Raw genomic sequence first — 56,057 nt, forward strand, 5'->3', positions numbered from 1 at the left:
CTCCCCTTCGCCGTCTCCTCGTTGAGCTGGGGAACCAGCGCCGCGGGAAGCCACTCGTCCTCGAGCGCGAGCGGGCGGTCGTCGCCGAGGCGCAGCCGGCGCAGGTGGATGGTCTCGGCGTCCGGTGGGAGCTGCAGGTGCTCATCCACTTCGGCCGGGCGGTCGGTACTCCGCACGAACGACAGCACCTGCGTCTCTGCGTGCATCCCGTGCTCGCGGACCGCGCTCGCGAACGAGCGCAGCCGAACCTGGAGGGAGACGGGCGGGGCGAGCTTCTCCGTACCGATGCCGCGCTTGGTGCGGACGAGGCCCTCGCGTTCGAGGACGTCGATCGCGGCACGCACCGTCATCCGCGCGACTCCGAGCTCCGCTGCGAGCGTGCGCTCCGAGGGCAGCAGCTCGCCCGGCGAGAGTGATTCGGCGAGGGCGCGAACACCCTGGAGAGCTGTTGAACCACTGACCCTTGCCATGTCGCAAGTATCCCACCGCGTCCGGACCCGGGCGCGGTCATCCGGCTCGCAATCGCCGCCCCGCATGCGCCGGTAGGTCACTTGACGCCCGTTCGCGGCCTCGGGAAGGACTGAAACTGACCCAACGGTCAGCGCGGATGCATGGGTGCGCGGCAGTTCGGAGGCGCCTCACCCCAGCTCGCTGCCGCTCGACCCCGGGCCTCCGTACCGGCGGTAGGCGAGGAGCGCGGCTCCGACACCGAGAAGGCCAATGGCCAGGCGTCGCGCCTGCGAGGCTCTCCATCCACCCGTGACGGCGCCCTCGTCGGCGACGGGATGCAGGACGGTTCCGTCGGTGTCGTCGGCGGGACCGCGAAGTCCGACGAGGTCCATCGTGGCGCGGATCCCACGATCGTAGACGCCTGGGAAGAGCGTGAAGAGCGGGATGCCCGCCGACTGCACGCGGCCGACGGTTCTCGAGTTGCGGGCTCCGGGGCGTGTGGCGCGAACGACAGCCGCGGCAACTCGATGCGGGGACACGGCCGGGGGAATCGCTCGGGGTTGCCGACCGGTCCTGTTGCCTGCCCGCTGATAGCCGGGGGTATCGATGGTGGCGGGCGACACGACGCGCACGTTGATGCGCGGCTCGGACAGGAGCTCCTGTCGAAGGGAGTGCGCGAACCCCTGCACACCGAATTTGCTCGCCACGTACGACGAGACGTACGGGGCCGAGACCTGCCCGAACACGGAGGCGATGAGCACGAATGTCCCGCGGCCCTGCGCACGGAACACGGGCAACGCGGAGCGCACGCCGTTGACCTGGCCGAGGAGATTGGTGGCGACCACCTGGTCGAAGAGCTCCGGCGGGACTTCCTCGACACGGCCGTAGGCGAGCACTCCCGCGGCTCCCACCCACACGTCGATGCGGCCGAACCTGTCGATCGCCGCGCGGACGAGGCCGTCGACCTCGGATGCCCGCGAGACGTCGGTCGGCACGATGAGCGTCTGCGCTCCGAGCGCCGCGCATTCGGCGGCGGTCGCCCGGAGCGCCATCTCGTCGCGGGCTGCGAGGACGAGGTTGTCGCCTCGCCTCGCGAAGGCGAGGGCCGTCGCGCGGCCAGCGCCCCGCGACCCGCCGGTCACCACGACGGTGCGCGCCCGGCTCACGGTTGCTCGTCTGCGGCGGCGGGGATGGGGAAACGGACATTGGGGCTCGACACGTCCCCGAAGCTACGCGGCGGCTCCGACATCTTGCACGGCCTTGACTTCCCAGGCTGCCCGCGTCACTCGGTCAGCCGATGCTGACCTGCGACTTGTCGAAGGCGACGTAGCCGGCGAAGCCGTGGCCGACCTTCTCGGCCGCACCGGCGAAGGGCTCCGGGTAGCTCCACGCGGCGTCGCGGTGCGTCTCACCATCCGTCACCACGTCCCAGTACTGCGCGTGGCCCTTCCACGGGCACGTGTACTGCGTTGCGCTCTCGGTGAATGCTCCCGACGTGAGCGAGGACGGCGGGAAGTAGTGGTTGCCCTCGATGCCGACGAGCTCGGACTCGGGCGCTTCGGCGACGACGGTTCCGTTGACAGTTGCCTTCATGATGCTTCCTCCGATGGGTAGCGAGTGGGGAGACGGGAAGCGTCGCCCCACAGGCTGGGAGAACGATGATGCCCGTGGCATGCGCGCCGCGCGTACCTGGGAGAACGTCGGCAGAGCCACGGGCCGGTTGCCCTACTCTCAACGGCGGGGTTCCGCGCCGGGGCTCCGCTCCCCCCGCCCCTGGAAGGCCTGCCGTTGTCGCACTCCGATCGCTCCCGCCCGTATCCGCTCGGCTTCAGCGCTGTCGCCGGCCGCTCGAACTTCGCTGTCCACTCGGAGACCGCCGACGCCGTGTACGTGTGCACGTTCGACGAGTCGGGTTCTGAGACCCGCACCCTGCTCGAGGAGCGAACGGGCCACGTGTTCCACGGCTTCGTCGACGAACTGCAGGTCGGCTCCCGCTACGGGATCCGCGTCGACGGCCCGTGGGCGCCGGAGCAGGGCCTCCGCCACAACGTGAACAAGCTGCTCCTCGACCCGCACGCCACCGCGATCGAGGGCCAGTACACCTGGTCGCAGGCCGTGTTCGGCCATGACATGAACGAACCGGAACAGCGCGATGACACCGATTCGGCTGGCTCCGTGCCGCTGAGCGTCGTCACGGACCCGAGCTTCGACTGGGGTGACGACGCGTCGCCGCGCGTCCCGCTCGACCAGACCGTCATCTACGAGGTGCACGTCAAGGGCTACACCCAGCTCCACCCGGAGGTGCCGGAGGAGATCCGCGGAACCTACGCCGGCCTCGCGCATCCCGCCGCCATCAAGCACCTCGTCGACCTCGGCGTCACCTCCGTCGAGCTGCTCCCCGTGCAGCAGTTCGTGCAGGACAGCCACCTCGAGGAGAAGGGTCTGCGCAACTACTGGGGCTACAACTCGATCGGGTTCTTCGCGCCGCACGGTGACTACGCAGCTGCCGGCGACGGCGGTGGCCAGGTCGCCGAGTTCAAGGAGCTCGTGAAGGCGCTGCACGCGGCTGGCCTCGAGGTGATCCTCGACGTCGTCTACAACCACACCGCCGAGGGCAACCACCTTGGCCCGACGCTGTCGTTCAAGGGCCTCGACAACGCCGCCTACTACCGACTGGTGGAGGGCGACGAGAGCCACTACTTCGACACGACGGGCACCGGCAACAGCGTCAACGTCAGCCACCCGGCGGCGCTCGGCCTCATCATGGACTCGCTGCGCTACTGGGTGACGGAGATGCACGTCGACGGCTTCCGCTTCGACCTCGCCACGACCCTCACCAGGCAGGGCGGCGACGCGGAACTGCACAGCGCCTTCCTCACCCTCATCCAGCAGGACCCGGTGCTCGCGCCGGTGAAGATGATCGCCGAGCCGTGGGACACGGCCGGCTACCAGGTGGGCGGGTTCCCAGCAGACTGGTCGGAGTGGAACGGCAAGTTCCGCGACGACGCCCGCGACTACTGGAACGGCAGCGACGCGACCCTCGGCACGACGGCGCAACGCATCCTCGGCTCCCCCGACGTGTACGAGGCGAGCCGCCGCTCTCCCCTGTCGAGCGTGAACTTCATCACGGCGCACGACGGGTTCACGCTCGCCGACCTCACGTCGTACAACGACAAGCACAACGCCGCGAACGGCGAGGACAACCAGGACGGCGAGAGCGACAACCGCTCGGCGAACGGCGGGGCTGAGGGCCCGACCGACGACGAGGCCGTCAACGAGCGCCGTGCGCGCAAGCGCCGCAACCTGCTCGCGACGCTGCTGCTCTCCGCCGGCGTGCCCATGATCCTCGGCGGCGACGAGCTGGGCCGCACCCAGGGTGGCAACAACAACGCCTACTGCCAGGACAACGAGATCTCCTGGTTCGACTGGGAAGCCGTCGACGGCGACCTGCTCGAGTTCACGCGCACGCTCATCTCGCTGCGCGCCGAGCATCCGGCGCTGCGGCCCGTCTGGTTCCGGCAGGCACCGGATACGGGCGCGGACGCCACGGTGGACGTGCTGCGGTCGGATGCGCTGGGCTTCGACGACGCCGACTGGGACAACCCGGAGGCGCGTTCCATCGCGTTCGTGTTCTCGCACACGGGTGCCGACTCGTTCGCGCTGCTGCTCAACGCGGCGGAGAACGCGGTCGAGTTCACGGTCCCGGATGCGCCGCACGGCACCTGGGAGCTGGCGCTCTCGAGCGATGGCGAGCAGCAGGTCAGCGACCCCGTGACGACGCTCATGGTCAAGGAGGGCTCCTTCACGCTGCTGCGTTCGCCGCTCCAGCACTGACCGCGCTGATCTGCGTGGCCTCTCCGGCGGGCAGCCGACGGAGAGGTCCTCGCGTGCCCCACGTTCCCCAGCGCCAGAGCCATTCGAGTGGGCCCTGCGTGAAGAACCGGAGCCAGAGCGTGCTCGCGACCCACTGCAGCGCGAGGATGCCGACGACGATGCTCAGCAGCAGCGTCCACGAGGTGCTGTTGGGCAGGTCGAACAGCACGCCGGCTGCGAGCATCAGCGGGGCACCGGCGACGTAGTTGGTGAGCGCCATCTTGCCGAGCGGTGCGAACGCGAGCTGGAGGCCGCGGGCGGCTGGGGTTGTCATGAGCAGCGACAGCAGCGCGACGTAGGCGCCGGCCATCGCGAAGCCGGCGAGCCCGGACGCGAGGTCGAAGCCGGACATCCGAATGTCGCTCGCCTGCCAGAGCGCGAGCGGGATCGAGGCCGCCGTGAAGGCGAGCAGCGCGACGACCGAGCCGGCGCGCGATCGGCCGATCCCCTGCACGATGCCGTAGCGGGTGAGGGCCGCTCCGAGGAGGAAGACACCGGGGATCAGCGTGATGCCGCCACCCGTGAGCGCGAAGCTCGCGGCGATGAGGACCGCGGCGCCCGCGGCGACGGCCCAGCGCGGCAGCCAGGTGCTGGGGAGCAGCACGATGAGGCCGGCGATCGCGTACGGCCACAGCGCCGAGCCGCCCTGCAGGAACTCGAAGGGGACGCCGATGGCCAGCAGGAGCAGGAGGCGCCTGAGCAGGACGAGCCTCGGCCGTCGGGAGCGGCGCTTCGCCGACTCGAAGAAGAGCGCGAAGCCGATGCCGAAGAGCAGCGAGAAGATCGGGAAGAAACGCTGCTGCACGAAGAGCTGCAGCCAGCCACTCGGGTCGCCCAGGTTGGTGGGCTGAGGGGTGCCGGTCTCGGAGCCGAAGTGCACGAGCGGGGCGATGTTGACGAACAGGATGCCGCAGAGCGCGACGCCGCGGATGACGTCGAGCGCCGCGATCCTGCGACCGGATGTGGGGAGTGCGGCGGATGCAGTGGGGGCGGCGGCGATGCGCTGGGGGGAGGAGGGGGAGGTCAAGACGTGCCTTTCGCGGCGCGGCCCGGATCTCGGGATTGGCGCGACGGCCCATCATGTGGCGACGGCGACCTCGCTCGCGTCCTGCGCTGGGTGGACCGGCGTCATCCGCTGGGCTGACGCCGCGCCGACAACTGCGTCTCGTGCGTCGAGCGGACCCCTACTCCTCGACCCAGGGGCGGGCACGGACGGCGTCCATGTCTCCGCGGAGAACCTCCGTGAAGATCGTGAGCGCCTCGTCTCGGGGCACGTGGGAGAGCACGAGCTCGGGGTCGTGTGGTCGTGCGGCGTGCGCGAGCACCACGGTGCCGGACGAGTAGGCGGTGACGAACCAGCCGTACGGGTCACCGGCACCGACGTCCGGCTCATCGTCACTCGCACCGTCGAGTTCGGCGAGGAGGGCCGGCAGGTCCTCGACTCGAGCGGGATCCGACGAGCCGTCCAGGTGCATCACTTTCATGCGGGGCACCCTACGACCCCCTGATGGGCGCCCCCTCAGCGCGAGCACCTGCCTGCGACATCTCCAGCGATCCGGGTGCCGCTCGACTCGATCACGCGGGCTCGCAACTCGTGGCTCTAGCCTGCGTGCCATGGCACCTGCATCCACTGACCCCGGCCACCTCCCGGCCCGCGTGATCATCGTCCACGGCTTCCGCGCGAACGTCGACGCGCACTGGTTCCCGTGGCTTCGGGACGCGCTCGCCGACCGGGGCATCGAGGCGACGAGCGTCGAACTTCCGCTGCCGGAGGCGCCGAACGCCGCCGACTGGGAGCGCGAGGTCGCGCTCGCGTTGAGAACCCCGGACGAACGGACCTGGATCGTGGGCCATTCGCTCGGCGCCGTGACGGCGCTCCGCGCGCTGGCGGCGCAGCTCGGCGACTGGCGGCTCGGTGGCGTCGTCTTCGTGTCCGGCTTCACCGGCACGCTCGACACGCTCCCCGACCTCGACGACTACCTCGCCGAGGACGTGGATGCGGAGCGCGTCGCCGAGCGCATCAGCACTCGGGTCGTCATCCGCTCGGACGACGACACCCTCGTGCCGCCTGCCGCATCCGATGCCCTCGCGCGTCGACTCTCCGCCGAGGTCCGCGTGCAACCGGGGGCCGGGCACTTCCTCGAAGCGACCGGCATGACGTCCCTCTCGGTCGTCCTCGATGCGCTCCTCGGGCAGCACCCGGACCGCTGAGGCGGGCGAATCCTGGGAGGATGACCGGGATGAACTCGCAGACCTCACACGCATCGACTCGATGGTCGAGCTCTGCGCTGCTGCGCCTCGGCGCGCTGGCTGCGCTGAACGCGGTGGTCGCTCTGGCGTTGGCACCGGCGACAACGGTGCTGGCCGCGGTGAATCCACCCGCGTATGCCGCCGTCGCGTCGCTGACGATGATGCTGCCGATGCTCGCCGCACTGCTTGTGCCCCGATTCGGAAGTGCGACGATCGTCGCGTTCTGCACCGGCATCTTCCTCATGGTCACGCCGCTTGGGGCGATCGCCGTCGTCGCACTGTGCGGCCCTGCGCTTGTGCTGGAGCTCGTCCTCCTGATCGGGCGTTTTCTGCGCCGGCGACACCGCGCTGAGGTCGCTGCTGCATCGTCCGACGTGTCCTGGGCAACGTGGCTGCTCGCGTGCGCCGCGGGTGGAACCGCGATCGCCGCGATGTCGCTCCTGGTCCTCGCCCCTGGTGCAGCGACGCCCGAGCTTGTTGCGCTGCTCTTCGCCATCCGGGTGCTGACCTATGCGGCGCTTGGGACGCTGATGCGTCGGCTTCGCGCACAGCTGCGTTCGGCGGGCCTCGTCTGATCGGAGTCGAACGACCGGTTGCGTCGAGTGCGGAGCATCCCGGCCGGTCGATGCCCGCTGGGGTCACTGATCGTCGAGCAGGTGGAAGGTCAGCGCCGTGTGGATGGCTTCCTCCCGCGAGCGCACGCCGAGCTTCCCGTACAGCGATCTCACTTGGGTGCGCACGGTGTTGATGCTGACATCGAGGCGTGCACTGACCTCGGCGTAGCTGGCGTTGTCCATCAGCTCCCGGAGCACCGCGAACTCCCGCGGGGTGAGGGTCGGCGGGGCGGCGGGGTGAGGCTCAGTCGGCTTGGCGAGTCCGTCCGTCAGGTGCGGGAGCGTGATTCCGGTCTCGTCCGCGAGCGACGCCAGGTCTGCGTGGCCGAGAGACCGATGCCCCAGGAGCGGAAGGGTGAGCCCGCCGTTGGTGAGGCTCGCTGCGGCGCTGCGGAGCAGGACGATCGCGGAGTCGCGGTGCCCGGTCCGCTGGTAGGCGGTGGCGAGGGCGAGTTCGTAGTCGAGACGGTCGCGCAGTGTCGTTTCGCGCGCGGGCGGGAAGCGGAGGAGCAGGCCGAGCGCGTCGGTGTCGGAATGGCGGGCGAGATCGACCTTCGCGCGCAGGGTGGCCGCTGGCACGCGGCCGAGCACGTCGACGCCGCGCGAGTACTGGGTGGCGAGCCCGATGCGGTGCGACGCGAGCGCTGCGTGGGTCGTCGATCGATCGAGATGCGCCGTCACGTAGCCCGGGAGTCGACGCTGGCGTTCCGCTTGCTTCCTTATCTCCAGGATGCGGTCGAGGCCCTGAGCCGGGTCGAGTCCGATGTGCGCCCACGTCTCGGCCTCGAGGAGGAGATGGATGTTCTCGATCGTGCGGTAGTGCGGGTGGAGGCGCGCGAGCACGTCCAGCGCAGCTCCGTAGCGGCCCGCTTCCAAGTGCACGTATGCCTCGGCGAGGCGAGCGGGTGAGCCGCTGTAGTCGTTGTGGCGATGCTCCTGCCCGGGGACGCTGTCCGACTCCGCGATCGCCTGCCGTGCCTCTTCCAGTTCACCTGCGAGCGCGTGTGCTCCCGCGCGCAGAGAGAGCGGGAAGTACCGGGCGCGAAGCGGTGCGTGCAGACTCGCTGCGGTCACGGTTCCGGAGACCAGCGTCTGCAGCGCGTCCTGGGTCAGGCCGGCGAAGAGCTGCGTGGCGGCGAGCTGGGAGATGGCGTGCGGGAGGACGCGGCGGGCGTGTTCCTGCTCTGCTGGGGGGAGCTCGGCGAGCATCCTCGTGAGACGTTGCGCGTGGTGGCGCGCCTGCTTGTAGGAGCCGAAGACGGTCCTGGCGGCGACCATCTCGAGGAGCACGTACATGAGCTGCTCGGTGGCGGTCGCGGTTCCCCGCCGGAGTCCGATGCCGGTCAGGCTGAGGGCGAACACCTCAGCGGCCTTCCATTGGTGGTCCTGCATCGCGAGGTAGCAGAGCGCGAGTTCGACACCGAGGAGTGGCCATCGTGCGATCGTCAACCGCGGGAGCCCTTCGAGTGCCGCGACCACTTGGGGGCGGTCGTCACCCAGTTCGAACCAGTGATCCATGATGATGCTCGACGCCAGCGCGTGGTCGGTCGCGTCGATCGCGGCAGTCAACGCGGCATGAGGCAGCCCCCGCTCTTTCGCCCATGCTGCGAAGGAGCGGCGCTGCTCGACGAAGCTGGCCGGGGCGGACGCCTGCAGCCAGGCGCGCCCTGCCCGCGCGATGGCCGGGGTGAAGCGGAAAGCCGACTGGCTTGTGCCGTCCTCGAGCACGAGCTCCTCTCGGGCACCGAGCCCACGCCGCTCGAGTTCGTCGAGCACCTGGGCGCCGGGGCGGGCCGTGAGCTGCCCGGTCAGGGCCTCGTCGAGGCAGTCCGCGCCCAGGACGCGGACTGCGATGTCGTCGGCACCGTCGAGGACGCTCTCGGTGACGTACTCGCCGAGCCGCTGGTCCAGCCACCGCTCGAGCACGTCGACCGCAACCGGCTGCCCTCGCCCGGAGGTCTCGAGGACGCTGAGCTTCACCAGCACGGGCACGCAACCCGACACCCGCTCGACGACCGTCGCGATGGCTGGGTCCGCGATACCAGCGCGTCGCAGTTCGGCGTCGATCTCCGAGGCCGTGAACAGCAGTTCCTCGGCCGCGATGACCTGCACGTCCATGGACATGCGCGTCCGAACATCTTCGAACCCCGTCATCCGTCGAGTGGCGATCATCACCCTGTGCCAGGGAGCGAGGGCGACGAGCTCGGCGAGGTCGGCCTCGACCTCCGGCTGATCGGCAAGACGCTCGAACCCGCTGATGACCAGCGTCACGGGGGCCGCCGAGACGATGCCCTCGATGAGCGCATCGATCGGGCTGGAACCGCTGTGCGAGGGCTCCGCGGATGCGGGGGAATCGACGTCGGCAGCCACGCTCTGCCAGAAGCGCTCGCGACTCGCGTTCCGATCATCGATGTCGATTCTCACGACGGGACGCCCGTCCTCGCCCTGCCAGTCCCGCAGTGCGTTCGCCTTGCCGAAGCCCCACGGGGCGCGGATGACGACAACACTCGATGTGCTCGCTGCATCGAGCAGTGCTCGGAGCCGGGCGCTGCGTGGCTCCTGCTGGGCGGACGGGTTCACGGTGCTCGGCTGCTTCCGGACGACGGCTCTTCTGCTGCTTGGGACCACTTCGCCTGCGCAGCACGGGATCACGCGAGTGCATGATCGCACAGTCAGGCCATGGCGGGTTCGCGGCCGCGTCAGGGCATCGACGACCGGGCGGCCGCTAGCAGGGGTTGACGGCGAGGTTGCCGAGTCCGATGACCATGTTCTGCGAGTTCGTGGAGTCACCTGGCTGGAAGTAGCGGAACTCGACCGCGGAGACGGGCGCCGCCCAGGTGAGCTGCACGTTGCCCTGGTTGGAGGTCGGCGCGATGTTGCCGTATGGCGAATCCATGCGGAAGGGGTCACCGGCCGTGCCGCTGCCGACGACACGCGTCTGCCGCGCGGCGCTGAACCCTCCGGTCAGCACCTCCACGTGGTCGCGGTAGCCGTTTGTCGTCGCGTCGATGTCGAGGAGGGAGAAGCTGAGGCCGGTCACGGGGCGGTTGAACGCGATGCGGACCGTCGCCGAGTTGTTGGGGATCGGGTTCGAGAACTCGATGCGGTAGTAGTTGCCGGTGACGCCGCCCTGGGGGCCCGCTGCAACCCGACCGCTGGCCGCCGACGGGGTGGACCCAGACGAGTACGTGATGGAGAAGGTCGCGGTGGTGGTGGGGCTGGTGCCGGCAACGGTCACCGTCGTGACGTTCGAGCCAGCAGCGAGGGCTGCCCAGTCCAGGGTTCCGGCCGTGCACTGCGATGCGGAGGCGAGGGGGGCCGCCGTGGCTGCCGCGATGACCGGCACGGACCACACTGCACCGGTGACCAGCGAACGACGAGTCAAGCCGGACTTGGCTTCGGTTTCGAGCGCGCTCATAGGGGACTCCTTGTCGAGGCGGGGCCTCGGAACATTCGAGAAGAGCACCGGGCGGGGGCTGCGGTGCCACACGAGTCGCGATGCCGCTGGACTCGGTGAGACCTCACTGTACGTACCGACGGAGCCCTGTCCGGATGCGCTTAACATCGGCCTTCGCATCCGCGGGATCTGCCGCAATCCCCGGGGAGAACATGGGCGAAACGCGATCTAGGGCCCCGAACCTGTGCGCGACCTGAGAGCCGAAAACGAGTTTGTGACACATCGGGGGTGGTCTGCGTCTCACCTGTACAAGCCCACACGGTGCACCGGCACCAGGCAGAGACCAGAAAGAAGAGCATCATGGCGAACACGACTCCCACCACCGCTTCCGCCCCCAAGACGGCTCAGACCTCGAGCAGCGTCGTCCCGACGAACACCTCGGGCGGACGCGGCACGACGACGATCGTGGACAGCGTCGTCGCTCGCGTCGCTGGGATCGCCGCTCGTGACGCACGCGGCGTCTACGACCTCGGCGGCGGCGCGGCCCGCGCCATCGGCGCCATCCGCAACGCGATCAACGCGACGGACCAGAGCCAGGGCATCAACGTCGAGGTGGGCGAGAAGCAGGTCGCCGTCGACGTGACCATCGTCGCCGAGTACCCCGTCTCGCTGCAGGATGTCGCTGACGGCGTCCGCGCCGACGTGATCCGCGCCATCGAGACCATCGTTGGCCTCGAGGTCACCGAGGTCAACGTCACGGTCAACGACGTGCACCTCCCCTCCGAAGACGACAGCAGCGACAAGACGGAAGAAGCGCGAGTCCAGTGAACACTGCATCCCTCACCCGAACCGGCATCCTCATCGGCGCGGTCCTCGCGCTCACCTGGATCATCCTCGGCTTCTGGGCGTTCTTCTTCGTCGCCATCGCGATGATCATCGGCGGCGTCGTCGGGCGCATCCTCGAAGGCAAGCTCGACGCCACCGCACTCGTTGACGTCATCCGAGGACGGAACACCTCCTCATGAGCGCCGCCGCGACCACACTCAGCGGCGCGGCGCAGCGAGGCACAACACGACTCACCGCGAAAGCCCTGACCCGTCTTGCGTCAGCTGTCGCCGGTGACGCGCTCGGGGTCGACGCTGGCAGCGTCAGCGTCGACCTCGACGACCACAACGGCAAGCTCGCACTGCGCGTGAAGACCCCCATCCGGGTCCCCTCGCTCGCCCGAATTCGCGAGCAGCCAAGCGCACTCGAGCGCAGCGGCGGCTCACTCCTCGAGCGAGTCGAGACCGCGAAGACCACCATCCGGGACCGCGTGCAGACCCTCAGCGGGTCGCAGGTCGGCCTCGTCACCATCCGCGTGACCGGGCTCAACATCAAGGCAGAGGAGCGAGTCAGATGAGCACTAACACCTCCCTGTACTCGCGCCTCTCCCGGCGAGAGACGCACTCGCCCCGCTCCGCGCTCGCGATCACCCTCGCCGTGCTCCTCATCCTCGTCGCGGCCTGGATCGGCACCGAGATCGTGCTATCGCTGCTCGCCCTCCCGGCGCTGCTCGTCGCCCCCGCGGACATGTTCAGCTCCGCGCTCGGCGTGCTCGAGCAACCCGCCCAGTACGTCGGCATCGCTGGCGTGGTCGTCGCGATCATCGGCCTCGTGCTGCTCATCGCGGGCCTCGCCCCCGGACGACGAGCACGGCACACCCTCACGTCCGCCCGCACCGCGACCGTCGCCGACAACGCGGTCATCGCCTCCGCCCTCGCCCGCCACGCAGCGCACGCCGGGAACGTGAGCCCCGACAACGTCACCGTGTCGGTCTCCCACCGACGCGCCGACGTGCACCTCACCCCCGCATCCGGGCTCCCCGTCGACGCAGCCGCCATCACGGCCGCCGTCAACCAGCAGCTCCAGCAGTACGAACTCACCCCCCGCGTCACCGCCAAGGTGCGCGTCGCAGAGAACGGGAAGGTCGGCGCATGAACAGCACCAACCGAGGCCTCAACCGGCTCCTCATCACCGCCACAGGCCTCCTCCTCCTCGCCATCGGCACCGCCGCAACCATCGGCGCGTGGCTGCCAGGAGCGAAAGACACCTGGACCCCCATCTCCGAAGGCGTCAACACCAACGTCACGGGCTGGCTCCAGCAGACCCCGTTCCCCGGCGCCGACTTCAGCTGGCTCCTCATCGCCGCCGTCGCCGCCCTGGCGATCGGCATCATCCTGCTGCTCGTCTTCGCCCTCCGCCAAGGACAGGGACGAACCGGCACGATCGTGCACGACCGCACCCCGGACACGGGGCGCACCATCGTCGACGTGTCGGTAGCCCGCGACGCTCTCTCGGACGCGCTCGGCACCCGCGACGAGTTCCTCACGACAAGCGTCTCCGCCTACGACGTGAAGCGCACCCCTGTGCTGAAGGTCTCGGCCACCTGCCGCCGCGGCGTCTCGCCGCGAGACGCGACCGCGATCGTCGAGCAGAACCTCGAGGCACTGGATGCACTCCTCGGCCGGCAGGTCCCCGTGCTGCTCCAGCTCAGCGGCGGCTTCCGCTCCCGAGTGCAGCAGTCGACGCGGCTCCAGTAGGACTCGCCACCACAACTCCCCACCGCGGCACCGCGATTCGACGGCACCGCAACCCCCAACAGAAAGGAACTGCCATGAGCGCAGGAGACAAGATCAAGAACGCAGCTGAAGAGTTCGGCGGCAAGGCCAAGGAAGCAGTTGGCAAGGTCACCGACAACGAGCAGCTCGTCGCCGAAGGCAAGGCCGACCAGGCCAAGGCCAACGTGAAGCAGGCGGGCGAAGACGTCAAGGACGCCTTCAAGAAGTAGCTCTCATCAGCACCGCGCAGCGGCAGTCGACCTTCGGGCCGGCTGCCGCTTGTCGTACGCCGTCGTTTCGGTGCCGGCTAGTGCTTCCCAGCGGTCAGGAGCTGTTCCAGTCGCTCCAGCACCTGACGGACGGTCTGGTCGAGGATCTCCGCAGGCTCCCCGTCGAAGTCGTGACGTTCGCTGCCCACGACGCCGTCGACACTCCATCCCAGGAACACGGTGCCTTCCGGTTCGCCCTCTTCCGGTCCGGGGCCGCCCGCGCCGGTCGTCGCGATCGAGACGTCGGAGCCGAGCAGGCTCGCGACGCCGACCGCGAGCTCCTCCGCGCACCGGGCCGAGACGACCGGGCCCGGCGTCACACCGAGGACGCGCTGCTTCACCTCCGTCTGGTAGGCGACGACTCCGCCGCGCAACCACGTCTTCGTGTCAGGTCCGCTGCCGAGCGTGGAGGCGACCCTCCCGCAGGTCAGAGACTCCGCCACACTCAGGGTGCGGCCCGTCTCCGCGAGTCGTTCGGCGATGGTCTCGATGAGGTTCTCGTCACTGAGCTGTGCCATTGCAGCATCGTAGGAACGTGCGCTGAACGGTGGCGGAGTACCTGGTGAGCGTGTCCGCAGAGCAACGCCAGGGTCGCGGCGCGTCGGCTCAGACCACGCGCGGGTCCCGACCGTACTGGGCCGGCGCACCGAGGTGATCCCGAAGCGTCGACCCCTCGTAGTCGTCGTGGTAGATGCCGCGCTCCTGCAGGAGCGGGATCACCTCGTCGACGAACGTGTCGATGCCATCCTCGTTGACGTCGACCGACACCCAGAAGCCGTCGCACGCGCCGGCCTCGAACCACTCCTGCATATGGTCGGCGATCACGCTCGCCGGACCGACCGGCGTGGGGTGGTAGTCGATGACCCCGTGGGCGAGGATGTCGCGGATCGTCCACCCCTCGCGAGCGATCTCGAGGGCGCGCGCGGAACGGGGATCGTACGGGTTCGGGCTGGCGCTGGCCAGCTGGCTCGCGGTGAGCGGCTTGTCGAGCTGGGAGGGGTCCAGAGCCGAGGGCAGGTTCAGCATCTGCCCCAGATAGCCGACGCGGTCAGGCGCAGCGAGCTCACCGAGGGCCACCCGACGGTCGAGCGCCTCCCGCTTGGTCGCACCGAGGGCTGGCATGACACCCGCGAAGAACTTCACGTCGTCCGGGTCGCGTCCGGCCGCACGCGCAGCCTCCCGCAGCGCCTCGCGCTGCTGCCGCGCATCCTCGATCGTGAACACCGCCCCGATGACTCCGCTGGCGTGACGGCCGGCGATCTCAGCTCCGTTCGCGCCGCCACCGGCCGAGAAGATCACGGGCTGCCCCTGCTCCGAGGGTGGGATGTTGAGGGGGCCGCGGGAGGCGACGTACTCGCCCTGCAGGTTGATGGGTCTGATCTTGTCCCGATCGGCGAAGCGGCCCGTCGCCGTGTCCTTCACCCACGCGTCCTGCTGCCAGCTCCCCCAGAGCGCCTCGACGATCTGGATCGTCTCGTGTGCGCGCTGGTATCGCTCGGGGCGCGGCGCGACCGTGCGGCCGAAGTTGGCGGCCGCTCCCGGGTCGCTGGTCGTGACGGCGTTCCAGCCGGCGCGGCCGTGGCTCATGATGTCGAGCGCCTTGAACTGTCGGGCGATCGTGAACGGCTCGTTGAAGGTCGTGGATGCGGTCGCGACGAGGCCGATGCTGTCGGTCTCCCGCGCGATCGCGGCAAGCGTCATCAGAGGGTCGATGGAGATCATGAACGACTCGCGGGTGAGGTCGACCTGCTCGCCCGGGAAGTCGGGGAAGAACAGGAACGCGAACTTCCCCCGCTCGGCGGACTGGGCGTACCGGACCTGCGCGTCGAAGCTCGTGTAGTTGGCGGGGTCGACACCTGGCGCTCGCCAGGCGGAGCTCTGCGAGCCGTATCCGCTGCCGATGTGCAACCCGAGGATCATCTTGCTGTTGCCGGTCATCGTTCCGCTTCCTGTTGCTGTCGGAGCACTGGCACTCGCGACGAAATGGAGATACTCTCCTCTTCGAGGGACGATACGGAGATGCTCTCCACTTTGTCAACCGAGGGGCACCATGACCGAATCCACCGCGAGCAAGCGCCGCGCGCCGCGCGCAGACGCACGACGCAACCGAGACCACATCCTCGACACCGCAGAGCAGTACTTCTCGGAACACGGCGTCACCGGGTCACTGGACGCGATCGCCAAACGTGCCGGCATCGGCGCCGGCACGCTCTACCGCCATTTCCCCAACCGCGAGGCACTCCTCGCGTCGCTCCTCGCCGCACGCGACGAACAGCTCGTGGCCCGCCGGGATGAGCTCCGCTCCTCAGCGACAAACGCCGCCGAGGCACTCGATGGCTGGCTGAACGCGGTGACCGAGTGGGCATGCGCGTTCGACGGTCTCCCCGAGCCGCTGCGCGTTGCCACGACCACCGACCATTCCCCCCTCGCGCTGGCCTGCCAGGGCTTCATCACGACCACCGACGAGTTCCTCCGGGCCGCTCAGGGCGAAGGACGCGCGCGGACCGACATCCGCGCGCTCGACCTCTTCCTCGCAGCCCTCGCCACCAGCTGGGTGCGAGGGGCCGCCATGGCAGATGCAGCCTCGGGTGCCGCACTGGCGGCGCTCACGAGAAGCGGATGGGAACAGGCCCCCGACCACTCGAACACCAGGAGAACAGCATGAAGCGCATCGGAATCATCGGCAGCGGATCCATCGGAGCAGCGGTCGCCCGCCTGGCGGTCGCCGCGGGCTGGGAGGTGCTCATCGCGAACTCGCGTGGGCCCGCCTCCCTCTCGGAACTCGTCGAGGAGCTCGGCCCGCTGGCACGGGCGAGTGACGTCCGCGAAGCCGTCGACTTCGGCGAGATCCCGGTCCTCGCGGTTCCGCTCGCGGCATACCCGAACCTGCCGCAAGACGCCTTCGCCGGCAAGACCATCCTCTCGACCGGCAACTACTACCCGCACCGCGACGGCCGGATCGAGCAGCTCGACAGCCTCGCCGTCACGACCGCCGAGTACGAGCAGTCGCTCCTGCCGGACACGCGCATCGTCAAGGCGTTCAACAGCATCCTCTTCACGCACATCCCCAACCTCGCCGGTTCGACGCCCCGGACGGCACTGCCGATCGCCGGTGACGACAGCGATGCCAAGGCCCGCGTCTCGAAGCTCGTCGACACGCTCGGCTTCGACACCGTCGACGCAGGCACCCTCGCCGAGTCGTGGCGCTTCGAACCCGAGTCCGGCGGGTACACGCAGATCTACGCAGCCGACCTGGACGCGTTCCGCGCGGACTACCTCAGCGACCCGGGAGCCCCGCTGCCTGCGGACCGCCTCATCGAGGTACTGGCCACCGCGCATCGCGCGGACGTGGGCGCTCGCCAGTTCTGAGGGAGCGGTAGCCGAACTCGATTCGGCCATCTCGAACGTCGTCTGGTCGCTCTCTGTCGTGCCGCGCCCGGTGATCCCCGCCTCGCCCCCCGGGCGCCCCCATCGGATGCTCTCGCGGTGTCGAACAGCTCGCAGCAGTACAAGGGCCCCAACCGGAGCGTTGGGGCCCTTGTGGGTCGAAAGATCGTCTTCTACTGAGCGGTGTAACCGCCATCGATGATGAGATCGGTCCCGGTCACGAACCTAGATTCATCCGATGCAAGGTAGAGCACGCCGTAAGCGATCTCGATGGGGTCAGCAGCAAATCCCGCCGGAATCTTTGCCAGTACCGCGTCTGTGACCTCTTGCGAAAAAGCCTCCATGATCGGTGTCTTGATCAGGCCCGGGTAGACCGTGTTCACGCGGACGCCAGATCGCGCGACGCCAAGCGCGACTTCCTTCGTGATCGCACGCAGCGCTCCCTTGGTTGCGGAGTACGCAACTGAGCCGCCGCTGATACCGCCCACGAGACCTGCCGCGGACGAGATGTTGACGATGGAACCGCGACCGTTCGCCTTCATGCCTGGCATGACTGCCTTGATGCCGAGCATCGAGCCGAGGATGTTAACGTTCAGGATTCTGGAAGTCTCCTCTGTGTCGACGTCCCACACCTCATCACGCGTCTTTCCTGGGATGGCGGCGTTGTTGATGAGGATGTCGATCCTGCCGAACAGTTCGTGCGCTTTCGCGACGACGTCGACCCAGTCGCTCTCCAGAGCGATGTTGTGCTTGATCCCGATGACCGCATCCACCCCGAGTTCAGCGTTTATCTCTGCGACAGCTGTTGTGAGCAGCGCCTCATTGAGATCGGTTGCGATCACCCGCGCGCCTTGCTGCGCGAAGAGTCGAGCCTCGACCTTGCCCTGTCCCCCTGCCGCTCCCGTGATGATCGCGATCTTGTTGTCTAGACGGCCCATGCGCTCCTCCTCCGTAGTACCCACCGACGCACGATGGGGCTGATGTGTGTTGGCGGTCTGATGCGTGAACGAAAGCGTTCTTCGGAGCTCGCTCCGTAAACAACGCCGCGAGATGAGCAAGGGTTCACTCCGCGTGGCACTGGAATCTTCACTTACGCCACGTCGACCGACCGGGCGTCGGTGAGCTCGCGGAACTTCGAGCCGTGCCAGATGAGCGGCTCGTTGTCGCCGACCCCGAGGCGCTCGACTTCAAGCAGAGCCATCCAGTGGTCGCCAGCGTCCGAGACGCGATGGATGGAGCACTCCAGCCAGAGCGCGGCGTCATCGATCAAGACGGCGCCGTCGTCGCCAACCTCGACAGCGACCTGCTCGAACCGCGACGCTCGATCTTTGCTCGCGAGCTTCCGGGTCAGGTCGCCTTGTCCCCGCCCGAAGATCGACACGCCGATCGAGGCCGCACCCCTGATGAGGTCCCAGGTGCTCGAGCTCTTCTGCACTGCGACGGCGACAAGCGTGGGAGTCAAGGAGACCCCCACCATGAAGGACGAGGCGACAAGCGCGTGCTTCTCTCCGTTCACGTCTGCGGCGAGGACCGCCACTCCTGAGGGAAACTGCGCGAATGCCTGCCGCACGGCCATTGCATCCGCACTGATGTCTCTGACTTTGCTGGTGGACACGTGGGTTCCTTTCCTAGTACTGGGTTGAGGGGTCATCGGGAGACGTCTGCCGCGTCGGCGGGCAGCACTGCATCGAGCTCGGGGGCGAGGAAGACCATCTGATCGCGGAACGACTCGCTCGCGTTGCGGAACGCTCGAAGCTCGCCGCCGACCCCGAGGTCCTCCGAGTGGCGAGCCCAGCTCTCCGGGGTCGGCGCTTCAACGCGGACCCTCGGCCTGCCGGAGATGGCGATCCTTCCTGCCGCGGTGCCGGCGATCTCGAAGGTGTCGCCGAACACCGTGGTGTCCTGGTGAGCGAGGAAGGCCACGAACGCCGACACCGCACTCGCCGGGACCGTGCGCCGCATGGCGTCCTGGATCACCGGATTCGGGAACGCGTTCTCCGTCATGGGGGTCCACGCGACGGGCATGAGCGTGGTGACCTGCACCCCCACCTCGCGTGCTTCCTCGGCAAGCGTCAGGCCAAGACCCCAGATCGCCGCCTTCGCCGCGTTGTATGCGGAATCGAGGGGAACTCCCATGACCCCATTGGAGGAGATGTTGATGAGGCGTCCGCTGCCGGAGGCGATGAGGTGCGGCATCGCTGCGCGTGAGACCTCGACGACCCCCTTCACGGCGACATCGAAGATCCGCCACCACAGCGCGGAATCCATCTCCCAGAACCGTCCGAAGGCGTTGATGCCAGCGTTGTTGACGACGATGTCCAGTCGACCGTAGCTCTGCACGGCCGTGGCGACGATGTGCTCGGCTCCGCTCACCACGTTGTTGGTGTCGACCGCGGCCACGCCCCCTCGAGCGGTGATCTCCGCGACGACCTGCTCCGCATTGGCGGCGTTGAGATCGTTGACGACGACCCTCGCACCCCGAGATGCGAGCATCAGAGCGTGCTCTCGGCCCATCCCCTGGCCTGCCCCGGTGACGATCGCGACGCGCCCGTCGAAGTCGAAGTCGGCTGCAGCCGCGTCCGGCGCGGCGTCACGTCGAAGGTCCGCGCTCATTTGCCGGCCAGCCATCCGCCGTCGACCGGGAGGGCGATTCCAGACACCATCTTCGACGCGTCGGAGCAGAGCCACACGACGGCGGCGCCCTGATCAGCAGGCTCGACCAGCGAACGCATCGGGATGGAGTTGAGGATCTGCGCCTTGAACTCCTCGGTGTTCTGCTCGAACGCGTTCATCATCATGGGCGTCGCCGTCGACCCTGGGGCGAGCGCGTTGACTCTGATGCCGAACTGCCCGTAGTCCATGGCCGCATTGCGGGTGAGGCCGACCACGCCGAACTTGGAGGCGTTGTATGGACCGTTGTTGAAGATCCCCGTGAGCCCCGCACCGGACGAGGTGTTGACGATGGAGCCGCCACCCTGTTTCTTCATGGCCGCGAGCTCGTACTTCAAGCAGTAGAAGACGCTGGTGAGATTGACGCTGATGACCCGGTCCCAGGTCGCGGAATCGATCTCGTCGAGCGGCGCGAACACTCCGTTCATGCCCGCGTTGTTGAAGGCGAAGTCCAGCTTCCCGAACGCGGTCACGGTGGCGTCGACAAGCGCGGCGACCTGGGTCTCTTCGGCGACGTTGCAGCGGAAGAACTCCGCGGTGCAGCCTGCTTCCCTGATCAGCTCGACAGTCTCGCCGCCGGCCGTCTCATCAATGTCGGAGACCATCACCTTGGCCCCGCTCGACGCCAGCGCCAGCGCGCTGGCGCGTCCGATCCCGGATCCCGCGCCTGTGACGAGTCCGGCTTTTCCTTCTACGAGGTGTGTCATGAGTAGCTCTCTCCGATGTGGGCGTTGTTCAGGTAGTCGCGCTGCGCGCTCGCAGGCAGGTACTGCTCCTCGGCTTCGCGAACCGAGTCGGTGGATGGGAGCCCGAACCTGGCGCCCCACCCCGGGAAGTCAGGTTCCGCGTTCATCCGGTCGATGTACTCGGCGACGGGGGTGACCTCGCCGCTCTCCTTGACCTGCATGAGCAGGCGCCAGACTTCGTTGATGCCTGGGAGCACAAACGCGGCGGGCATGATGGCCTGGCCGAGCGCAGTCATCTCCGCGACGGTCTTTCGGCCGATCATGGGGACGCCGATCGCGTAGGCGGGCCCTGGTGTCTCCTTGAGGGCGAGTTCCGCCTGCTCCCAGGTGTGGAAGCCCTCGTAGAAGATGACATCGGCTCCGGTCTCGGCCTTGTAGAGCTGCCCGCGGCGGATGGCCTCGTCGATCCCGCCTCCGGCCGCCCCGTAGCCGTCAGTGCGGGCGACGATGACGAAGTCCTCGTCTCGCCGGTCGCGCTCATCCGTCGCCGAGTTCAAGCGGCCGATGGCCTCCGCGTCCGAGACCAGTTCGATTCCGGACACGCCACCTGATTTCTTCGGCTCGCGCTGGTCCTCGATGTGGATGCCGCCGACGCCGGCGTCGATGAACTCCGCGACGGTGCGCTGCACGTTGATCGGGGCGCCGAAACCGGTGTCTGCGTCGCAATAGATCGGGATGTCGACGGCACGCGCGGTGCGCCGCGCATGCTCGACGACCTCGGTGAGAGTCAGCCAGCCCGTGTCCGACACTCCCTGCCACCACGCCGACATGCCACCGGAGAGCTGAAAGGCGTCGAACCTTGCATGCTGCGCCATCTGCGCGTGGATGGGCAGTGAGCCGAAGGGCACGATGCTCGTCTCGGCGCTCTCGAAGATCTGCCGCAACGCGGAACCGGGGGAAGTGACAGCCATCTTCACCGACCCCCGTTCGCGGTGAAGCCGACCGTGACGACGGCGTAGACGCAGTCCTCGCCGTACGGGTTCTTCCACGCATGAGGAACTCCTGCCATCACGAGCAGGTCCCCGGGGCGGAGCGTTCGCGACCGTCCTCCCGGAAGCTCGAGATCGACCTTGCCGGAGATGATGACCTCGTAGTCGATCGTGTCGCTCGCATGCATGGCCGGATCTCCGCCGTCGCCGGTGACCGTCATGCTGTCGCCGAGGTCGTCGGGGTCTGCGGCATTGCCGGCCGATCGAGCGGGGAAGCTGTTCACTCCGAACGTCGACCCGCCGGGGCCGGCGAGCCGGACGGCGCTCGGCACGCCGCCGAAGTTCTCGGTGCTGTGCCCGCCATCGACAGCCCAGTAGAACGCGCCAGCCGCGACGCCGGGGATGTCGATGAGGGCGGGCCCTGGAACGTCGAGGAAGTCTGCCTCGCCGTTCGCCGTCGGGCCGGCGACGGTCAGACGGAACTGCTGTGGGTCGGGGAAGGTCATGGTGTCCAGTCCTCTCTGTCCGTGACCGCGCCTAGGCGCGCAGGCCCGCATCGCGCATGAGCGGGAAGATCTGCTCGTTCATCCGGTCGAGACCCTCGTCGTAGTCGACGAGCCCGGTGCAGATGCCGGTGATCCCCGACTCCTGCAGCTTGAGGAGGCCATCGACGATCATCTCGGGGGTGCCGACGAGCGGGACGAGCCCTGCTCTGAAGAACGTCTTGATCGTCTCGTCCTGCTTCGGGTCGGAGGACTGCTTGTAGTGATCCCAGCTCCACCCCCGCGAGTCCCCGTTGACGATGATGTGCTTGTACTTCAGTGCGCTCTCGTAGTCGCCCTTCTCCTCGATGTACTCGGCGTACTCGCGGGCTTCCTTCTCCGTGTCCTTGCAGATGATGTGCGCCCCGGACCACAGCCCGAGGTCCTCCCGGCCGGCGGCATTCGCGTTCGCGCGGAGCTTCGGGGTGACGTGCGCGCTCTGGTCGACGCTGCTGATAGCCGCGAACAGGATGTTCGCGTGCTTGAAGGCGAACTGCTGGCCTGCAGGGCTGGAGCCCGCGCTCATCACCATCGGGCCGGGCGTCTGCACCGGCTTCGGGTGCGACTGCGCACCCTGCAGGTTGAAGAAGTTCCCATTGAAGTCGAATTCGTCCTCGTCACTCGCCCAGAGTCGTTCGACCAGCGTCATCCACTCGTCGGCGAGCTCGTAGCGGACGTCGTGCTCTGGCACGTCGACGCCGAACATCGCGTACTCGGGCTTGAAGTACCCCGCCGTCGCGTTCAACCCCATCCGGCCGCCGCTGATGTGATCGACGGTCGCCATCATCTTCGCCGCCATGATCGGGTGGATGAAGGGGATGAGGCACGTGGCGAAGATCTGGATGTTCTGCGTGACGGCCGCGAGTCCCGCCGCCCACGTGAACGTCTCGTACTGCCGCCCCCAGGGCCGGTCGGGCCCGGACAGCCCCATCCATCGGGCGATCGGGATGAACCCGTCCACCCCGTAGGCGTCTGCCTTCTTCGCGAGGGCCTCGATCTCACCCCAGTTGCCGAGGCTGATGGTGTTCTCGGCGAGGTTCAGGCCGCCCTGCCCGGTGGAGACGTTCGCGCCGAAGACGGCCACCTTGAAGGCGTTGTCACCGCCGATCATGGGGGAAGCGTCGCGTTGCACCGTCTTGTCTGCGACGTAGTCGCGGGGCGCGGTGGTCGGATTCGGTTCGACAACAGTCATCGTTGATCTCCAAGTCGAGTTCGCGAGCGTGGGATGCGCTTCGCGGAGGTGGCGAGCGCGCAGCGAAGACCGAGCGGTGATGCTCGGGTCGGAAGCCTCGGCTCCATCAGCTGTGAAGGGTCCGAGGTTCTGGGATGTCCGACGGCTGCGTTGCTCGTATCGGTACATCCACAACGCTACGAGCGGGAGCGCCACCCGTCCCCGGACAACCACGACATCTCGGCCGGAAATCGCGCCAGGATCTCCGCGCGTGAGGAACTGCGACGCAAGATGGTGGTGAGCATCGCATCCGTCGACAGGGAGGTCAGGGTGAGGCTGGATTCGTATCGGAACCTCAGCGTTCCCAACTTCAGCGTCCATCTCCTCCGGGAGATCCTCGAGGAAGCGGGCCTCGACTGGCGCGGGGCGCTCGCGCGGGCGGACATCGCTCCGACCGTGGTCGAGCGCGCGGGAGGGACGATCCCGGCGCACAAGGAGCTCGCGTTCCAGCGGGAGTTCGTCTCGCTCACCCCTGATCGCGTCGATCTCTGGCTTCGCGCGGCTCGCGCCTACGCGTCGAGCACAACCGGTGCGAGGGGGATGGCGCTCGCGACGGCACCCACCGTCGCGGCGTGGACCGAGGTGGCAAGCAGCACCGACTACGCCCCGGGGATGCTCATCATCTCGCCGCTGCGCACGCCGACTGGGGTGGTGACGGGCATCGAGTTCAACTACTCAGAGACGCCGAGCGAGCTCATCCCGTTCAGCGTGTACCGGGACCTCACCATCGCCTCGCGCTCACTGGCCTGGCTGCACGCCAGCCCGTTCCCGTTCACTCGCGTGGAAGTCCCCATCCCCGCGATCGCGGCGCATCAGCTCGCCGACGTCGGCTGCCGAATCGACACCCGGTCGGATGCGCTCCGCCTCTGGTGGGACCCGGACGTCTCCCAGCAGGCGCTGCCATACGGCAACGCCTTCCAGCACGCCGCCTGGGTCCAAGCGGACCAGCAGGTCATCACCGCGTTCCGAGAAGCGGGTGATTGGCCCGCGACCGTCGCGCAGGTCGTGAGGTCCAGGCCGGAGCTCACGCGAAAGCTCGCCAATGTGGCCGCCGTGCTCCGCGTCTCCCCGCGGACGCTGCAACGACGCCTCGACAGTGTCGGTCACGAGTTCGGGGAGATCCGCGACAAGGCGCTGAACGATCTCGCGGGGGACCTACTCTCCAACACCGATCAGTCCATCGCGCAGATATCCCAGACGCTCGGGTACTCCGATCCGGCCAGCTTCACCATCGCGTTCAAGCGATGGACGGGGGTACCTCCGTCAGCGTTTCGCGAGGCCGCACGCTATGACGGCACCGCCAGCTGACCGCCGCCGATCAGCCGGCTTCGGTGAGCGCCGAAGGATCACGCGCGGCGTCGAAGCGTCCCTGCCGAAGCGACCTGAGATCGTCGAGCGTCGGGTAGCGCCAGCGCAGGTACTCCGTCCTGAGTCCCGTCCACGAGGACACCCACTCGAAGCTCAGGAGGTGCTCTGCCGGGCACGCGACGATCGCCTCGAGAACGGACGCGGCTCGGCGCCGCTCTCTTCGCACGAGCGCTTCGCTCCGGTCTCTCGGGCGACGGCGCTGCGAGGGCCCCCAGCCACGGCGATCCGGCCGAGTCGAGGCGCTCTCGTCCGCCTCCCGGCGCGACCAGGCGCGGACGGCCTCGACGTCCCTGGACAGCTGCTCGACGAGCGCCGCCTCGCTCTCGAAGCGCTCCTGCGGGCGGATTCGCTGGTGGAACGCGACTCGGACCGGCTCACCGTAGAGGTCGCCGGCGAAGTCGAGCAGGAAGACCTCGAGCAGCCGGGCGCCGTCCGCCCCGTAGTAGGTGGGTCGCGTCCCCAGAGAGATGGCGGCGACGTGCACAGCACCGCCCGCGTCCGGTGCGAGCTGGATGGTGCCGGCCCAGACTCCGTCCTCGGCGGCGGCGACCTCAGCTGTCACGTTCGCCGTCGGAAACCCGAGCAGGCGTCCGCGCTTGTCGCCGTGCTCGACGACTCCGTCGACCACAGCTCGCGGGTCGTTCTTCGATGTGCCTTCGAGATCGTTCATCGTCCTCAGCTTCTCCATTGAAGTCCTCAGGGCTGGGCGCCCCGACGTGGGCCGAATCGTGTCGGCCGAGGATGAAGCTCGACCAGTGATGATTCGTCAGCAACGCTAGACATGAGCTCTCGCTGTTGTCACCGCTTCGAGCGCCACTTCACCCGGAATACGCGCCAGTCCCGAACGACGCGCCGCGATCCGTTCAGACGGCCGACAGCCACCGCGTGAGCTCTGCCGCGAGCGCGGCGGGAGCGTCCAGCTGGATCAGGTGGCCGGCGCCGCCGATGAGGGTGACGGTGGCGTGCGGGATGGAGTCGCTGAGCCGTTGCGCGCGGTCGCTCGGGATCCAGGTGTCCTCGTTCCCCCAGACGATGTGCACGGGTTCGGTGATCGTGCCGTACAGCGGTTCGACCTCGTCCGTGAAGCGCTCGTCGGCCTGCGCGATCTGCCGGTAGAACGCCGCCTGCCCCTCCGAGTCAGCCCACGGCTCGATGAGCATGGCGAGGTCATCCGCGCCCAGGCCCGCGTGGCTGGCCCCGCGGATGTATGCCTCGATGGCGCCTCGATGCACGGCGGCCGGCAGCTGCTCGAAGACAGCGGCGTGCTCTTTGACGAGGGTGAAGAACGGCGACCCCCACGGCGACAGGGCGACGACGTCGACGAGGCACAGCGACGCGTACGCCGCACCGTGGAGCAGGCGCGCACGCAACGCCACCGCGCCGCCGAAGTCGTGGGCGACGACGTGCGGTCGTTCGAGGCCCCACAAGTCGAGCAGCTCCGCGAACAGCTCGCCCTGCAGCCCCAGGTCGACAGGATGCGACGGGTCCTTCGACGAGGAGCCGTAGCCGGGCATGTCCCACAGGTAGACGGTGAACTGCGTCGACAGCGCCTCCGCGATGGGCCGCCACAGTGCCGACGACCAGGGTGTGCCGTGCAGGAGCACGAGGGCGGGCCCTTCACCGAAGCTCTGCCAGTGGACGGACCGGCCACGCCAGGCGAGCACATGCGTTAAGGACTCGTCGATCTGCATCCGACGATTGTGTCATCCGTGGTCGGCGCGCCAGTCGACCGCAGTGCGACCGCGAGGACGAGACCGGTGCACAGCCCGCAGGCAGGGCACCGGTCTCAGGGGGTGGTCGAGACGCGCCTCAGTCCTTCGCGGCGAGCCTCGTCCACGTCTCGACGACCGTGTCGGGGTTGAGCGACAGCGAGGAGATGCCGCGGTCGAAGAGGTACTGGGCGAGTTCCGGGTGGTCGCTCGGCGCCTGCCCGCAGATGCCGACGTACCGGCCGTGCTTCGTGCAGGCCTCGATGGCGAGGTCGATGAGCCGAAGGACGGCGGGGTTGCGCTCGTCGAAGCTGTCCGCGATGAGCGCCGAGTCGCGGTCGATGCCGAGGGTGAGCTGCGTGAGGTCGTTCGAGCCGATCGAGAAGCCATCGACGACCTCGAGGAACTGCTCCGCGAGGAGTGCATTCGAGGGAACCTCGCACATCATGATCACCTCCAGGCCGTTCTGCCCCCGGCGCAGTCCGTTCTCGGCGAGGCGCTCGACGACGGCGCGTGCCTCCTCGACCGTGCGCACGAACGGGATCATGACCTTCACGTTCGTGAGCCCCATGTCATCCCGAACGAGCCTGATCGCCTCGCATTCGAGCGCGAACGCTTCGGCGAACTCGTCGGAGATGTATCGGGATGCGCCGCGGAAGCCGAGCATCGGGTTCTCTTCGACCGGCTCGTAGCGGGAGCCTCCGAGCAGTCCGGCGTACTCGTTCGACTTGAAATCGGAGAGTCGCACGATGACGGGCTTCCCATCGAAGGCCGCCGCGAGCGTCGAGACCCCCTCGGCCAGGCGACGCACGAAGAAGTCGGCCGGGGAATCGTACGCGGCGATGCGCTCGTCGATGGCGGCGCGGATGCTCTCCTCCTGGTCGCCGAGCTCGAGCAGGGCTCGGGGGTGCACACCGATCTGGCCCGAGATGACGAACTCCATGCGGGCGAGCCCCACGCCGTCGTTGGGGAGCGCGGCGAGCGTGAACGCGGCATCGGGATTCCCGACGTTGAGCATGATCTTGCCCGGCAGCTCCGGGAACGAGTCGAGCTCGATGCGCTCCACCTCGATGGGCAGGATGCCCTCGAGCACCGCCCCGGTCTCCCCATCTGCGCACGTCACGGTGACCTCGTCGCCGTCCGCGAGCCGCTCAGTCGCATCCCCCGCCCCGACCACCGCAGGCACGCCGAGCTCGCGGGCGATGATCGCGGCGTGGCAGGTGCGGCCGCCCCGGTTCGTGACGATAGCGGATGCGCGCTTCATGATCGGCTCCCAGTCGGGGTCGGTCATGTCGGCGACCAGCACGTCGCCCTGCTGGAACTCGCTCATCTGCGACGGCGAGGTGAGCAGGCGGACGACGCCGGCGCCGATGCGCTGCCCGATCGCTCGGCCCTCGACGAGCGTCGCGCCGCGCTCTAGCAGACTGTGCCGCTCGAGGGTGCCGGCGGCCCGCTGGGAGACGACGGTTTCGGGTCGCGCCTGCAGGATGTAGATGCGCCCGTCGATGCCGTCCTTGCCCCACTCGATATCCATGGGGCGGCCGTAGTGCTCCTCGATCGCGAGGGCCGCCTGGGCCAGCTCGGTGACCTCCGCGTCGGTCACGGAGAACCGCCGTTGCGCATCCACCGGCGTCTCGACGAACTCGGTGGTGCGGCCGACTCGGGTGTCCTCCGTGAAGACCATGCGCGTCGCCTTGCTGCCGACCCGACGAGAGAGCACCGCGGGCAGCCCCTCGCGGAGGGTGCGCTTGTGCACCGTGAACTCGTCGGGGTTCACCGCGCCCTGCACAACGCCCTCGCCGAGCCCGTAGGCGCTCGTCACAAACACCGCGCCGTCGTAGCCCGACTCGGTGTCGATGCTGAACATGACTCCGGCCGCGCCCTCATCGGAGCGCACCATGCGCTGAACGCCGACCGAGATCGCGACCCCGGTGTGCGCGTAGCCCTGGTGCACGCGGTAGGCGATGGCCCGATCGGTGAAGAGCGACGCGAAGACCTTGCGGGTGGCGGCAAGCACGTTGTCGATGCCGGCGATGTTGAGGAACGTCTCCTGCTGCCCCGCGAACGACGCGTCCGGCAGGTCCTCGGCGGTCGCGCTTGAGCGCACCGCGACGAGGAGCTCGCCGTCGGTCTCGGCCTCCAGCGCCGCGAACGCCTTCCGGATGGCGGCCTCCAGCTCGGGCGCGAGCGGTGCGGCTTCGATACGAGCGCGGATGCGGGCCCCGACGATCGCGAGGCGCGCCACGTCGTCGACGTCGAGGCCCACGATCTCTCCGCGGATCCACGAGTCGATGCCCGTCTCGCGCAGGTGACGGTTGAAGGCGCTCGCCGTCGTCGCGAAGCCGTTCGGCACGCGCACTCCGGCGTCCTGCAGGTTGGCGATGAGCTCGCCGAGCGAGGCGTTCTTGCCGCCCACCTCAGGAATATCGCCGAGCCGCACGGCACTGAAGGGGAGCACGTAGACGTCGTCGCGGGCGGATGCGTCTGCGCCGGAGTCTGCGGAGAGCGGGGGTTCGTGGAGCAGAGTCATGGTGGGTCCTTCTGGTGTCGTCGTTGACGGGTATTGACGGGTGACCCCAGTATTCGGCGCATTTCGCGTGCTCTTTCAAAGAAATGTGCGTAAAGAAATTCTGTTCTTGCGCTAGCGTCATGCCATGCCCGCCGACGTGTACACCGCCTCCGTGCTCGGAGCCCGCATCCGCCACTACCGCTCGCTCGCGAAGCTCACGCTCGACGACCTCGCGGCACTGCTCGAGACGAGCCCCAGCCGCATCTCGCTCATCGAGAACGGACGGCGCGAGCCGAAGCCGTCAGAGCTGCCCTCCTTCGCGAGGGCGCTCGGGGTGACGGTGGAGGACCTCGTGCGCGCCGAAGCTCCGAACAGCCGAGCCGCGCTCGAGCTTGAGCTGAAGCGCGCCCAGGCCTCCCCGCTGTTCGCGGGCCTCGGCCTGCCGAAGCTGCGCGGCGGCAAGGGCATGCCCGACGACACCCTCGAGACGCTCGTCGGCCTCCACCGTGAACTCGAGCGTCGCGCACAGACCGCATCTGCGACACCAGAGGAGGCGCGCATCCGCAACACCGAGCAGCGGGCGTGGATGCGGGAGCGGAACAACTACCTGCCCGAGATCGAGGCGGTGGCCGAGGAGCGCCTCAGCCAGGTCGGGCACGTCGCCGGAGCGCTCACACACCGCGAGGTGCACCTCATGGTCGAGCAGCTCGGCCTCGAGATCGTCTACGCCGACGACCTGCCCCGCTCGACGCGCAGCATCACCGACCTCGAGAACGGACGCATCTATCTGCCGCCGGAGTCGATCCCGGGCGGCCACGGGCTGCGCTCGATCGCCCTGCAGGCCGTCGCCCACCGCATCCTGGGCCACACGCCGCCGGACTCGTACGCCGACTTCCTGCGCCAGCGCCTTGAGATCAACTACTTCGCCGCCGCCTGCCTCATCCCGCGCACGCAGGCCGTCGACTTCCTGAGCGCCCGCAAGAAGGACCGCGACCTCGCCGTCGAGGACTTCCGTGACGCGTTCGGCGTCACCCACGAAGCCGCAGCCCTGCGCATGACGAACCTCATGACCGAGCACCTCGGGATGCGCGTGCACTTCCTCCGCGTCGGTTCCGTCGGCGAGGTCTACAAGGCCTACGAGAACGACGACCTGCCGCTGCCGCTCGACGTGACGGGCGCCGTCGAAGGGCAGATCGTCTGCCGCAAGTGGGGTGCACGCCGGGCGACGGAGATCGAGCACCGCACCACCGAGTTCTGGCAGTACACGGACACCCCGGCCGGAACGTTCTGGAGCACCATCCAGACCGGCAAGTCCGCCGAGGGGGTGTTCTCGATCACCTTCGGGGTGCCCTTCGACGACGCCAAGTACTTCCGCGGGCGCGACACCGACAACCGCCAGGTCTCGCGCTGTCCCGACGAGACCTGCTGCCGGCGACCCGACCCGGCGCTCGCGGCCCGCTGGGCGGGACGCGCGTGGCCGAGCGCGCGACTGCACGCGCAGATCCTCGCATCCCTCCCAGCAGGCCGCTTCCCAGGCGTCGACGACAGCGAGATCTACGCTTATCTGGAACGGCACGCGCCCTGATCTCCGGGCCGCGAGCACTCCCCCGCATGACCGATCGGAGCATCACGATGACCCACGCGGAGCACCTCGACGATCTGACCATCGAGGAGAAGGCGTCCCTGACGAGTGGTGGCAGCTTCTGGTCGACGAAGGCGGTCGATCGAGTTGGTATCCCGGCGGTGACGCTGACGGATGGCCCGCACGGCGTGCGCTTGCAGCGTCAGGGCGGTGACCACCTCGGGCTCGCCGACAGCGTGCCAGCCACCTGCTTCCCGCCCGCCGTGGCGCTCGGTGCGAGCTGGGACGCGGACCTCGCTCGCCGCGTGGGAGTCGCGCTCGGCGAAGAGGCCAAGGCGGAGGGCGTCGGCGTGCTGCTCGGGCCGGGCATCAACATCAAACGCTCCCCGCTCTGCGGCCGCAACTTCGAGTACTTCTCGGAGGACCCGCTCGTGAGCGGCGTCATGGGCTCGGCGCTCGTGGGTGGACTGCAGAGCCAGGGCGTCGGCTCGTCGCTCAAGCACTTCGCCGCGAACAACCAGGAGACCGACCGCCTGCGGATCAGCGCCGACGTCGACGAGCGCCCGCTGCGCGAGATCTACCTGCGCGCCTTCCAGCGGGTCGTCACCGAGCAGCAGCCGTGGACGGTCATGTGCTCGTACAACAAGATCAACGGCGTCTACGCCTCCGAGAACCACTGGCTCCTCACGACCGTGCTGCGGGAGGAGTGGGGATACGAGGGCCTCGTCGTCTCCGACTGGGGCGCCGTCGACAACCGGGTCACCGGCGTCGCCGCTGGGCTCGACCTCGAGATGCCGGCAAGCGGTGGTCGCACGGATGCGGAGCTGGTGAAGGCCGTGCGCTCCGGTGACCTCGACGAGCAGCACGTGACCACGGCCGCCCGCCACGCCCTGGAGCTCGTCGACAAGATCGTGGCGGGCGCAGACGCATCCGCGAGCTACGACGTCGACGAGCACCACGCACTCTCCCGCGAGGCGGCTGGACGCAGCATCGTGCTGCTCAAGAACGACGGCAACCTGCTGCCCCTCGACCCCGGCTCCGACGACACCCTCGCGGTCATCGGCGAGTTCGCGCGCACGCCCCGCTACCAGGGCGCCGGCAGCTCGCTCATCAACCCCACCCGACTCGATGACGCGCTCAGCGCGCTGACCAAGATCGCCGGAGACCGGGTGCGATTCGCGCCAGGCTTCACGCTCGACGGCTCCGGCGACGCTGCATCGATGCGTGCGGAGGCAGCCAGCACCGCCGCAAGCGCATCCGTCGCCGTGCTCTTCCTCGGCCTCCCCGCCCACGAGGAATCCGAGGGCTTCGACCGTGAGCACATCGACCTCCCGGCCGACCAGCTCGAGCTCCTCGCCGCGGTCCAGGCCGCGAACGAGAACGTGGTCGTCGTGCTCTCCAACGGCGGCATCGTGCGCACCTCGACCTGGCAGCACCTCGCTCCCTCGATCGTCGAGGGCTGGCTGCTCGGCCAGGCCGGCGGCGGCGCGACCGCCGACGTGCTCTTCGGCGTCGTCAATCCCTCTGGGCGCCTCGCCGAGACCATCCCGGTGCGCCTCGAGGACTCCCCGGCCCACCTCGGGTTCCCCGGCGCGTTCGGCCACGTCCGCTACGGCGAGGACATCTTCGTCGGCTACCGCGGCTACGACGCGCGGAGCACGGAGGTTTCGTTCCCGTTCGGCCACGGGATGTCGTACACGAGCTTCGCCTACGACAACCTTGCCGTCGACGTCCAGGACGCAAGCCTGCGCATCCAGGTGGAGGTCACCAACACGGGCAGCCGGGACGGGCGGGAGATCGTGCAGGTCTACACGGGACTCCCCGACTCGGCCGTGCCGCGCGCGACTCGCTCGCTGGCCGCGTTCACGGTCGTCGACGTGGCTGCAGGCTCGACGGCCACCGCCACCGTCGACGTCCCGCGTTCCGAGCTCGCCTACTTCCACCCCGTCGCCGGGCAGTGGACGGTCGAAGGCGGCGAGTACCGCGTCGAGGTCGGCGCCTCGAGCCGGGACATCCGCGTCTCCACGCACGTGAGCGTCGCGGGTGACGACCTCGCACTGACCTTGGACGAGACCTCGACCATCGCGGAATGGCTGGACGACGAGCGTGGTGGGCCGCTGCTCCGCTCCACCCTGCTCGACGGCGAGAGCGGCCTGTCCGGGATGCTGGCCGACCCGGAGATGCTCAAGATGCTCGGCTCGATGCCGCTCGGCCGGGTGGCCGCGTTCCCGGGAAGTCCGCTCGACGAGGCGGGGCTCTACGAGCTCGTGCGGAGCGCCAAGCACTAGGCGCCGGCCTCCGCGCCCGGTCCGGTTCACTGCCGCCGGACCGGCGCGGGGTCAGGCGGGCAGGATCGCGGCGACCTGCGTTCGGACCTGCTCGACGATCTCATCGACCGAGAGCGCGGCGTTGATCGACGCGGCCATGGTGGTGAACATGATCGCGGAGACGACCTGCGCGAGGACGCGGGCGGTGTCGCCTGTCGCCACGGTCTCGCGCGCGATGACCTCAGCGACGAGGTCCTGCGTCTGGCTCGTCAGCGTCAGCGCCTCAGCGTGCCGCGGCTCCTGCGGGTCGCCGAAGACCATCTCCCGAAGGTAGGTGCGGCCGTTGTCGACCTGCTTGCGATTGCAGGCCACGACGGGGCGAAGCACGGCGAGCACTCCGTCGAGGGCGCCACTCGCCTCAGCTGAGGCCGCTCGGCCCTCCTCGAGCGCACTTTCGTAGAGCGAGTTCTGCACGAGGAGCAGCAACTCACCCTTGGTCTTGGCGTAGAGGAACAGCGTGCCGGTGCCGATGTCGGCCCGGTCCGCGATCTCCTGCGTCGTGACATCGTCAACCCCGCGCTCAGCGAAGAGCTCGCCGGCGGCGGCCATGATGCGCTCGAGCTTGTCGAGCTTGTTCCGCTCACGGCGACCCATCGGACGGGCGTCGGTGGTCATCGGATCTCCTCCGGGAATAGATATTGAGCAGACTCAGTTATGAGTTTAGTCGCTATCGACAGAGGACCGGTACTCACGCCGATTCTTCCACGCCGCCCCAGGGCCCGTCATCACCATTGACCAGACGACCCGAGTAACAGAAAGACCACCCGTGCCCTCACTCAACGGAGCAGTTGTCCTCGTCACCGGCGCGAACGGGGGCATCGGCACGAACTTCGTGCGCGAGGCTCTCGCCCGCGGCGCCGCCAAGGTCTACGCCACAGCCCGCACGCCACGCACCTGGGACGACGAGCGGGTCGTGCCGCTCACCCTCGACGTCACCGACTCGGCATCCATCGCGGCCGTCGTCGAGGCGGCGCCGGACGTGACGGTGCTCATCAACAACGCCGGTGCCTCGGTCTCATCCCCGGGCATTCTGTCGCACAGCGATGAAGAGATTCGGGCGAACGTCGCGACCAACTTCCTCGGACCCGTCTTCCTCGCGCGCGCCTACGCGCCGCTCCTCGCGAACCGTGAGGGTGCCGCCATCATCGACGTGCATTCGGCCCTCAGCTGGTACGCAGTCAATGGCATCTACAGCGCCACGAAGGCTGCGCTCTGGTCGGCGACGAACTCGTTGCGCCTCGAACTGCTCCCCGTTGGCGTCCACGTGGTTGGCGTCCACGTGGGCTGGGTCGACACGGCCATGGCCGCGCACACGGACGACCCGAAGACCGACCCGGCCGTGCTGGCCTCGAAGGTCTTCGACGCGACCGAAGCTGGCGACTACGAGGTGCTCGCCGACGAGACCTCCGTGCAGTTGAAGGCCGGACTCAGCGCGCCGCTCGAGGCGGTCTACCCGCAGCTCGGTAGGGCGACCAGCTAGCAGCAGACCCCCGAATACAGAGTGGCGCGGCTCACAGAGCTCTCTGGAAGCCGCGCCATTCCTGCGGACATCTGACCGGGCCCACCAGCGCTACCGGGTGAGGAACTCGACGGCGACCGGGGCGAACTGGTGGTGATACTGGAAGATGCCGCCGTGGCCCGAGTCGGAGTACATGACGAACTCGGAGCCGGCGATGCGCCTGTGCAGGTCGCTGGAGAGCACCGATGGAACCATGCGGTCGTTGTCGCCGTTGGCGATGAGGGTCGGCTGCGTGAGCTTCGAGAGGTCGGAGGGCGCGGAGCGGCCGTAGCGCTGGATGGCCCCCAGCTGCGTCTGGAACGCTTTCAAGCTGATCGACGTGTCACGGTCGACCGTGCGTTCGGACAACCGGGCCACGAACGCTTTCGCGGCGCGTTTGCCACGGTCGTCTCGGTTGAAGAAGAGAAACTCCTTGATATCGGAGCGGGTGAGGATGGAGCGCACGAGGTCGAGGTAGGTGACGCCGACGACCTTGTCCATGTCCTTCCCGCCGCGCGGGCCGGTGCCCGTAAGCACGAGCCGACGCACGAGGTTGGGGTGCTTGACGACGAGGTCCTGAGCGATCATCCCGCCCATGGAGAAGGAGAAGATGTCGACCTTGTCGTAGCCGAGGGCGGTGATGAACTCGTACGCGTGGTCGGCGGCTTCCTCGATGGTTCTCGGGACGGTTCCCGTTGAGGCGCCGACCCCCCGCTGGTCGAAGGTGATGACGTGGCGCTTCTCGGCGATGGGGTCGACGATGCGGGGGTCCCAGTTGTCGAGCGTTGCGGCGAGGTGCACGAAGAAGATGACGGGGATGTCCCCCTTGGGGCCGAGCTCGCGGTAGGCGTAGCTGATGCCGCCCACGGCGATGTTCTTCGCCGGGGCGAGCGCGTAGGAGGTGACGACGGGTTCATTGGCTGCAGTGCTCATGCTGTTCTCTCTTGGAACGTTGAGGGAGTGAGTGGGGGTGTGACCGCTGCTGGTCAGCGTTTGCTGATGACTGCCTTTCCGCGAATGCCGCCGCCCCTCAGCGATTCGAGCGCCTGCACGGTCTCGTCGAAGGGGAAGACTCGCCCCAATATGGGCTTGACCGCTCCACGCTCGACGAGCGCGGTGATCTCACGCAGCTGCTCACCGCTCGCTCGCATGAAGAGGAAGCGGTAGTCGACGCCGAGCCGCTTCGCCTGCTTGCGTACCTTGCCGCTGAGCCCGGCGATCGCGAGGCGCAGCAACGGGTTCAGCCCGGCGCTCCGCGCGAAGTCAGGGGTGGGCGGCCCCGAGATGCCGACGGCGATTCCACCGGGCTTCAGGATGCGCAGGGATTTCTCGAGGTTCTCGCCGCCCAGGCTGTCGAGCACGAAGTCGTAGCCGCTGAGCAGCCGCTCGAAGTCGTCGGCTCGGTAGTCGATCGCGCGGTCGGCGCCGAGCCCACGGACGAACTCGGCATTGGCCGCGCTCGCCGTGGTGGCGACCTCGGCACCGAGGTGCTTGGCGAGCTGGATCGCGATGGACCCGACGCCGCCCGCACCGGCGTGGATCAGGACCTTCTGCCCGGGCTGCACCTGACCGATCTCGACGAGCGCCTGCCACGCGGTGAGCGCGACGAGCGGGAGCGAGCCCGCCTCATCCATGGAGATGGACGACGGCTTAGGCGCCACATCCGCCTCATCGATGGCGATGCGCTCGGCGAACGTGCCGATGCGGTGGTCGCGGGGCCTCGCGTAGACCTCGTCGCCAGGGCGGAACGCGCGGACGGCGCCACCGACGCGGAGGACCGTTCCGGCGACGTCGTGGCCGAGGGTGAGTGGCAGCTTGTACGGCAGGATCTGCTTGAACTCGCCGATGCGGATCTTCTCGTCGAGCTGGTTCACGCCGGCAGCCTGCACCTGAACGAGCACGTCGTTGTCACCCACGGCCGGTTCGGCGGCATCGACTTCGCGCAGGGGCGTCTTGTACGTGGGGAAGGTGAACGCTCGCATGGGTGAGACTCCGGGGTTGTGCCGCTTGATCGCCTGGCAAATGCCGAGCGTACTCAATTCTGAGTCGCCTCAGTAACTCTGTCAAGGTCTCCCCAGTGGCAAGGCACGGCAGCCTCGGGTGCACTACTCCCCCGGGATGCGACGAGGTCTCGTTCGTGTGCCGCTGAGCGCACCGAACCATGAGCACCTCACCGCGGCACCCCGCTCGCCCCCATGAGCCCCGAGTCAGCTCTGGTCCCACTCGCTGGCGACGATGACCGTCCCCGGTGGCAACGCCCGCAGCTCCGTGATCCGTGCCGCGGCATCGACCGGTGCACTCTCGAGCGTGAGATCGCGGAGACCGTAGCGCTCCGCGCGTCCATACAGGTCGATCACGCTCTCGACGTGCAGCTCGTACCGCGTCGGGTAGCCATCACCGCGGGAGCTGATGACCCCCTCCCGCTCGACCATCCCTCGCCAAGGATGCGGCTCACCGCAAGCGCAGGCACCGCCGACGAATCGGGACTCGCACGACGAGATGTCCTCATCGCCGATCGTGTGCAGGCGACTGTCCCAGCCTGGCAAGCGGTGGTCCTCACTGGCTCCGTCCGTCCACCGGAGATGCGTGTGGAATCCGATCATGGTGTCCCCCTCTATCGTTGCCGCCAGTCTCTCGCCGACCACCGACAATCGCGCACTCGATGATCGACGCCTGCCAGCGGAGCTAGCCAGGGACCGCCGATCCCTGGATGAGCGAGCCCTGAATCGACGAGGATCGAGGCAACAGACTGGGCCAAGCAGCCAGACTGCGCATTCGCTTCATCACCGTCAGCGGGCCCAGCGCCCACAGGACTCAGGAGAATCCCGTGCCGAAGAACCTCGACATCCAAGTTCCATCCCTCAACGGCAAACTCGCCCTCGTCACCGGCGCGAGCGACGGCATCGGCTTCCATATCGCCGCCCGCCTCGCCCGCGCTGGCGCCGAAGTCGTCATGCCCGTCCGCAACCGAGAGAAGGGCGAGAAGGCCGCCGCGCGCATCAGGACCTCGAACCCGAGCGCGAAGCTCGAGCTGCGCGACCTCGACCTGTCGTCGCTCACCTCGGTCGCGGCCCTCACGGACGAGCTCGTCACCGAGGGACACCCCATCAACATCCTCATCAACAACGCCGGCGTCATGACGCCGCCAGAGCGTCGCGAGACCAGAGACGGCCTCGAGCTGCAGTTCGGCACCAACCACCTCGGCCACTTCGCGCTCACCACCGGCCTCCTCCCCCTGCTCAAGGAGGGCAAGGCGCGCGTCACCACGCAGATCAGCGTCGCCGCCAACCAAGGCGCCGTGAACTGGGACGACCTCAATTGGGAGCGCGGCTACAGCAGCATGGGCTCGTACAGCTCGTCGAAGATCGCCACCGGCCTCCTCGGGATGCACTTGCACCGCCTCAACGAGGCGAACGGCTGGGGCATCCAGAGCAACCTCTCTCATCCCGGCATCTCCCCCACGAACCTCCTCGCGGCGCAGCCCGGCATAGGCCGCGCCAGCGACACCACCGAGGTGAAGGTCATCCGCGTGCTCTCCCGCATCGGCATCGCCGGCACCCCGCAGAGCGCCGCCCTCCCCGCGGTCCTCGCGGCCACGAGCCCGGACGCGAAGGGCGGGCGCCTGTACGGGCCGAAGGGGCCCGGTCACGTCGGCGGCCGCCCGGCCGAGCAGAAGCTCTACTCGCGAGTCACCAGCGAAGCGGATGCGCGCCGCCTGTGGGAGCTGTCCGAGCAGCTCGTCGCCGAGCACGTGGCCAGCTAGCGTCACCTCATGGACAGAGCCCAGCTTGCCGATTTCCTCCGCAACCGCCGCGAGGTGCTGCAACCCGAGGACGTCGGACTGCCCAAGGGTCCGCGCCGCCGCACGGCGGGCCTGCGGCGCGAGGAGGTGGCCTCGCTCAGCGACATGTCCGTCGACTACTACAGCCGACTCGAGCAGAGTCGCGGGCCGCAGCCATCCGAGCAGATGCTCGCCGCCATCGCCCGCGGACTGCGCCTCACCGTGGCAGAACGGGACCACCTCTTCCACCTCGCAGGCCAGCAGCCGCCGAAGCGCGCGATCAGCGGCGAGCACGTCGCGCCGGGACTCATGCGCATCCTCGACCGGCTCGCCGACACCCCAGCGCAGGTCATGACCGCCATGGGCGAGACGCTCGTGCAGACACCGGCGGCACGGGCGCTGTTCGGCGATGAGACCCGCTTCAGCGGCAACGCCCGCAGCGTCGTCTACCGCTGGTTCACCGACCCGAGCGCGCGCGACGTCTACCCAGACAGCGACCACCAGAAGCTGGGGCGGGCGTTCGCGGCGGATGCGCGCGGCTTCGCAGCCCAGCAGGGTCCGAACTCGCGTGCGCAGCGGGTCGTGGATGCGCTCCTCGCCGAGAGCCCGGAGTTCGCCGAGATCTGGGCCGACCACGAGATCAACGCGACGCACGAGCTCGAGAAGCGGGTGCAGCATCCCGAGACGGGTGTCATCACGGTGCAATGCCAGTTCCTCGTCGACCCTGCGCAGGGCCAGACGCTGCTGGTACTGACAGCCACGCCCGGCACCGAGAGCCACAACCGACTGCAGCTGCTCTCCGTGCTCGGCACGCAGCGCCTGACCGCCGACGCCTGAAGCCGCGACCACCCCCGCGACCGCGGCACGACAGCGAGCGCGACCGCATTCACCCCCCCGACCGGGCCCTGAAGTTGTGGCGTTGTGCTGCTTCATCACTTCCCAACGACAAGTCGCCACAACTCTGCGCCGCGAGGCCGCGGCCACCGGGGCCGGGGCCGGGGCCTCGCGCGCATCCGTGGCGGACGAGCATCCTGGCCCGCCAGGCACATCCGCTGTGTCAGTACACAGTGGATGCGCATGGGCCGCCCCTAGCCTGGGGGCGCCGCCCGAGGCACGGCCCAGGCGGTTGACGACTGCCGCGGGCGATCGGCGTCACGCGGGTACCGACGACAAGGGAGTTGCAACATGACAGATTTCACCGGACGCTCAGTGCTCATCACCGGCGGCGCGGGCGGCATCGGCGCCGCGACCGCCGAGGAGTTCCTCAAGCTCGGTGCCCGCGTGGCGCTCGTCGACCTGTTCGCCGAGCCGCTCGAGGCCACGCGCGAGCGCCTCGCGGCACACGGCGACGTCATCACGATCACGGCCGACGTCACCAATGAGGCAGACGTCGAGCGCTACGTCGCCGAGACCGTCGAGGCGTTCGGCACGATCGACGTGTTCTTCAACAACGCCGGCATCGAGGGCGCCGTCGGCCCGCTCACGGAGGCGAGCGTCGACAACTACGAGAAGGTGTTCGCCGTCAACGTCCGCGGAGTCTTCCTCGGCATGAAGCACGTCCTCAAGGTCATGACCGAGCGCGGCAGCGGCAGCATCATCAACACCTCGTCGGAGGCCGGCCTCGACGGGTCGCCGGGCGTCTCCGCCTACGTCGCGTCGAAGCACGCCGTCGTCGGCTTCACGAAGTCGGCCGCGCTCGAGGTCGCACCGACCGGGGTGCGGGTCAACAGCATCCATCCCTCTGGCGTGAACACGCAGATGGTCCGCCGCCTCGAGGAGGGCTTCGGCGGCGGGGACGTCGAGGCCGCGAAGGCCGGATTCCAGGCCGCGATCCCGATGGGCCGGTATGCGGAGCCGCTCGACATCGCGCGCGTCGTCGTGTTCCTCGGCTCGGATGAGGCGTCGTTCGTGACCGGCGCGCAGTGGCGCGTCGACGGCGGCAACGGCGCCCGCTGACCGGAGCACCCTCCGCACAGCGCGGGAGCGCAGGCCAGTCGGATCACCCGCACCAGTCGTGGCACCGCGCCTGATCTGCACGCAGAGGCACGCAGACAAAGTTGTGGCCCGATGCTGCTCCCGAGAACGGGAACAGCACCGGGCCACAACTCTGCGGTGCTCGCGGCTCACCTGGGCGCCTCACGCACGGGTACCGCCCTCCCGCGGCACCCGCGGCACCCGCGGCCCCCCACCCGCCACCACGCAGGCAAAGTTGTGGCCCGTTGTCGCTCCCGCAAGCGGGAACGACAACGGGCCACAACTCTTCGCGCTGCAGGGCCTCACCAGCCGACGCCTGGCCCCTGGTCGCTGACCTCCGGCCGCACTCGCGCCGCCCTTCAGGCGAGGCTCGTCAGCACGAACAGCGTCGCGCGCAGCGGCGAGAGGGCGATGGCGACCGCGAGGTCGCGAGGCGTGCACCCGGCCTCGAGCCGATGTGACGTGAACGACGCCCCGCTCGTCACGACCGGCGCCCCATTGCGGGAGAGCTGAACGCTCGAGAGGCCGACGCCGCGCATCGTCCACTCGGTGCCGTCGACGCGAGCCCGCACCGTGCGCGAGCGGCGAGTGAGCTGAAGGTCGAATCCCCGAGCATGCGGCTGCGTCACCTCGCCGGCGACACCGCCGACGACGAGCTGCATCGGAAACCGGAACGTACCCTCGGGTGCGACCCACGCCGCCCCGCGGTGGTGCTTCTCGTCGGCGATGAGCTCGGCGGCCGGGAGGCCGTCGCCGGAGGCCGTCGCGCGCCAGGGATCAGCCGAATACACGAGCGCAGCCGCGCCGAATGGGGTCTCCGACCGCCACACCTCCTCCAGCGACCTGTGGGTGATCGGGAACCGCTGGGACCTGAATGCACGGATGCTCACGTCACGACCCGTTCCGCGGCCTGGCTAGTCGCTCGCCGGCTTCTTCGCGGAGGGGCGGCGTCTGCGCACGGGGCGCGGGCGCTCGTCGGCGTCGACCTCCGCCTCGTGCACGCGTGCCGGCCGCCAGACGACGACCTCGGTACGGCGTGCCGTGCGGCGTCCGTGCGCGAGCGGCACGACGTCGCCTCGCTCGCCAGCCGCGAAGATGCGGCCACCGAGGCGAGTGAGCCGCTCGTCGGCCAGCTCCGCCTCAAGCGCCCGCACGCGCCGCCGCAACCCGAGCACCTCACGCTGCAGCTCGAGCACGCGCGCGATGCCTTCGAGGCTCACGCCCTCGTTGGAGAGCACTGCGATCTCGCGCAGCTGCGCCACGTCGCGGAGCGAGTAGCGCCGCACGCGGCCCGCCGTGCGCTGCGGAGTGACGAGCCCCATCCGGTCGTACTGCCGCAGGGTCTGCGGGTGCATGTTCGCGAGCTCGGCGGCCATGGCGATCGCGAAGATCGGGGCGTCCTCGTCGAGGTCGGAGGGGAATGCCATGAGCGTCCCTACCGGCCCTGGCGGGCGAGGCGGAGGAGATCTTCGCGCGGGCTCTCATCGCCGGACGCCGCGACGAAGTCAGCGAGCGCCTTCTCCTGCGCGCTCGAGAGATGGTTCGGAACGGCGACCTCCAGGTGCACGAGCAGGTCGCCCTTGCCTTTTTTCGTCTCGATGCCGCGGCCCTTGACGCGCAGCGTCTTGCCGTTCGGGGTGCCGGGCGCGACCTTCACGCGCACGGTGCCGCCGTCGACGGTGGGCACCTCGATCGTGGCGCCGAGCACGGCCTCCGCGAAGGAGACGGGCACGGTGACCTCGAGGTTCAGGCCGGAACGCGTGAACACCGGGTCGGGACGCACGGTGACGGTGAGGATCAGGTCGCCCGCCTCGCCGCCGTTCGGGCTCTGACCGCCCTTGCCGCGGAGGCGGATCTTCTGCCCGTCCTCGACGCCCGCCGGAACGCGCACCTTCACGACCCGTCCGTCCTGCCCCTGCAGCTCCACGGTGTCGCCCTTGATGGCGGTCATGAAGCCGAGGGTCGTGGATGCGCTCTGGTCGCGACCCTTCTGCGGCCCGGTCTGGAACCCGGCGGGGCGACCGGCACCGCCGCCGAAGCTGCCGGCGCCGAATCCGCCGCCACCTCCACCGAACATGGAGCCGAGGAGGTCCTCGAAGTCGGCGTTCGACGCACCGCGGCGGGCACCGCCGCCGTTGAACATCCCGCCGAACACGTCCTCGAAGCCCGCGCCTCCGGGGCCGCCTGGCCCCTGCTGGAATCGGGCGCCTGAGCCCATCGCGCGCATCTGGTCGTACTCTGCGCGGTGCTCTGGGTCGGAGATCACTGAGTAGGCCTCGGAGATCTCCTTGAACTTCGCCTCTGCAGCGGTGTCTCCCGGGTGCGAGTCAGGGTGGTACTGACGCGCGAGCTTCCGGTACTGCTTCTTGAGGTCTTTTTCGTCTACGTCCTTCGATACGCCGAGCACCGCGTAGAAGTCCTTGTCAAACCAATCCTGACTGGCCATATGGTCCTTCTGTTCCTAGGAATGAGCATGTCTTCTGGATGAACACGAGAGGGGGCCCGCTTCTGCGGTGCCCCCTCCCGTGTTCGATCGGTGCGGGTGCGCCGATCGCGGTGCTTACGAAGCGGGTACGAACACCGCTGCCTTCGCGACGCGGACCACGCGGTCTCCGACCGTGTAGCCGCGCTCGACAACATCGGCGATGGTGTCGGTCGTGACGCTCGGGTTCGGCAGCTGCGCGATCGCCTCGTAGCGCTGCGGGTCGAAGGCCTCGCCGGCCTCGCCGTACGCGGTGAGGCCGAGGCGCTCGACCGCTGTGCGGAGCTTGTTGGCGATGACGGCCATAGGCGTGTCCTCGACGAGGTCGCCGTGCTTCTGGGCGCGGTCGAAGTCGTCGAGCACGGGGAGGAGGGAGCGGAGCACCTCAGCCTTGGTGGCGTCGTATGCTTCGGTCTTCTCCCGGTCGGTGCGGCGGCGGTAGTTGGCGTACTCCGCCTGGACGCGCTGCAGATCCTGGAGGCGCTCCTGGGCGAGATCGCTCTCACCAGGGGTGCCCTCGGTTGGTGCGTCCTCCGCGCCTTCGCCACTGAGGAGCTTCTCGAGATCCTCAACGCTCAGGCCTTCAGCCGCGGCTTCAGCAGCCTCGCCGGTCGCCGGGTCGGCGTCGTCCGTGGTGGACTCCGCCGACTCGGCGCCAGCAGCCTTGCCGAGGTCGCGAACTTCGCCAGTCTCCGGGTCGATCCGACGCTTGTCGTTGATGATCGGCTCGTTTGCTTCTCCCGAGTTCTCGGGACCGCGTGCTTCTGACTCGTTTCGCTCTTCAGCCATGACTACTTGTTGTCCTTGTCGTCCTCGTCATCCACGACCTCGGCGTCGACGATGTCATCGTCGGCAGCCTGGTCTCCGGCGGGTGCGTCAGCCGTGGGGGCCTCCGCTGCCTGCTCAGCCTGTGCTGCGGCGTAGATAGCTTCGCCGAGCTTCGTCTGGCTGGTGTTGAGCTTGTCGAGCGCCGACTTCACTGCTGCGTCGTCGTCGCCTGCGAGGGCCGTCTTGAGGGCGTCGACGTCGCCCTGGACCTCGTTCTTGACGTCGGCGGGGAGCTTGTCGTCGTTCTCGGTGAGCACCTTCTCGACCTGGTAGACCGTGGTCTCGGCGATGTTGCGCTGCTCGGCGCCCTCGCGGCGCTTCTTGTCCTCTTCCGCGTGCTCTTCGGCCTCGCGGACCATGCGCTCGATGTCTTCCTTGCCGAGGCTGGAGCCACCGGTGATCGTCATCGACTGCTCCTTGCCCGTGCCCTTGTCCTTCGCGGAGACGTGCACGATGCCGTTGGCGTCGATGTCGAACGTGACCTCGATCTGCGGCATGCCACGGGGGGCCGGTGCGATGCCGGTGAGCTCGAACGTGCCGAGGTTCTTGTTGTCGCGGGTGAACTCGCGCTCGCCCTGGAAGACCTGGATCTGAACCGACGGCTGGTTGTCGTCGGCCGTCGTGAAGGTCTCGCTGCGCTTGGTCGGGATGGCCGTGTTGCGCTCGATGAGCTTGGTCATGATGCCGCCCTTGGTCTCGATGCCGAGGGAGAGGGGCGTGACGTCGATGAGGAGGACGTCCTTGCGCTCGCCCTTCAGCACGCCGGCCTGGAGAGCGGCGCCGACGGCGACGACCTCATCCGGGTTGACACCCTTGTTCGCTTCCTTGCCGCTGAGCTTCTTGACGAGCTCGGCGACTGCCGGCATGCGGGTGGAGCCACCGACGAGCACGACGTGGTCGATCTGGTCGACCTTGATGCCGGCTTCGCGGATGACATCCTCGAAGGGCTTGCGGGTGCGCTCGAGGAGGTCCTTCGTGAGGTCCTCGAACTTGGCGCGAGTGATGCTCGTGTCGAGGTTCGCGGGGCCGTTCTCCGTGAGGGAGAGGTAGGGCAGCTGGATGCTGGCGCTCGTGGAGCTGGAGAGCTCCTTCTTCGCCTGCTCGGCCGCTTCCTTCAGACGCTGGAGGGCGATCTTGTCGTTCGCGACGTCGACGCCGGTCTGCGACTTGAACTCCGTGATGAGGTACTTGACGAGGCGGTCGTCCCAGTCGTCGCCACCGAGGCGGTTGTCACCGGCGGTGGAGCGGACCTGGATGGTCGAGAAGTCGTCGTCCTTGCCCACTTCGAGGAGGGAGACGTCGAACGTTCCTCCACCGAGGTCGAAGACGAGAATGAGCTCGTCTTCCTTGCCCTTGTCGAGGCCATATGCGAGCGCGGCCGCCGTGGGCTCGTTGATGATGCGGAGCACGTTGAGGCCCGCGATCTCGCCGGCTTCCTTCGTGGCCTGACGCTCAGCGTCGTTGAAGTACGCGGGGACGGTGATGACGGCGTCGGTCACCTTGTCGCCCAGGTACTGCTCGGCGTCGCGCTTGAGCTTGCCGAGGATGCGCGCCGAGATCTCCTGCGCGGTGTACTTCTTGTCGTCGATGCCCTGGGTCCAGGTGGTGCCCATGTGGCGCTTGACGGAGCCGATGGTGCGGTCGACGTTGGTGACTGCCTGGCGCTTGGCGGTCTCGCCGACGAGCACGTCGCCGTCCTTGGTGAAGGCGACGATGGACGGGGTGGTGCGGAAGCCCTCGGCGTTTGCGATGACCTTCGGCTCGCCACCCTCGAGGACTGCGACGCAGGAGTTCGTGGTTCCGAGGTCGATTCCAACAGCACGTGACATGTGTGGTTCTCCTTTTGTAGAGCTGCTTGTGTGAGTCTGAGTCGGCCCGGCCTGCTGTCTCGATCAAACGCTTCGTCGAGGTGCGAGCAGACCTGAGCCGTATGCGCTCAAGTTTACTCGACACCGACCTTGCGTCAAGCCAGCAGGTTGAGAGTTGAGTGGGAGCGACTCAAGTCTTCAGGTGTGCGCGACAACCGGACCAGTGCGCGAGTCCTACGGCGGTGCTGCACCATCGGGGCCGGGGTTGACCGAGATCGAATGGCCGATCTCCGCCCTCACCCGGAGCATGGATCTCGCGAGCACGTCGAGCTGAGCCTCGTTGTAGAGCGCACGCATCGACTCGACCATGGCGCTCTCCGCGAGCGGCTGTGCCTGCCGGATGCGCGGCTCGGTGAGCAGCCACGGGTAGCGGTCGAGGTTCTCGCGAAGCGCCGGCAGCATCTGGCTCACGAGCGCGACCCGTTCCTCCTCGTCGGCATCGGCGGGTAGCGCCTCGAACGCCGCGTCGAGGTCCTGGTACCGCTGCTGGCCGTCCTCGAACATCTCCTTCACGTCGGCCATCGCCGCGTCGTCATAGACCTGCGCGAAGATCGAGGCGAGCGAGCGATCTGTGGGCGTCATGCCCTCGGCGATGCCCTCGAACCCCGTGGGTGTGTCAAGCGGTGCCCCGTGGGCGAGCAGCGAGCCGACCTCGTCTCGAACCCGCCCGAGGCGCCGGATGCTCGCCTCGAGCTCTGCGTGCAGCTCACGCAGCAGCTCGCGCTGGTCGCCTCCGGCCACCGCATCCGGGATCTTCGAGAGCGACACCCCGAGGTCGCTCAGCCGTCGCACCTGCAGCACCCGGACCAGGTGCTCGACCCCGTACCGCTTGTAGCCGTTCGCCTGCCGCTCCGGCTCCGCCAGCAACCCGATCGAATGGTAGTGACGGACCGTGTTCACCGTGGTTCCCGCCAACTGCGCGAGCTGGCTCGTGCTCCAGACCATGCGTTTCCTCCCTGCGCCGAGTATCACAGCGGCTACCGACAATCTCCGTCGAGGGCCGGTTCGGGCGGACCCCGCCATCCGCGCTTCATGCGCGCTTGCGGAGCGTGCGATAGCTGAGCTTCCGCAGCGCGACCTCGGCCGGGCCTCGCACGTTGCGACGATCCAACAGGTAAGCGACAGCGACCGTGATCATCCACGCGCCGATCGCGACGACCATCGCAGACCAGCTCGACAGGTGCGCCCCCAGACCGAACCCCCAGGCCGCGAGCAGCGGGACGAACAGCAGGGATTGCATGAGATAGCCGCTCAGCGACCGTCGCCCGAGCGCCAGCAGCGCCCTCCCCGGGAGGCGCAGGCCCGACCCTCGCGTCTGCACGTGGTGCGCGATGAGGCCGAACGCCGCGGCGTAGCCCACGCCCGCGAAGATGCCGGTGAAAAAGTGCACTGACCCGAACCCCGCCGGGTTGGGAAGGTCGAGCATGTCGAAGTGCACCATCACCTGGACGAGACCGGCCGACCAGCCGACGCCGATGCCACCGATCGCCGCGGTGCGCAGCAGTCGCAGATGCTTCGCTGGCTCCTCGAGGATGCGGTGACGGGCGGCGAGCAGACCGAAGAGGAACGCGGTCGGAAGCGCAAGCGAGGCCACGCCGCTCAACAGACCGGGGAACCAGGCAGCCACCCGCAGCACCAGGGCCGCGAGGACATCGGTCTCGGCGAGGATCGGCTGCTGCGCGTTCGGAGCGGAGGGCAGGGGCGGGAGGAGCTGCATGGCGGCGAACGATCCGACGGCGAAGACGAAGCCGACCGCAAGCAAGACGCCGATCCAGACCTTCAGCGTCCGGTCGCTGCGGTTGAAGAAGAGGGGCACCATGATGAGTCCGATGAGCCCGTACGTGCCGAGGATGTCGCCCTGCCACAGCAGGACCGCGTGCACGAGGCCGAACGCGAGCAGCCACCAGTGGCGCGTGCGCAGCAGCCGACGCGCATCCTTGACCGGCAGCCCCTTCGCCACCTGCCGCGAGTACAGCTGCCAGATGCCGTAGGCGAAGAGGAAGCCGAACATGGTGTGCGTGCGGGTGTCGACGACGACGATGGTGAACGCCTGAGCGATCCGGTCGGCGAGGTTGCCGTCGGCGGGATGCATGAGCGTCGCGCCGATCTCGGACGTGAACAGGAACCACGGCGTGTGGGCGAGCGCGATGAGCAGCAGCATCATGCCCCGCGCGAGGTCAGGGGCGATGGCGCGCTCGGAGACCGGGGTCGGGGCTGGCGCGTGCCCCGGCGCCGGCGCTGGGCCGGGTTCATGTCTCTGGCCGGTGCTGGTGGTCACGGTGGATGCTCCTTCGTGGGATTGCATGCATCCATCGGACACCGTGTGGTCGCCACAGGGTCAAGCGGCGAGTCCGGTAACGCCACGTCAGGTTTCTGCGCGGAGCGTCACCGAGCGACCGCCCCCGGCCCTCTGTTACGCGCATCCTGGACGCCACCCGGGCTACCTGCGACGCTCTCGCCAGCCCGCCACTCCGAGCGCGCCGCCTCCGGGCGCCCAGTGCATCCCTCCCATGCATGCATTCACGACAGGACCGTCATGACCAGACGCCGCTCCATCCTCTCCGCCGCCGTCATCGGCGCGACCCTCACCTCCCTCCTCCTCAGCGGATGCGCGATCGGGCAGAGCACTGCGAGCCAGGGCTCGGACACCCCCGTGCAGGGCGGTGACCTCGTGCACGCCGTCACCGCGATCGCCGACGGCTGGCAGCAGCAGCAGTCGAACAACTGGCACAAGAGCCAGGTGTGGACTCAGCTCGTCGAGACGCTCGTCTACGTCGACAGCACGGGCGAAGTGCATCCGTGGCTCGCCGAGTCATGGGCGGAGAGCGAGGACGGACTCCAGTACACGCTGAAACTGCGCGACGACGTCACCTTCTCGGACGGCACGCCGCTGACCGCGGACGTCGTCGCGAAGAACCTCGAAGTGCTCGGCCTCGGCGACGAGAGCAAGGGCATCACCCGCTCGCCCATCGTGCCCGGCGAGTTCGGGAGCGCCGAAGCCGTCGACGACACGACCGTGCTCGTGACCCTCAGCTCCCCGAACCGCGGCTTCATCCCGAGCCTCGGGTTCTTCGCCGCCGGAATCCTCGGCGAGAGCACGATCGACCTGCCGCTGGAAGAGCAGGCGAAGCTCGAGAACGTCGTCGGCACTGGCCCCTTCGTCTTCGAGTCGCAGGTGCCGGAGCGCGAGATCGTCGTCACGAAACGCGACGACTACGACTGGGCGAGCGAGGCGTTCGACCACGAGGGGCCTGCGTACCTCGACTCCATCACCTTCAACGTGCTCGAGGAGGATTCCGCACGCCAGGGAGCGCTCGAAGCCGGCCAAGTCGACTCGGTGCACTTCGTGCAGCCAAGCGAGGAGCAGCGCCTCAGCGACGACGGCTTCAACGTCATCTACGGCGAGTACCTCGGCACACCCATCAACTTCGTGCTGCGCCCTCACGCGGCGATCACCGACGACGTGAAGATACGCCAGGCCATCCAGCACGGCGTGGACCGCCAGGAGATCGTCGACACGGTCTTCAACTCCAACTGGAAGCCCGCCACCTCCTCGGTGCAGGCCGCGACGCCCGGCTGGGTCGACCTGAGCGAGAATCTCGCCTTCGACCAGGACCTCTCGAACACGCTGCTCGACGAATCCGGCTGGACAGAGACGGACAGTGACGGCTACCGGGTGAAGGACGGCACGCGCCTCACGATCCCCGCGTACACGTCCCCGTTCGTCAACGGTTCAGGCCAGATCCTCGAGCTCGCGAAGCAGCAGCTCAAAGCCGTCGGCATCGAGCTGGAGATCCGCCAGTCGGATGCGAGCACCTACAGCGACATCTTCGCCGCGGGAGGCACACCCATCTTCCCGGTCGCCAACTCCTTCCTCGATGCGACGACCCTGCGCCAGTACTGGGGCCAGGACTACACGAATCAGTTCCAGCTGAAGAACGGCGAGCTCGAGGAGCAGCTGCTCGGCGTCTCGGAGACCGCGAACGGCACCGACGAGCGCGCCGCGAACCTCGCCGAGCTGCAGGAGACGGTCCTCGAGGAGGCCTACACGGTGCCGCTGGTCGACAACTACCAGGTGTTCGTCACGAGCCCCAACGTGTCAGGCATCGAGACCAACGCCGTCGGCCGCCCGTACTTCTACGACACCTGGCTCGCGCAGTAGCCGCAGGGCGTCGGCCCGGAACCGGGAAGGCGCATCCCTTCGCGTCGAACTTCGGTGACTGTTCGGCCTATTCCGCCCGTCTCGGGCGCGCTGGACCAGGTTGTCACCGGAGTTTGGCGGCTGCCCGCCTCACGGCTCGTGGAACGTCACCGGAAAGTCCGTGATGTGCAGACCGGATGCGCCGATCCTGCTCTTGATCGCGGCGTGCTGGGCGGCGCGCGCGGTGACGTTCACGTGGTCTCGGGCGCCCGTCGGGGCGCTCCCGCCGTCGGCCCAGAAGGCGCCGACCTCGTGATCTTCGGCGAGGTCGGTGAGCAGCGCGAGGTAGGGCTCCTGCTGCCCGGGCAGGATCGTGGCACCGAGCGTCGTGGAGTTGATCTCGACCTCCCTGTCGGGGTCCAAGCCCGCGGCGGCAAGCAGCACCTCGGCGTTCTGGACGAGCGGCAGCAGGTGGAGGTAGCCGTCTCTGGTCTCTTCGATGGAGACGAGAGCGAAGCGGTCGTTCTCCCAGATCGCCGGCTGCACGGCCAGGCCAGGCACAGCACTGTCGAGCGCGTCGACGAGCGGAACGGCGTCGAAGCCGAAGCTCGGGCAGGTGCCTCCCGACAGCGCTCGGCCCGAGGAGTCGGTCTGGCTGTGCAGCGACATCACGCCACCCGCGGCCGCGGGCACCTCGAGAGACCAGCTGACACCCTCGGGATGCGCAGACGCGCAGAGTACGTCGAGCAGGGCGGGCAGGTGCTCCTGCTCGACGTCGAGGTCGATCTGCGAGATGGGGTCGACGAAGATGGGCGCTTCAACCCAGCGTTGTCCCGACACCTCGGTCACGCCCGCGAGCGCCTCGACCTCCTCGACGAAGGTGTCGAACGCCGCGGTCGGGCGGTCGAAGCGGGTCTCGTTGACCATCCAGCTGAAGAGCGTCGCGGCGCCGAGCAGGACGCCGAGGAGCGCGATCACGATGGCGGCGAGCCACACCCGAGTTCGGAGTCGCACGTGCTGCCTCCCCTCCCGCAGCCGCGCGCTGCGCCGACCGCTTTCCGGGCCAGGGTGCCACGCACAGGTCACCGTGCGGTTCACGGGAGACGAACGGCGAGCGAACGCCGACGGCCAGGACCTCGCGCAGGGCCGTTCCCCTCCGCGCCGCCTCCCGCGCATAGAATCCGCGCATGGCACTCCCCGGCCGCGCCGACGACGGCGCCCCCTCACCCAGCGACCCGACTCCGAGCGGACGAGTCGAGACCGTCGACGGCGGCGCTGCGGTCACGCCGAAGGAGCTGAAGAAGCGCGCAACCGCCTGGGCGCTGTGGGACGTCGGCAACTCCGCGTTCCAGGCGGTCGTCGTCACCTTCGTCTTCGCCACCTACCTCGCGAGCGACCTCTTCATCGACCCGCAGGTCGCAGCGCTCGGCGAAGCGAACCCGCTCGACCCGCAGTATCTGGCCGCCCAGGCCGCATCCACCAACGTCATCGCCAACCTGAGCACCGTCGCGGGCCTCCTCGTCGCCCTCATCGCTCCGGTGCTCGGGCAGCGCTCCGACGGCTCCGGCCGGCGCAAGCTGTGGCTCGGCATCTTCACCGGCATCACCGTGCTCATCATGCTCGCGATGTTCTTCATCCAGCCCGGCGAGGAGTACCTGTTCTGGGGTGCGCTGCTGCTCGCAGTCGGCACGATCTTCGCTGAGCTGAGCGGCGTCAACTACAACGCGATGCTGTCGCAGGTGTCGACGCCCAAGAACGTGGGCCGTATCTCGGGCATCGGCTGGGGCCTCGGCTACCTGGGCAGCATCGTGCTGCTGGTGCTGCTGCTGGTGCTCTTCATCCAGTCGTTCGGCGCGGAGGGCCGGAACGGCGTCCTCGGGGTGCCGAGCGGGGCGGATGGGGGTGCGCTGGACATCCGCTTCGCGATCGTGCTCGCCGCGGTCTGGTACGTGGTCTTCGCGCTGCCCGTCATGTTCAAGGTGCCCGAGATCCCGAAGGACGAGAACCGCCCCAAGGTGAGCTTCTTCGCGTCGTATGGCGTGCTGTTCCGGGTCATCGGGAAGCTCGCGAAGAGCGACCCGAAGCTGCTCCTCTTCCTCGCCGCGAGCGCCGTGTTCCGCGACGGGCTGCAGGCGATCTTCGCGTTCGGCGCGATCCTCGCGGCGCAGGTGTACGGCTTCGCGCCCAGCGAAGTCATCTACTTCGCGGTCGCTGCGAACCTCGTCGCGGGCCTCGGCACGCTCGCGGCCGGGTGGTTCGACGACCGCTTCGGCCCGAAGCTCGTGATCATGGCCTCGCTCGTCTCGCTCACGGCGTTCTCCGTGGTGCTCATCTTCCTCCCCTCCGAGAAGACCGTGTTCTGGATCTTCGGCCTCGCGCTCTGCCTCTTCGTGGGGCCCGCGCAGGCGGCGAGTCGCTCCTACCTGTCGCGCGCGACGCCTCCCGGGCGCGAGGGCGAGCTGTTCGGCCTCTACGCCACCACGAACCGCGTCGCGAGCTTCATCACGCCCGCCCTGTTCAGCCTCTTCGTGTTCCTCTCCGGCAACCCGAAGATGGGCATCATCGGCATCGGCATCGTGCTCGCCGTCGGGTTCCTCATGATGCTTCCCGTGCCGAGCAAGGTGAAGCAGGCGAGCGCGTAGCGGCACGCCTCGCGACTGTTACTCCCAAGGCCAGGCCCGCTGGCGGAATGTCGGTGGTGCGGACGACACTTGATGCCATGACGCACGAGACGAACGGCACCGCAGCGCAGCTCCCCACGACCCTCCTCGGTGACGGCCTCGTGACGACCGTGCAGGGGTACGGCGCTATGAGCCTCAGCGACGCGTACGGCCCCATCGACGACGAGCAGGCGCTGCGCACGCTGCAGCACGCGGTGGATGCGGGCATCACGTTCATCGACACGGCAAACATCTACGGCGACGGCCGCAGCGAGCGCACGATCGCGAAGATCTTCCCGGCGCAGCGCGAGCGCATCCAGCTCGCCACGAAGTTCGGCATCACCAAGGGCGACGGGGTCGGCAAGCGGGGCGTGCGCGGTGACCGCGCGCACGTGCGCGAGCAGGTCGAGGCCTCGCTCACGCGCCTCGGCACCGACTACATCGACCTCTACTACCAGCACCGCGTCGACCCGAACGTGCCCATCGAGGACACGGTCGGCTTCGTCGCCGAGCTCGTCGCCGAGGGCAAGGTGCGGCACATCGGCCTGAGCGAGCCGACGGGCGCCGAGATCATCCGCGCCGCGGCCGTGCATCCCATCGCGGCCGTCCAGAGCGAGTACAGCATCTTCAGCCGCGACCTCGAGGCCCACGTCATCCCCGCCATCCGCGAGGTCGGAGCAGGCTTCGTGCCCTACTCCCCCGTCAGCCGCGGCCTGCTCACCGACTCGTGGGCGGAGCTCGCCGCCGAGAAGCCCAACGTGCGCGCCAACTTCCCCCGCTTCTTCCCCGAGAACCTGCCGGCAAACCGTGCCCTCGCGGGCGAAGTCGCTGCCGTCGCGCAGCAGCTCGGAGAACAGCACGGCCGCCACGTCTCCGTCGCCGAGGTCGCCCTCGCGTGGGTCTCCGCGAAATCGGCCGAGTTCGGGGTGCGCGTCTCCCCCATCCCGGGAACCCGCAGCCCCGAGCGCATCGACGAGAACCTTCGAGCACTCGGCCTCGAGCTGAGCGGCGAGCAGCTGCTCCGACTCGAATCGATCGCCGAACGAGTCGTCGGGAACCGCTCGGCAGACCCCGCCTGGACGTCCCAGGGGCGCGAAGAGGCGGCGCTCGCAGCATCCTGATCCGGCGGATCCCCAGCATTCCAAGTTGCGGTCAAACGAAGTGCAACTACAATCTCCACCCATGGAAGACCCTCCCAGTCATAGTCCCAAGCCTCTTGACGTTCCGGCCGCATCTTCGGCCGCCACAGTCTGGAGGCACCACGCATGAACGAATGGATGATGCTCGGCATCGGCCTCGTTCTCACAGTAGGAACCGGGTTGTTCGTCGCGAGTGAATTCGCGCTCGTCAACCTCGACCGAAACGATCTCGAAAACCGGCAGAGCCGCGGAGAGAGACGACTCGGGCCCACCATCAAGGCCCTGAAGATCACGTCGACACACCTCTCCAGCGCGCAGCTCGGAATCACGCTCACGACCCTGCTCACGGGATACACGTTCGAGCCGGCCGTCAGCTCCCTCCTCGCAGAGCCCCTCGAGGGCCTCGGGGTAGCCGAGGGCCTCGTGCCCGTCGTCGGAGCCATCGTCGGCATCGTCCTCGCGACGCTGTTCTCGATGATCATCGGCGAGCTCGTCCCCAAGAACTTCGCGCTCGCCCTCCCACGGGCGACAGCGAAGGTCGTCATTCCGTTCCAGGCGCTCTTCACGACGGTGTTCAAGCCCGTGATCCTGCTCCTGAACAACACGGCGAACGCCATCATCCGCTCCATGGGCATCGAGCCCAAAGAGGAGCTCTCGGGCGCCAGAAGCGCCGACGAGCTCTCCTACCTCATCCGCCACTCCGCACTCTCCGGCCTCCTCGAAGAAGACGACGCGGCCCTGCTGCGCCGCACCCTCAAGTTCTCCGAGCACGACGCATCCGACGTCATGACACCCCGCGTGCGCATGGCGAGCGTCGAAGTCGACGGCACGGCGCAGGCCATCATCGCCCTCGCCATCGAGACCGGGTTCTCCCGGTTCCCGGTCGTCGACGGAACGCCAGACAACATCACGGGCTTCGTGCACGCCAAGCAGGCGTTCGCGGTCGCCGTCGACAAGCAGGAGCGGGTCCTCGCCAGCGAACTGCAGACGGAGGCGCTACGCGTTCCGGAGTCGATGGGCGCCTCCGCCCTGCTCACCCTGCTGCGCGCCGAGCGCCACCAGGTGGCCGTCGTCGTGGATGAGCACGGCGGCACGGCGGGCATCGTCACGCTCGAAGACCTCGTCGAGGAGATCGTCGGGGAACTCGAAGACGAACACGATCGGCACCAGACCGGCTTCATCCGGCGCGGCCGCTCGGTCACGTTCGACGCCTCCTGGCGTCCCGACGAAGTACTCGACCGCCTCGCCATCGAGGTTCCGGAAGACGGCGACTACGACACCGTCGGCGGCTTCATCACCGACACCCTCGAGCGCCTCCCCGAACTGGGCGACGAGGTCGAGATCGAGGCCGGCACCCTGCGCGTCGAGCGCATCGACGGCACCCGCATCGTGCGGGTCCGCTACCTGCCGAACGAGCCAGACGGAGACCAGAGCCTCATGAGCAATCAGGAGCTCGCGCACGACAGAGCCCACGAGCGAGTGAAGGAGGCGATGATCCATGAGTGAGTACCTGCCAGGCATCCTGTGGCTGTTCGTCCTCCTCATCGGCAACGCCTTCTTCGTCGGCGCGGAATTCGCCGTGATCTCGGCGAAGCGGTCGCAGATCGAGCCCCTCGCCGAGCGAGGCAGCCGCGCCGCGAAGACGACGCTCTGGGCGATGGAGCACGCGACGCTCATGCTGGCGACAAGCCAGCTCGGCATCACCGTGTGCTCACTGCTCATCCTGAACGTCTCCGAGCCAGCCATCCACCACCTCCTCGAGATCCCGCTCGGGCTCACCGCGCTGTCAGCCGAGCTCATCAGCGTGATCGCGTTCGCGGTGGCGCTTGTGCTCGTCACGTTCCTGCACGTCGTCTTCGGCGAGATGATCCCGAAGAACCTCGCGTTCTCGGTGCCAGACCGTGCATCCCTCCTCCTCGCCCCGCCCCTCGTCGTGGTCTCCAAGATCTTCAACCCGATCATCTGGAGCCTCAACACGATCGCGAACGGCGTGCTGCGCCTCTTCAAGGTCGAGCCGAAGGACGAGGCGACAAGCACCTACACGCTCGAGGAGGTGGCCGGGATCGTCGAGCAGTCGACCCGTGAGGGAACGCTGAACGACACCTCAGGCACGCTCGCGGGCGCGTTCGAGTTCACCGAGAAGCGGGTCAGCGACGTGGACGTGCCGATCGCCGAGATGGTGCTCCTGCCTGCGGGCGCGCGCCCCATCGACGTGCAGAAAGCAGTCGCCGAGCACGGCTTCTCGCGCTACGTCGTCACCGACGAGCGCGGCGAGCCGACGAGCTACATCCACATGAAGGACGTCATGGACCTCATGGCCCCAGACGCGTTCACGGCCCCGATCCCGCAGAAGCGACTGCGGAGCCTCGTCTCCGTGTCGCGGGATGCGGAGCTCGAGGACGCCATGGCGGTGCTCCGCGACCGCGGTGCGCACGTCGCGAAGGCGCTCGACTCAGAGGGCAACGTCACCGGGCTCCTGTTCCTCGAGGATGTCCTCGAGGTGCTGGTCGGCGAGGTCAACGCGACCGCCGCTGCCGCGTAGGCGACGCGTTCGAACGAAGCAGGGGGATGCCCCCGCCCGGAAACGGGCGGGGGCATCCCCCGTTTCGCACGCATCCACCTCCGCTCGTTGACAGCCCACATGGCGAAACGAGAGGCTGGTGCCGTGCAGCCCATCCCGCAGACCGCCCAGACCACCACCACTGCGAGCGGACGGGAGCGGCTCTCGATCGGCGTCTTCCTCGCCCTGGCCTTCGGCTTGCCCTGGCTTGTGACCCTGCCCCTGTGGTTGGGCGACGGTCTCGCGCACCCCTGGTTCCCGGTCATCTCCGTCGCCATGATGATGACGCCGGCCATCGCCGCGCTGGTCTCCGTCTTCGCCATCGAGCGTCCGGTGAGGCCATGGCGGGCGCTCGGGATCGTCCCGCTGAAGCCCGTCGGGCGGCTCATCGCCTACCTCGCCCTCGCCGTCGTCGTCCCGGTGGCGCTCGTGTTCCTCGCGTTGCCCATCGGTGCCCTCTTCGGCGTCTACTCGATGGACCTCGTGAACTTCTCCGGCTTCCAGGCGATGCTCGACGAGCAGCTCGCAGCCGAGGGGGTCGGCAACCTGGAGCTCCCCATCCCGGTCGCCCTGCTCGTGCTGCTGCAGCTCGCGAGCATCCCGCTCGGCGCGTTCCTCAACCTGATCCCCGCCCTCGGCGAGGAGCTGGGCTGGCGCGGGTGGCTGCTCCCGA

55 protein-coding genes (2 of these 55 cut by a window edge) are annotated in these 56,057 nt (G+C 68.4%); 24 read left to right on the plus strand and 31 right to left on the minus strand.

The genetic code is table 11. From position 1 onward, the window contains the following. The 3 genes from C5C17_RS14945 to C5C17_RS14955 form a co-directional block, all read right to left on the minus strand. Positions 1–470, minus strand: partial view of a GntR family transcriptional regulator gene (locus C5C17_RS14945; protein WP_181028621.1) — the 5' portion only. Its footprint begins 247 nt before the window's first position; only the first 470 of its 717 coding nucleotides appear in the window; its start codon is at positions 468–470; its stop codon lies off the left edge, out of view. 168 nt (positions 471–638) lie between these two features. Then, entirely contained in the window at positions 639–1,616 is a 978-nt protein-coding gene (locus tag C5C17_RS14950) for an SDR family NAD(P)-dependent oxidoreductase (RefSeq protein ID WP_104254172.1), read from the minus strand. Positions 1,617–1,740: 124 nt separating this feature from the next. Next, a complete protein-coding gene (locus tag C5C17_RS14955) occupies positions 1,741–2,043 on the minus strand; it encodes a DUF427 domain-containing protein (RefSeq protein ID WP_104254173.1) in 303 nt (100 codons plus the stop codon). Positions 2,044–2,238: 195 nt separating this feature from the next. Here C5C17_RS14955 and glgX point away from each other — a divergent pair, with 195 nt between their 5' ends. Further along, the gene (gene glgX / locus C5C17_RS14960) at positions 2,239–4,284 is read left to right on the plus strand and encodes a glycogen debranching protein GlgX (RefSeq protein WP_104254175.1); all 2,046 of its coding nucleotides are present in this window, start codon (positions 2,239–2,241) and stop codon (positions 4,282–4,284) included. Here the strand turns inward: glgX and C5C17_RS14965 are convergent. Further along, a complete protein-coding gene (locus C5C17_RS14965; RefSeq protein WP_258066240.1) occupies positions 4,253–5,350 on the minus strand; it encodes a DUF418 domain-containing protein in 1,098 nt (365 codons plus the stop codon). The genes glgX and C5C17_RS14965 overlap by 32 nt on opposite strands. Before the next feature lie 157 nt (positions 5,351–5,507). Next, positions 5,508–5,807: a hypothetical protein gene (locus tag C5C17_RS14970; RefSeq protein ID WP_146079198.1), complete on the minus strand. Its 300-nt coding sequence runs from the start codon at positions 5,805–5,807 to the stop codon at positions 5,508–5,510. 130 nt (positions 5,808–5,937) lie between these two features. On the opposite strand from C5C17_RS14970, the gene C5C17_RS14975 reads away from it, so the two are divergent. After that, positions 5,938–6,534, plus strand: a complete 597-nt coding sequence (locus tag C5C17_RS14975; protein WP_181028622.1) for an alpha/beta hydrolase — start codon at positions 5,938–5,940, stop codon at positions 6,532–6,534. A 29-nt stretch (positions 6,535–6,563) separates the two neighbouring features. Continuing rightward, positions 6,564–7,148: a hypothetical protein gene (locus C5C17_RS14980; RefSeq protein WP_104254181.1), complete on the plus strand. Its 585-nt coding sequence runs from the start codon at positions 6,564–6,566 to the stop codon at positions 7,146–7,148. A gap of 63 nt (positions 7,149–7,211) precedes the next feature. On the opposite strand, the gene C5C17_RS14985 is transcribed toward C5C17_RS14980, so the two are convergent. Together C5C17_RS14985 and C5C17_RS14990 are read right to left on the minus strand one after the other, a co-directional pair. Further along, a complete protein-coding gene (locus tag C5C17_RS14985; protein ID WP_104254183.1) occupies positions 7,212–9,767 on the minus strand; it encodes a LuxR C-terminal-related transcriptional regulator in 2,556 nt (851 codons plus the stop codon). 145 nt (positions 9,768–9,912) lie between these two features. Continuing rightward, complete coding sequence (locus C5C17_RS14990; RefSeq protein ID WP_104254184.1) at positions 9,913–10,605, minus strand: hypothetical protein; 693 nt, start codon at positions 10,603–10,605, stop codon at positions 9,913–9,915. Between the two features lie 339 nt (positions 10,606–10,944). On the opposite strand from C5C17_RS14990, the gene C5C17_RS14995 reads away from it, so the two are divergent. The 6 genes from C5C17_RS14995 (at position 10,945) to C5C17_RS15020 (ending at position 13,414) form a co-directional block, all read left to right on the plus strand. Further along, the gene (locus tag C5C17_RS14995) at positions 10,945–11,412 is read left to right on the plus strand and encodes an Asp23/Gls24 family envelope stress response protein (protein WP_104254186.1); all 468 of its coding nucleotides are present in this window, start codon (positions 10,945–10,947) and stop codon (positions 11,410–11,412) included. After that, the gene (locus tag C5C17_RS15000) at positions 11,409–11,609 is read left to right on the plus strand and encodes a DUF2273 domain-containing protein (protein ID WP_104254187.1); all 201 of its coding nucleotides are present in this window, start codon (positions 11,409–11,411) and stop codon (positions 11,607–11,609) included. The genes C5C17_RS14995 and C5C17_RS15000 overlap by 4 nt, the downstream gene beginning before the upstream one ends. Beyond that, positions 11,606–11,986 carry a hypothetical protein gene (locus C5C17_RS15005; RefSeq protein ID WP_104254188.1) on the plus strand — a complete coding sequence of 127 codons (381 nt, stop codon included), beginning with the start codon at positions 11,606–11,608 and terminating at the stop codon, positions 11,984–11,986. The genes C5C17_RS15000 and C5C17_RS15005 overlap by 4 nt, the downstream gene beginning before the upstream one ends. Then, on the plus strand, positions 11,983–12,564 hold the full coding sequence (locus C5C17_RS15010) for a DUF6286 domain-containing protein (protein WP_104254190.1): 582 nt from the start codon (positions 11,983–11,985) through the stop codon (positions 12,562–12,564). The genes C5C17_RS15005 and C5C17_RS15010 overlap by 4 nt, the downstream gene beginning before the upstream one ends. Then, positions 12,561–13,166 (plus strand): hypothetical protein, encoded by a 606-nt coding sequence (locus C5C17_RS15015; protein WP_104254191.1) that lies wholly within the window; start codon positions 12,561–12,563, stop codon positions 13,164–13,166. Before C5C17_RS15010 ends, C5C17_RS15015 begins: the two co-directional genes overlap by 4 nt. 74 nt (positions 13,167–13,240) lie before the next feature. Continuing rightward, on the plus strand, positions 13,241–13,414 hold the full coding sequence (locus tag C5C17_RS15020; protein ID WP_104254193.1) for a CsbD family protein: 174 nt from the start codon (positions 13,241–13,243) through the stop codon (positions 13,412–13,414). A 77-nt stretch (positions 13,415–13,491) separates the two neighbouring features. Here C5C17_RS15020 and C5C17_RS15025 read toward each other — a convergent pair whose 3' ends face one another. Then, positions 13,492–13,971 (minus strand): CinA family protein, encoded by a 480-nt coding sequence (locus C5C17_RS15025; RefSeq protein WP_104254195.1) that lies wholly within the window; start codon positions 13,969–13,971, stop codon positions 13,492–13,494. Between the two features lie 88 nt (positions 13,972–14,059). Next, complete coding sequence (locus C5C17_RS15030; protein ID WP_104254197.1) at positions 14,060–15,391, minus strand: NtaA/DmoA family FMN-dependent monooxygenase; 1,332 nt, start codon at positions 15,389–15,391, stop codon at positions 14,060–14,062. Between the two features lie 112 nt (positions 15,392–15,503). Between C5C17_RS15030 and C5C17_RS15035 the strand changes: the two genes are divergently transcribed. Continuing rightward, positions 15,504–16,118, plus strand: a complete 615-nt coding sequence (locus tag C5C17_RS15035; protein ID WP_104254199.1) for a TetR/AcrR family transcriptional regulator — start codon at positions 15,504–15,506, stop codon at positions 16,116–16,118. Further along, positions 16,115–16,822, plus strand: coding sequence for an NADPH-dependent F420 reductase (locus tag C5C17_RS15040; protein ID WP_104254200.1), 708 nt, complete (start codon positions 16,115–16,117; stop codon positions 16,820–16,822). The genes C5C17_RS15035 and C5C17_RS15040 overlap by 4 nt, the downstream gene beginning before the upstream one ends. 191 nt (positions 16,823–17,013) lie before the next feature. Here C5C17_RS15040 and C5C17_RS15045 read toward each other — a convergent pair whose 3' ends face one another. From C5C17_RS15045 to C5C17_RS15075, 7 genes are all read right to left on the minus strand, one after another. After that, complete coding sequence (locus tag C5C17_RS15045; protein ID WP_104254202.1) at positions 17,014–17,778, minus strand: SDR family NAD(P)-dependent oxidoreductase; 765 nt, start codon at positions 17,776–17,778, stop codon at positions 17,014–17,016. A gap of 152 nt (positions 17,779–17,930) precedes the next feature. After that, on the minus strand, positions 17,931–18,455 hold the full coding sequence (locus C5C17_RS15050) for a flavin reductase family protein (protein ID WP_258066241.1): 525 nt from the start codon (positions 18,453–18,455) through the stop codon (positions 17,931–17,933). A 32-nt stretch (positions 18,456–18,487) separates the two neighbouring features. Further along, complete coding sequence (locus tag C5C17_RS15055; RefSeq protein ID WP_181028623.1) at positions 18,488–19,453, minus strand: SDR family NAD(P)-dependent oxidoreductase; 966 nt, start codon at positions 19,451–19,453, stop codon at positions 18,488–18,490. After that, positions 19,450–20,217, minus strand: a complete 768-nt coding sequence (locus C5C17_RS15060) for an SDR family NAD(P)-dependent oxidoreductase (RefSeq protein WP_104254205.1) — start codon at positions 20,215–20,217, stop codon at positions 19,450–19,452. The genes C5C17_RS15055 and C5C17_RS15060 overlap by 4 nt, the downstream gene beginning before the upstream one ends. Beyond that, entirely contained in the window at positions 20,214–21,167 is a 954-nt protein-coding gene (locus C5C17_RS15065) for an oxaloacetate decarboxylase (RefSeq protein ID WP_104254207.1), read from the minus strand. The genes C5C17_RS15060 and C5C17_RS15065 overlap by 4 nt, the downstream gene beginning before the upstream one ends. 2 nt (positions 21,168–21,169) lie before the next feature. Next, entirely contained in the window at positions 21,170–21,691 is a 522-nt protein-coding gene (locus C5C17_RS15070; protein ID WP_104254209.1) for a cupin domain-containing protein, read from the minus strand. Between the two features lie 31 nt (positions 21,692–21,722). After that, positions 21,723–22,919 (minus strand): LLM class flavin-dependent oxidoreductase, encoded by a 1,197-nt coding sequence (locus C5C17_RS15075; RefSeq protein ID WP_181028624.1) that lies wholly within the window; start codon positions 22,917–22,919, stop codon positions 21,723–21,725. A gap of 270 nt (positions 22,920–23,189) precedes the next feature. On the opposite strand from C5C17_RS15075, the gene C5C17_RS15080 reads away from it, so the two are divergent. Further along, positions 23,190–24,266, plus strand: a complete 1,077-nt coding sequence (locus C5C17_RS15080) for an AraC family transcriptional regulator (RefSeq protein WP_181028625.1) — start codon at positions 23,190–23,192, stop codon at positions 24,264–24,266. Between the two features lie 10 nt (positions 24,267–24,276). On the opposite strand, the gene C5C17_RS15085 is transcribed toward C5C17_RS15080, so the two are convergent. The 3 genes from C5C17_RS15085 to ppsA all read right to left on the minus strand — a co-directional run bounded on the left by C5C17_RS15085 (position 24,277) and on the right by ppsA (position 28,565). Beyond that, positions 24,277–24,996 (minus strand): riboflavin kinase, encoded by a 720-nt coding sequence (locus C5C17_RS15085; RefSeq protein WP_181028626.1) that lies wholly within the window; start codon positions 24,994–24,996, stop codon positions 24,277–24,279. A gap of 193 nt (positions 24,997–25,189) precedes the next feature. Beyond that, positions 25,190–26,017 (minus strand): alpha/beta fold hydrolase, encoded by an 828-nt coding sequence (locus tag C5C17_RS15090; protein WP_104254215.1) that lies wholly within the window; start codon positions 26,015–26,017, stop codon positions 25,190–25,192. 118 nt (positions 26,018–26,135) lie between these two features. Then, complete coding sequence (ppsA, locus tag C5C17_RS15095; protein ID WP_104254217.1) at positions 26,136–28,565, minus strand: phosphoenolpyruvate synthase; 2,430 nt, start codon at positions 28,563–28,565, stop codon at positions 26,136–26,138. A gap of 124 nt (positions 28,566–28,689) precedes the next feature. Here ppsA and C5C17_RS15100 point away from each other — a divergent pair, with 124 nt between their 5' ends. Beyond that, on the plus strand, positions 28,690–30,129 hold the full coding sequence (locus C5C17_RS15100) for an XRE family transcriptional regulator (RefSeq protein WP_104254219.1): 1,440 nt from the start codon (positions 28,690–28,692) through the stop codon (positions 30,127–30,129). A gap of 26 nt (positions 30,130–30,155) precedes the next feature. Continuing rightward, on the plus strand, positions 30,156–32,414 hold the full coding sequence (locus C5C17_RS15105; RefSeq protein ID WP_104254221.1) for a beta-glucosidase: 2,259 nt from the start codon (positions 30,156–30,158) through the stop codon (positions 32,412–32,414). A gap of 51 nt (positions 32,415–32,465) precedes the next feature. Here the strand turns inward: C5C17_RS15105 and C5C17_RS15110 are convergent, their stop codons facing one another. Continuing rightward, entirely contained in the window at positions 32,466–33,068 is a 603-nt protein-coding gene (locus C5C17_RS15110; protein ID WP_104254223.1) for a TetR/AcrR family transcriptional regulator, read from the minus strand. Between the two features lie 151 nt (positions 33,069–33,219). On the opposite strand from C5C17_RS15110, the gene C5C17_RS15115 reads away from it, so the two are divergent. Further along, positions 33,220–33,933 carry an SDR family oxidoreductase gene (locus tag C5C17_RS15115; RefSeq protein ID WP_104254225.1) on the plus strand — a complete coding sequence of 238 codons (714 nt, stop codon included), beginning with the start codon at positions 33,220–33,222 and terminating at the stop codon, positions 33,931–33,933. A gap of 90 nt (positions 33,934–34,023) precedes the next feature. Here C5C17_RS15115 and C5C17_RS15120 read toward each other — a convergent pair whose 3' ends face one another. The 3 genes from C5C17_RS15120 to C5C17_RS18390 form a co-directional block, all read right to left on the minus strand. Then, entirely contained in the window at positions 34,024–34,884 is an 861-nt protein-coding gene (locus tag C5C17_RS15120) for an alpha/beta fold hydrolase (protein ID WP_104254226.1), read from the minus strand. 53 nt (positions 34,885–34,937) lie between these two features. Beyond that, positions 34,938–35,933 carry an NADP-dependent oxidoreductase gene (locus C5C17_RS15125; protein WP_104254227.1) on the minus strand — a complete coding sequence of 332 codons (996 nt, stop codon included), beginning with the start codon at positions 35,931–35,933 and terminating at the stop codon, positions 34,938–34,940. 225 nt (positions 35,934–36,158) lie between these two features. Next, on the minus strand, positions 36,159–36,554 hold the full coding sequence (locus C5C17_RS18390) for a hypothetical protein (protein ID WP_146079202.1): 396 nt from the start codon (positions 36,552–36,554) through the stop codon (positions 36,159–36,161). Positions 36,555–36,778: 224 nt separating this feature from the next. Between C5C17_RS18390 and C5C17_RS15135 the strand changes: the two genes are divergently transcribed. The 3 genes from C5C17_RS15135 (at position 36,779) to C5C17_RS15145 (ending at position 39,688) form a co-directional block, all read left to right on the plus strand. After that, positions 36,779–37,714, plus strand: coding sequence for an SDR family oxidoreductase (locus C5C17_RS15135; RefSeq protein ID WP_104254230.1), 936 nt, complete (start codon positions 36,779–36,781; stop codon positions 37,712–37,714). Between the two features lie 9 nt (positions 37,715–37,723). Next, positions 37,724–38,569, plus strand: a complete 846-nt coding sequence (locus C5C17_RS15140) for a helix-turn-helix transcriptional regulator (protein WP_104254231.1) — start codon at positions 37,724–37,726, stop codon at positions 38,567–38,569. A 348-nt stretch (positions 38,570–38,917) separates the two neighbouring features. Next, a complete protein-coding gene (locus C5C17_RS15145; protein ID WP_104254232.1) occupies positions 38,918–39,688 on the plus strand; it encodes an SDR family NAD(P)-dependent oxidoreductase in 771 nt (256 codons plus the stop codon). Between the two features lie 377 nt (positions 39,689–40,065). Here C5C17_RS15145 and C5C17_RS15150 read toward each other — a convergent pair whose 3' ends face one another. The 7 genes from C5C17_RS15150 to C5C17_RS15180 form a co-directional block, all read right to left on the minus strand. Further along, complete coding sequence (locus C5C17_RS15150; protein WP_104254233.1) at positions 40,066–40,596, minus strand: hypothetical protein; 531 nt, start codon at positions 40,594–40,596, stop codon at positions 40,066–40,068. A gap of 24 nt (positions 40,597–40,620) precedes the next feature. Then, complete coding sequence (locus tag C5C17_RS15155; protein WP_104254234.1) at positions 40,621–41,133, minus strand: heat shock protein transcriptional repressor HspR; 513 nt, start codon at positions 41,131–41,133, stop codon at positions 40,621–40,623. A gap of 8 nt (positions 41,134–41,141) precedes the next feature. Then, positions 41,142–42,152 (minus strand): DnaJ C-terminal domain-containing protein, encoded by a 1,011-nt coding sequence (locus C5C17_RS15160; RefSeq protein WP_104254235.1) that lies wholly within the window; start codon positions 42,150–42,152, stop codon positions 41,142–41,144. A 114-nt stretch (positions 42,153–42,266) separates the two neighbouring features. After that, positions 42,267–42,977: a nucleotide exchange factor GrpE gene (locus tag C5C17_RS15165; protein WP_104254236.1), complete on the minus strand. Its 711-nt coding sequence runs from the start codon at positions 42,975–42,977 to the stop codon at positions 42,267–42,269. 2 nt (positions 42,978–42,979) lie between these two features. Next, positions 42,980–44,845: a molecular chaperone DnaK gene (dnaK, locus tag C5C17_RS15170; RefSeq protein WP_104254237.1), complete on the minus strand. Its 1,866-nt coding sequence runs from the start codon at positions 44,843–44,845 to the stop codon at positions 42,980–42,982. A 213-nt stretch (positions 44,846–45,058) separates the two neighbouring features. Further along, on the minus strand, positions 45,059–45,829 hold the full coding sequence (locus tag C5C17_RS15175) for a MerR family transcriptional regulator (protein ID WP_181028627.1): 771 nt from the start codon (positions 45,827–45,829) through the stop codon (positions 45,059–45,061). 85 nt (positions 45,830–45,914) lie between these two features. Further along, complete coding sequence (locus C5C17_RS15180; RefSeq protein ID WP_258066242.1) at positions 45,915–47,162, minus strand: DUF418 domain-containing protein; 1,248 nt, start codon at positions 47,160–47,162, stop codon at positions 45,915–45,917. 258 nt (positions 47,163–47,420) lie between these two features. Between C5C17_RS15180 and C5C17_RS15185 the strand changes: the two genes are divergently transcribed. Continuing rightward, positions 47,421–49,046 carry an ABC transporter substrate-binding protein gene (locus C5C17_RS15185; protein WP_181028628.1) on the plus strand — a complete coding sequence of 542 codons (1,626 nt, stop codon included), beginning with the start codon at positions 47,421–47,423 and terminating at the stop codon, positions 49,044–49,046. Positions 49,047–49,175: 129 nt separating this feature from the next. Here C5C17_RS15185 and C5C17_RS15190 read toward each other — a convergent pair whose 3' ends face one another. Beyond that, entirely contained in the window at positions 49,176–50,039 is an 864-nt protein-coding gene (locus C5C17_RS15190; RefSeq protein WP_146079203.1) for a hypothetical protein, read from the minus strand. 173 nt (positions 50,040–50,212) lie between these two features. Here C5C17_RS15190 and C5C17_RS15195 point away from each other — a divergent pair, with 173 nt between their 5' ends. The 5 genes from C5C17_RS15195 to C5C17_RS15215 all read left to right on the plus strand — a co-directional run. Continuing rightward, positions 50,213–51,667 (plus strand): MFS transporter, encoded by a 1,455-nt coding sequence (locus C5C17_RS15195; RefSeq protein WP_104254242.1) that lies wholly within the window; start codon positions 50,213–50,215, stop codon positions 51,665–51,667. A 77-nt stretch (positions 51,668–51,744) separates the two neighbouring features. Further along, positions 51,745–52,806, plus strand: a complete 1,062-nt coding sequence (locus C5C17_RS15200; protein WP_104254243.1) for an aldo/keto reductase — start codon at positions 51,745–51,747, stop codon at positions 52,804–52,806. A gap of 144 nt (positions 52,807–52,950) precedes the next feature. After that, the gene (locus tag C5C17_RS15205; protein ID WP_104254244.1) at positions 52,951–54,330 is read left to right on the plus strand and encodes a hemolysin family protein; all 1,380 of its coding nucleotides are present in this window, start codon (positions 52,951–52,953) and stop codon (positions 54,328–54,330) included. Then, on the plus strand, positions 54,323–55,366 hold the full coding sequence (locus tag C5C17_RS15210) for a hemolysin family protein (protein ID WP_104254245.1): 1,044 nt from the start codon (positions 54,323–54,325) through the stop codon (positions 55,364–55,366). Before C5C17_RS15205 ends, C5C17_RS15210 begins: the two co-directional genes overlap by 8 nt. 99 nt (positions 55,367–55,465) lie before the next feature. Next, positions 55,466–56,057 carry the 5' portion of a CPBP family intramembrane glutamic endopeptidase gene (locus C5C17_RS15215; RefSeq protein WP_104254246.1) on the plus strand. 461 nt of this gene lie beyond the right edge of the window, so 592 of the gene's 1,053 nt are visible here — the first part of the coding sequence; its start codon is at positions 55,466–55,468; its stop codon lies off the right edge, out of view.

The organism is Pseudoclavibacter sp. RFBA6, from assembly GCF_002931575.1.
GTDB lineage: Bacteria > Actinomycetota > Actinomycetes > Actinomycetales > Microbacteriaceae > Pseudoclavibacter > Pseudoclavibacter terrae.

Coding starts and splice junctions, on each gene's coding strand:
- C5C17_RS14995 (WP_104254186.1), top strand. CDS start 10,945: ATGGCGAACACGACTCCCACCACCGCTTCCGCCCCCAAGACGGCTCAG.
- C5C17_RS15200 (WP_104254243.1), top strand. CDS start 51,745: ATGACGCACGAGACGAACGGCACCGCAGCGCAGCTCCCCACGACCCTC.
- C5C17_RS15055 (WP_181028623.1), bottom strand. CDS start 19,453: ATGAGCGCGGACCTTCGACGTGACGCCGCGCCGGACGCGGCTGCAGCC.
- C5C17_RS15090 (WP_104254215.1), bottom strand. CDS start 26,017: ATGCAGATCGACGAGTCCTTAACGCATGTGCTCGCCTGGCGTGGCCGG.
- C5C17_RS15010 (WP_104254190.1), top strand. CDS start 11,983: ATGAGCACTAACACCTCCCTGTACTCGCGCCTCTCCCGGCGAGAGACG.
- C5C17_RS15100 (WP_104254219.1), top strand. CDS start 28,690: ATGCCCGCCGACGTGTACACCGCCTCCGTGCTCGGAGCCCGCATCCGC.
- C5C17_RS15085 (WP_181028626.1), bottom strand. CDS start 24,996: ATGAACGATCTCGAAGGCACATCGAAGAACGACCCGCGAGCTGTGGTC.
- C5C17_RS15025 (WP_104254195.1), bottom strand. CDS start 13,971: ATGGCACAGCTCAGTGACGAGAACCTCATCGAGACCATCGCCGAACGA.
- C5C17_RS15145 (WP_104254232.1), top strand. CDS start 38,918: ATGACAGATTTCACCGGACGCTCAGTGCTCATCACCGGCGGCGCGGGC.
- C5C17_RS15045 (WP_104254202.1), bottom strand. CDS start 17,778: ATGGGCCGTCTAGACAACAAGATCGCGATCATCACGGGAGCGGCAGGG.
- C5C17_RS15195 (WP_104254242.1), top strand. CDS start 50,213: ATGGCACTCCCCGGCCGCGCCGACGACGGCGCCCCCTCACCCAGCGAC.
- C5C17_RS15015 (WP_104254191.1), top strand. CDS start 12,561: ATGAACAGCACCAACCGAGGCCTCAACCGGCTCCTCATCACCGCCACA.
- C5C17_RS15160 (WP_104254235.1), bottom strand. CDS start 42,152: ATGGCCAGTCAGGATTGGTTTGACAAGGACTTCTACGCGGTGCTCGGC.
- C5C17_RS15070 (WP_104254209.1), bottom strand. CDS start 21,691: ATGACCTTCCCCGACCCACAGCAGTTCCGTCTGACCGTCGCCGGCCCG.
- C5C17_RS15175 (WP_181028627.1), bottom strand. CDS start 45,829: ATGGTCTGGAGCACGAGCCAGCTCGCGCAGTTGGCGGGAACCACGGTG.
- C5C17_RS15065 (WP_104254207.1), bottom strand. CDS start 21,167: ATGGCTGTCACTTCCCCCGGTTCCGCGTTGCGGCAGATCTTCGAGAGC.
- C5C17_RS14955 (WP_104254173.1), bottom strand. CDS start 2,043: ATGAAGGCAACTGTCAACGGAACCGTCGTCGCCGAAGCGCCCGAGTCC.
- C5C17_RS14970 (WP_146079198.1), bottom strand. CDS start 5,807: ATGAAAGTGATGCACCTGGACGGCTCGTCGGATCCCGCTCGAGTCGAG.
- C5C17_RS15185 (WP_181028628.1), top strand. CDS start 47,421: ATGACCAGACGCCGCTCCATCCTCTCCGCCGCCGTCATCGGCGCGACC.
- C5C17_RS15205 (WP_104254244.1), top strand. CDS start 52,951: ATGAACGAATGGATGATGCTCGGCATCGGCCTCGTTCTCACAGTAGGA.
- C5C17_RS15125 (WP_104254227.1), bottom strand. CDS start 35,933: ATGCGAGCGTTCACCTTCCCCACGTACAAGACGCCCCTGCGCGAAGTC.
- C5C17_RS15165 (WP_104254236.1), bottom strand. CDS start 42,977: ATGGCTGAAGAGCGAAACGAGTCAGAAGCACGCGGTCCCGAGAACTCG.
- C5C17_RS15155 (WP_104254234.1), bottom strand. CDS start 41,133: ATGGCATTCCCCTCCGACCTCGACGAGGACGCCCCGATCTTCGCGATC.
- C5C17_RS15030 (WP_104254197.1), bottom strand. CDS start 15,391: ATGACCGGCAACAGCAAGATGATCCTCGGGTTGCACATCGGCAGCGGA.
- C5C17_RS15210 (WP_104254245.1), top strand. CDS start 54,323: ATGAGTGAGTACCTGCCAGGCATCCTGTGGCTGTTCGTCCTCCTCATC.
- C5C17_RS15075 (WP_181028624.1), bottom strand. CDS start 22,919: ATGACTGTTGTCGAACCGAATCCGACCACCGCGCCCCGCGACTACGTC.
- C5C17_RS14975 (WP_181028622.1), top strand. CDS start 5,938: ATGGCACCTGCATCCACTGACCCCGGCCACCTCCCGGCCCGCGTGATC.
- dnaK (WP_104254237.1), bottom strand. CDS start 44,845: ATGTCACGTGCTGTTGGAATCGACCTCGGAACCACGAACTCCTGCGTC.
- C5C17_RS15020 (WP_104254193.1), top strand. CDS start 13,241: ATGAGCGCAGGAGACAAGATCAAGAACGCAGCTGAAGAGTTCGGCGGC.
- C5C17_RS14990 (WP_104254184.1), bottom strand. CDS start 10,605: ATGAGCGCGCTCGAAACCGAAGCCAAGTCCGGCTTGACTCGTCGTTCG.
- C5C17_RS18390 (WP_146079202.1), bottom strand. CDS start 36,554: ATGATCGGATTCCACACGCATCTCCGGTGGACGGACGGAGCCAGTGAG.
- C5C17_RS14980 (WP_104254181.1), top strand. CDS start 6,564: ATGAACTCGCAGACCTCACACGCATCGACTCGATGGTCGAGCTCTGCG.
- C5C17_RS15035 (WP_104254199.1), top strand. CDS start 15,504: ATGACCGAATCCACCGCGAGCAAGCGCCGCGCGCCGCGCGCAGACGCA.
- C5C17_RS15060 (WP_104254205.1), bottom strand. CDS start 20,217: ATGACACACCTCGTAGAAGGAAAAGCCGGACTCGTCACAGGCGCGGGA.
- ppsA (WP_104254217.1), bottom strand. CDS start 28,565: ATGACTCTGCTCCACGAACCCCCGCTCTCCGCAGACTCCGGCGCAGAC.
- C5C17_RS15110 (WP_104254223.1), bottom strand. CDS start 33,068: ATGACCACCGACGCCCGTCCGATGGGTCGCCGTGAGCGGAACAAGCTC.
- C5C17_RS15040 (WP_104254200.1), top strand. CDS start 16,115: ATGAAGCGCATCGGAATCATCGGCAGCGGATCCATCGGAGCAGCGGTC.
- C5C17_RS15140 (WP_104254231.1), top strand. CDS start 37,724: ATGGACAGAGCCCAGCTTGCCGATTTCCTCCGCAACCGCCGCGAGGTG.
- C5C17_RS15120 (WP_104254226.1), bottom strand. CDS start 34,884: ATGAGCACTGCAGCCAATGAACCCGTCGTCACCTCCTACGCGCTCGCC.
- C5C17_RS15105 (WP_104254221.1), top strand. CDS start 30,156: ATGACCGATCGGAGCATCACGATGACCCACGCGGAGCACCTCGACGAT.
- C5C17_RS15005 (WP_104254188.1), top strand. CDS start 11,606: ATGAGCGCCGCCGCGACCACACTCAGCGGCGCGGCGCAGCGAGGCACA.
- C5C17_RS15080 (WP_181028625.1), top strand. CDS start 23,190: ATGGTGGTGAGCATCGCATCCGTCGACAGGGAGGTCAGGGTGAGGCTG.